At 72.6% G+C, this 55,813-nt stretch carries 49 protein-coding genes (1 of these 49 cut by a window edge); 19 read left to right on the top strand and 30 right to left on the bottom strand.

Annotated features, from left to right (window positions below; all coding sequences use genetic code 11):
• Positions 1–76 precede the first annotated feature (76 nt).
• Both ACFYYB_RS18945 and ACFYYB_RS18940 read left to right on the top strand, forming a co-directional pair.
• On the top strand, positions 77–283 hold the full coding sequence (locus ACFYYB_RS18945; protein WP_389436339.1) for a hypothetical protein: 207 nt from the start codon (positions 77–79) through the stop codon (positions 281–283).
• A 23-nt stretch (positions 284–306) separates the two neighbouring features.
• A complete protein-coding gene (locus ACFYYB_RS18940) occupies positions 307–660 on the top strand; it encodes a VOC family protein (RefSeq protein ID WP_389436338.1) in 354 nt (117 codons plus the stop codon).
• A gap of 9 nt (positions 661–669) precedes the next feature.
• Here the strand turns inward: ACFYYB_RS18940 and ACFYYB_RS18935 are convergent, their stop codons facing one another.
• The 4 genes from ACFYYB_RS18935 to ACFYYB_RS18920 form a co-directional block, all read right to left on the bottom strand.
• Positions 670–2,001 carry an MFS transporter gene (locus ACFYYB_RS18935; protein ID WP_389436337.1) on the bottom strand — a complete coding sequence of 444 codons (1,332 nt, stop codon included), beginning with the start codon at positions 1,999–2,001 and terminating at the stop codon, positions 670–672.
• A gap of 58 nt (positions 2,002–2,059) precedes the next feature.
• Positions 2,060–2,686, bottom strand: a complete 627-nt coding sequence (thpR, locus tag ACFYYB_RS18930) for an RNA 2',3'-cyclic phosphodiesterase (protein ID WP_389437204.1) — start codon at positions 2,684–2,686, stop codon at positions 2,060–2,062.
• A 32-nt stretch (positions 2,687–2,718) separates the two neighbouring features.
• Positions 2,719–3,207, bottom strand: a complete 489-nt coding sequence (locus tag ACFYYB_RS18925; RefSeq protein WP_389436336.1) for an isochorismatase family protein — start codon at positions 3,205–3,207, stop codon at positions 2,719–2,721.
• A gap of 96 nt (positions 3,208–3,303) precedes the next feature.
• Positions 3,304–4,212: a GlxA family transcriptional regulator gene (locus ACFYYB_RS18920; protein WP_389437203.1), complete on the bottom strand. Its 909-nt coding sequence runs from the start codon at positions 4,210–4,212 to the stop codon at positions 3,304–3,306.
• Positions 4,213–4,350: 138 nt separating this feature from the next.
• Here ACFYYB_RS18920 and ACFYYB_RS18915 point away from each other — a divergent pair, with 138 nt between their 5' ends.
• Both ACFYYB_RS18915 and ACFYYB_RS18910 read left to right on the top strand, forming a co-directional pair.
• The gene (locus tag ACFYYB_RS18915) at positions 4,351–5,040 is read left to right on the top strand and encodes an MBL fold metallo-hydrolase (protein WP_389436335.1); all 690 of its coding nucleotides are present in this window, start codon (positions 4,351–4,353) and stop codon (positions 5,038–5,040) included.
• A gap of 123 nt (positions 5,041–5,163) precedes the next feature.
• The gene (locus ACFYYB_RS18910) at positions 5,164–7,695 is read left to right on the top strand and encodes a discoidin domain-containing protein (RefSeq protein WP_389436334.1); all 2,532 of its coding nucleotides are present in this window, start codon (positions 5,164–5,166) and stop codon (positions 7,693–7,695) included.
• A 106-nt stretch (positions 7,696–7,801) separates the two neighbouring features.
• On the opposite strand, the gene ACFYYB_RS18905 is transcribed toward ACFYYB_RS18910, so the two are convergent.
• From ACFYYB_RS18905 to ACFYYB_RS18865, 9 genes are all read right to left on the bottom strand, one after another.
• The gene (locus ACFYYB_RS18905; protein WP_389436333.1) at positions 7,802–10,987 is read right to left on the bottom strand and encodes a S8 family serine peptidase; all 3,186 of its coding nucleotides are present in this window, start codon (positions 10,985–10,987) and stop codon (positions 7,802–7,804) included.
• Positions 10,988–11,269: 282 nt separating this feature from the next.
• Entirely contained in the window at positions 11,270–12,598 is a 1,329-nt protein-coding gene (locus ACFYYB_RS18900) for a cytochrome P450 (RefSeq protein WP_389436332.1), read from the bottom strand.
• Entirely contained in the window at positions 12,595–13,161 is a 567-nt protein-coding gene (locus ACFYYB_RS18895; protein ID WP_389436331.1) for a carboxymuconolactone decarboxylase family protein, read from the bottom strand. Before ACFYYB_RS18895 ends, ACFYYB_RS18900 begins: the two co-directional genes overlap by 4 nt.
• A gap of 5 nt (positions 13,162–13,166) precedes the next feature.
• Positions 13,167–14,162: a 3-oxoacyl-ACP synthase III family protein gene (locus ACFYYB_RS18890; RefSeq protein ID WP_389436329.1), complete on the bottom strand. Its 996-nt coding sequence runs from the start codon at positions 14,160–14,162 to the stop codon at positions 13,167–13,169.
• A 37-nt stretch (positions 14,163–14,199) separates the two neighbouring features.
• A complete protein-coding gene (locus tag ACFYYB_RS18885) occupies positions 14,200–15,456 on the bottom strand; it encodes a beta-ketoacyl-[acyl-carrier-protein] synthase family protein (protein ID WP_389436328.1) in 1,257 nt (418 codons plus the stop codon).
• A complete protein-coding gene (locus ACFYYB_RS18880) occupies positions 15,453–15,701 on the bottom strand; it encodes a phosphopantetheine-binding protein (RefSeq protein WP_389436327.1) in 249 nt (82 codons plus the stop codon). The genes ACFYYB_RS18885 and ACFYYB_RS18880 overlap by 4 nt, the downstream gene beginning before the upstream one ends.
• Positions 15,702–15,945: 244 nt before the next feature.
• Positions 15,946–16,995, bottom strand: coding sequence for a beta-ketoacyl-ACP synthase 3 (locus ACFYYB_RS18875; protein WP_389436326.1), 1,050 nt, complete (start codon positions 16,993–16,995; stop codon positions 15,946–15,948).
• A gap of 409 nt (positions 16,996–17,404) precedes the next feature.
• Positions 17,405–17,728, bottom strand: a complete 324-nt coding sequence (locus tag ACFYYB_RS18870) for a putative quinol monooxygenase (protein WP_389436325.1) — start codon at positions 17,726–17,728, stop codon at positions 17,405–17,407.
• A 41-nt stretch (positions 17,729–17,769) separates the two neighbouring features.
• Positions 17,770–18,807 carry an oxidoreductase gene (locus ACFYYB_RS18865; protein WP_389436324.1) on the bottom strand — a complete coding sequence of 346 codons (1,038 nt, stop codon included), beginning with the start codon at positions 18,805–18,807 and terminating at the stop codon, positions 17,770–17,772.
• A gap of 321 nt (positions 18,808–19,128) precedes the next feature.
• Here ACFYYB_RS18865 and ACFYYB_RS18860 point away from each other — a divergent pair, with 321 nt between their 5' ends.
• Positions 19,129–20,559 (top strand): purine-cytosine permease family protein, encoded by a 1,431-nt coding sequence (locus tag ACFYYB_RS18860; protein WP_389436323.1) that lies wholly within the window; start codon positions 19,129–19,131, stop codon positions 20,557–20,559.
• A 25-nt stretch (positions 20,560–20,584) separates the two neighbouring features.
• Here the strand turns inward: ACFYYB_RS18860 and ACFYYB_RS18855 are convergent, their stop codons facing one another.
• The 4 genes from ACFYYB_RS18855 to ACFYYB_RS18840 all read right to left on the bottom strand — a co-directional run bounded on the left by ACFYYB_RS18855 (position 20,585) and on the right by ACFYYB_RS18840 (position 25,543).
• Positions 20,585–22,021 carry a GH1 family beta-glucosidase gene (locus ACFYYB_RS18855; protein WP_389436322.1) on the bottom strand — a complete coding sequence of 479 codons (1,437 nt, stop codon included), beginning with the start codon at positions 22,019–22,021 and terminating at the stop codon, positions 20,585–20,587.
• A gap of 36 nt (positions 22,022–22,057) precedes the next feature.
• A complete protein-coding gene (locus ACFYYB_RS18850; protein ID WP_389436321.1) occupies positions 22,058–22,993 on the bottom strand; it encodes a carbohydrate ABC transporter permease in 936 nt (311 codons plus the stop codon).
• A gap of 4 nt (positions 22,994–22,997) precedes the next feature.
• Positions 22,998–23,960 (bottom strand): carbohydrate ABC transporter permease, encoded by a 963-nt coding sequence (locus ACFYYB_RS18845; protein WP_389437202.1) that lies wholly within the window; start codon positions 23,958–23,960, stop codon positions 22,998–23,000.
• Positions 23,961–24,175: 215 nt separating this feature from the next.
• Positions 24,176–25,543, bottom strand: coding sequence for an ABC transporter substrate-binding protein (locus ACFYYB_RS18840; protein ID WP_389436320.1), 1,368 nt, complete (start codon positions 25,541–25,543; stop codon positions 24,176–24,178).
• A 445-nt stretch (positions 25,544–25,988) separates the two neighbouring features.
• Between ACFYYB_RS18840 and ACFYYB_RS18835 the strand changes: the two genes are divergently transcribed.
• Both ACFYYB_RS18835 and ACFYYB_RS18830 read left to right on the top strand, forming a co-directional pair.
• Positions 25,989–27,041, top strand: a complete 1,053-nt coding sequence (locus ACFYYB_RS18835) for a LacI family DNA-binding transcriptional regulator (protein WP_389436319.1) — start codon at positions 25,989–25,991, stop codon at positions 27,039–27,041.
• A 178-nt stretch (positions 27,042–27,219) separates the two neighbouring features.
• Entirely contained in the window at positions 27,220–27,690 is a 471-nt protein-coding gene (locus tag ACFYYB_RS18830; protein WP_389436318.1) for a hypothetical protein, read from the top strand.
• 72 nt (positions 27,691–27,762) lie between these two features.
• Here the strand turns inward: ACFYYB_RS18830 and ACFYYB_RS18825 are convergent, their stop codons facing one another.
• Positions 27,763–28,287 carry a MarR family winged helix-turn-helix transcriptional regulator gene (locus ACFYYB_RS18825; RefSeq protein ID WP_389436317.1) on the bottom strand — a complete coding sequence of 175 codons (525 nt, stop codon included), beginning with the start codon at positions 28,285–28,287 and terminating at the stop codon, positions 27,763–27,765.
• A gap of 116 nt (positions 28,288–28,403) precedes the next feature.
• Between ACFYYB_RS18825 and ACFYYB_RS18820 the strand changes: the two genes are divergently transcribed.
• On the top strand, positions 28,404–29,909 hold the full coding sequence (locus tag ACFYYB_RS18820; protein WP_389436316.1) for an MFS transporter: 1,506 nt from the start codon (positions 28,404–28,406) through the stop codon (positions 29,907–29,909).
• 88 nt (positions 29,910–29,997) lie between these two features.
• Here the strand turns inward: ACFYYB_RS18820 and ACFYYB_RS18815 are convergent, their stop codons facing one another.
• The 3 genes from ACFYYB_RS18815 to ACFYYB_RS18805 all read right to left on the bottom strand — a co-directional run bounded on the left by ACFYYB_RS18815 (position 29,998) and on the right by ACFYYB_RS18805 (position 34,542).
• The gene (locus ACFYYB_RS18815) at positions 29,998–31,797 is read right to left on the bottom strand and encodes a glycoside hydrolase family 6 protein (protein WP_389436315.1); all 1,800 of its coding nucleotides are present in this window, start codon (positions 31,795–31,797) and stop codon (positions 29,998–30,000) included.
• Positions 31,798–31,813: 16 nt separating this feature from the next.
• On the bottom strand, positions 31,814–33,346 hold the full coding sequence (locus ACFYYB_RS18810; RefSeq protein ID WP_389436314.1) for a cellulase family glycosylhydrolase: 1,533 nt from the start codon (positions 33,344–33,346) through the stop codon (positions 31,814–31,816).
• A gap of 287 nt (positions 33,347–33,633) precedes the next feature.
• Positions 33,634–34,542: a LysR family transcriptional regulator gene (locus ACFYYB_RS18805; RefSeq protein ID WP_389436313.1), complete on the bottom strand. Its 909-nt coding sequence runs from the start codon at positions 34,540–34,542 to the stop codon at positions 33,634–33,636.
• A 115-nt stretch (positions 34,543–34,657) separates the two neighbouring features.
• On the opposite strand from ACFYYB_RS18805, the gene ACFYYB_RS18800 reads away from it, so the two are divergent.
• Both ACFYYB_RS18800 and ACFYYB_RS18795 read left to right on the top strand, forming a co-directional pair.
• The gene (locus tag ACFYYB_RS18800; protein WP_389436312.1) at positions 34,658–35,452 is read left to right on the top strand and encodes an SDR family NAD(P)-dependent oxidoreductase; all 795 of its coding nucleotides are present in this window, start codon (positions 34,658–34,660) and stop codon (positions 35,450–35,452) included.
• Between the two features lie 79 nt (positions 35,453–35,531).
• Entirely contained in the window at positions 35,532–35,744 is a 213-nt protein-coding gene (locus ACFYYB_RS18795; protein ID WP_327308822.1) for a 4-oxalocrotonate tautomerase family protein, read from the top strand.
• Between the two features lie 78 nt (positions 35,745–35,822).
• On the opposite strand, the gene ACFYYB_RS18790 is transcribed toward ACFYYB_RS18795, so the two are convergent.
• Complete coding sequence (locus tag ACFYYB_RS18790) at positions 35,823–36,473, bottom strand: helix-turn-helix transcriptional regulator (RefSeq protein ID WP_389436311.1); 651 nt, start codon at positions 36,471–36,473, stop codon at positions 35,823–35,825.
• 109 nt (positions 36,474–36,582) lie between these two features.
• On the opposite strand from ACFYYB_RS18790, the gene ACFYYB_RS18785 reads away from it, so the two are divergent.
• Complete coding sequence (locus tag ACFYYB_RS18785; protein WP_389436310.1) at positions 36,583–37,107, top strand: GNAT family N-acetyltransferase; 525 nt, start codon at positions 36,583–36,585, stop codon at positions 37,105–37,107.
• A gap of 39 nt (positions 37,108–37,146) precedes the next feature.
• Here the strand turns inward: ACFYYB_RS18785 and ACFYYB_RS18780 are convergent, their stop codons facing one another.
• Positions 37,147–37,557, bottom strand: a complete 411-nt coding sequence (locus tag ACFYYB_RS18780) for a RidA family protein (protein WP_389436309.1) — start codon at positions 37,555–37,557, stop codon at positions 37,147–37,149.
• Positions 37,558–37,623: 66 nt separating this feature from the next.
• Between ACFYYB_RS18780 and ACFYYB_RS18775 the strand changes: the two genes are divergently transcribed.
• Entirely contained in the window at positions 37,624–38,322 is a 699-nt protein-coding gene (locus tag ACFYYB_RS18775) for an alpha/beta fold hydrolase (RefSeq protein ID WP_389436308.1), read from the top strand.
• Between the two features lie 21 nt (positions 38,323–38,343).
• On the opposite strand, the gene ACFYYB_RS18770 is transcribed toward ACFYYB_RS18775, so the two are convergent.
• Positions 38,344–39,705, bottom strand: coding sequence for a tetratricopeptide repeat protein (locus ACFYYB_RS18770; protein ID WP_389436307.1), 1,362 nt, complete (start codon positions 39,703–39,705; stop codon positions 38,344–38,346).
• A gap of 162 nt (positions 39,706–39,867) precedes the next feature.
• Here ACFYYB_RS18770 and ACFYYB_RS18765 point away from each other — a divergent pair, with 162 nt between their 5' ends.
• A complete protein-coding gene (locus ACFYYB_RS18765; protein WP_389436306.1) occupies positions 39,868–41,229 on the top strand; it encodes a M64 family metallopeptidase in 1,362 nt (453 codons plus the stop codon).
• A 12-nt stretch (positions 41,230–41,241) separates the two neighbouring features.
• Here the strand turns inward: ACFYYB_RS18765 and ACFYYB_RS18760 are convergent, their stop codons facing one another.
• A complete protein-coding gene (locus tag ACFYYB_RS18760; protein ID WP_389436305.1) occupies positions 41,242–42,816 on the bottom strand; it encodes a hypothetical protein in 1,575 nt (524 codons plus the stop codon).
• A gap of 111 nt (positions 42,817–42,927) precedes the next feature.
• Between ACFYYB_RS18760 and ACFYYB_RS18755 the strand changes: the two genes are divergently transcribed.
• The 3 genes from ACFYYB_RS18755 to ACFYYB_RS18745 are packed head-to-tail and all read left to right on the top strand — an operon-like array spanning position 42,928 to position 45,285.
• The gene (locus ACFYYB_RS18755; protein ID WP_389436304.1) at positions 42,928–44,163 is read left to right on the top strand and encodes a sensor histidine kinase; all 1,236 of its coding nucleotides are present in this window, start codon (positions 42,928–42,930) and stop codon (positions 44,161–44,163) included.
• Complete coding sequence (locus ACFYYB_RS18750; protein WP_389436303.1) at positions 44,160–44,855, top strand: response regulator transcription factor; 696 nt, start codon at positions 44,160–44,162, stop codon at positions 44,853–44,855. The genes ACFYYB_RS18755 and ACFYYB_RS18750 overlap by 4 nt, the downstream gene beginning before the upstream one ends.
• 37 nt (positions 44,856–44,892) lie before the next feature.
• A complete protein-coding gene (locus ACFYYB_RS18745) occupies positions 44,893–45,285 on the top strand; it encodes a hypothetical protein (protein WP_389436302.1) in 393 nt (130 codons plus the stop codon).
• 22 nt (positions 45,286–45,307) lie between these two features.
• On the opposite strand, the gene ACFYYB_RS18740 is transcribed toward ACFYYB_RS18745, so the two are convergent.
• The 3 genes from ACFYYB_RS18740 to ACFYYB_RS18730 are packed head-to-tail and all read right to left on the bottom strand — an operon-like array spanning position 45,308 to position 48,677.
• Positions 45,308–46,000, bottom strand: a complete 693-nt coding sequence (locus tag ACFYYB_RS18740; RefSeq protein WP_389436301.1) for an aspartate/glutamate racemase family protein — start codon at positions 45,998–46,000, stop codon at positions 45,308–45,310.
• A 34-nt stretch (positions 46,001–46,034) separates the two neighbouring features.
• Positions 46,035–47,099 (bottom strand): aromatic acid exporter family protein, encoded by a 1,065-nt coding sequence (locus tag ACFYYB_RS18735; RefSeq protein WP_389436300.1) that lies wholly within the window; start codon positions 47,097–47,099, stop codon positions 46,035–46,037.
• 6 nt (positions 47,100–47,105) lie between these two features.
• Complete coding sequence (locus ACFYYB_RS18730) at positions 47,106–48,677, bottom strand: DUF6056 family protein (RefSeq protein ID WP_389436299.1); 1,572 nt, start codon at positions 48,675–48,677, stop codon at positions 47,106–47,108.
• A gap of 266 nt (positions 48,678–48,943) precedes the next feature.
• Here ACFYYB_RS18730 and ACFYYB_RS18725 point away from each other — a divergent pair, with 266 nt between their 5' ends.
• Positions 48,944–50,458 carry a hypothetical protein gene (locus tag ACFYYB_RS18725; protein WP_389436298.1) on the top strand — a complete coding sequence of 505 codons (1,515 nt, stop codon included), beginning with the start codon at positions 48,944–48,946 and terminating at the stop codon, positions 50,456–50,458.
• 4 nt (positions 50,459–50,462) lie between these two features.
• Here the strand turns inward: ACFYYB_RS18725 and ACFYYB_RS18720 are convergent, their stop codons facing one another.
• Together ACFYYB_RS18720 and ACFYYB_RS18715 are read right to left on the bottom strand one after the other, a co-directional pair.
• Positions 50,463–50,927, bottom strand: coding sequence for a hypothetical protein (locus tag ACFYYB_RS18720; protein ID WP_389436297.1), 465 nt, complete (start codon positions 50,925–50,927; stop codon positions 50,463–50,465).
• 208 nt (positions 50,928–51,135) lie between these two features.
• The gene (locus tag ACFYYB_RS18715; protein ID WP_389436296.1) at positions 51,136–53,262 is read right to left on the bottom strand and encodes a PIG-L family deacetylase; all 2,127 of its coding nucleotides are present in this window, start codon (positions 53,260–53,262) and stop codon (positions 51,136–51,138) included.
• A 551-nt stretch (positions 53,263–53,813) separates the two neighbouring features.
• On the opposite strand from ACFYYB_RS18715, the gene ACFYYB_RS18710 reads away from it, so the two are divergent.
• Both ACFYYB_RS18710 and ACFYYB_RS18705 read left to right on the top strand, forming a co-directional pair.
• Positions 53,814–54,704: a patatin-like phospholipase family protein gene (locus ACFYYB_RS18710; protein WP_389436295.1), complete on the top strand. Its 891-nt coding sequence runs from the start codon at positions 53,814–53,816 to the stop codon at positions 54,702–54,704.
• Positions 54,705–55,026: 322 nt separating this feature from the next.
• On the top strand, positions 55,027–55,813 hold the 5' portion of the coding sequence (locus ACFYYB_RS18705) for an alpha/beta hydrolase (RefSeq protein WP_389436294.1). It continues 830 nt past the right edge of the window; only the first 787 of its 1,617 coding nucleotides appear in the window; the start codon lies at positions 55,027–55,029; its stop codon lies off the right edge, out of view.

The raw sequence follows: 55,813 nt of genomic DNA, 5'->3' as shown, positions 1-55,813 counted from the left end.
TCTCTCGCAGGGGATCGAGCCGGTCGTAGATTGGGCAAAACGGATACTTGATCGGTTCGAGGAAGAGGCGAGAGCGATGACCGAGGTGCACTGGGAGGTCGGTCCGTACCGGTTGACGGTGTCGCTGCCGGAATCGGACGCGCCGTGGGCGGCCGAGGGGACGCAGGGGCTGAGGGGGATCCGCCCCATGTTCCAGGGGCGGGGACCCGAGCCCCGGCCGCTCCCGGAAGTCGAGAACGGAATCAACCCCGTGCTGCTGGGCGCGCTCGGCAAGGGATTCTGACGGCGTCCTGGCAGGATCGCGGCATGGAACGTGTGCTGGGAATCGGTGGGTATTTCGTGCGGGCCGCGGATCCGGCGGCCCTGGGTGCGTGGTACCGGGACTGCCTGGGGCTGGACTCGGACGAACACGGGCTGTGGCGTCAGGGAGCCGGGCCGACGGTGTTCGCGCCGTTCGAGTCCGGGACCGACTATTTCGGGTCCCCCGCCCAGCAGACCATGCTCAACTTCCGGGTCCGCGACCTGGACGCGATGCTCGCGCAGCTGCGTGCCAAGGGCGCGGACGTGGCGCCCGAAACCCAGGACATGGACGGCGTCGGCCGTTTCGGCTGGGTCACGGACCCGGAGGGCAACCGGATCGAGCTGTGGCAGCCCGCCTGATCACGCCCCTCAGACGGGAGCGGGAGCCGAAGCCGGGGTGGTGGCCGGAGTCGACGCCGACACCGGCGCCGGGCGGACGGCGTGTACCGCCTCCGGCGGGAGGTGGCGCTCCAGTCGGGTCAGGGCGAGCGCGGCGCCCAGTGCGGCGACGGTCAGGAAGGCCCAGGGCAGGCGCCCGTCGAGCGCGAGCAACCCGGTGAAGAGGGACGGCGCCAGCGCGGTGGCCAGGGAGTACGAGAGCTGGTAGGTGGCCAGGTAGCGGCCGCGTACGGCCTCGGGCGCGGCCGAGACCGACAGGGCGCCGCCCGAAGGGCTGTGGACCAGTTCGCCGACGGTGTAGACCACGACGATGGCCAGGAGGGCGACCAGCGTCGCGGTCTGTCCGGGCCGGACCGTGCCGAGCACGATCTGCCCCGCGAAGGCGGCCGCGAAGAGCAGCGCGCCGAGGGCCGCGGAGCGGGTGCGGCGGGCTCCGGAACGGCGGACCCGGCTCGCGATCAGGACGCCGATCCCGGCGCAGAGCGCGGTGTTGACGGTGAAGGCCGCGCCCGTGAGCGAGTCGGGTCCGTGCAGCCAGGTGCTGATGTAGAGCGGGAAGAGGACGGACAGCGCCGAGTATCCGAGCGCGGTCAGGAAGTTGGCGGCGGTCAGGCCCAGGAAGGGCCGGTCGGCGAGCACCATCCGGTAGCCCGCGGGCGGACGCTTGGCCGAGCCGACGGGTCCGACCGAACCTGCCGCGCCGAGCTCGCCGTGCGCGTGCTCCCGTACCGCCTTCACGCGGCTGACGAGCAGACCGGCGAGCGCGAAGGCGACCGCGTTGCCCCAGGCGGTGTAGGTGAACCCGTCCGTGCCCCACAGGGCCAGGACTCCCGAGACGACCAGGGCGCCGGCGCCCATGCCCGCGTTCTGCAGGGCCCGGATGGAGGCCTGGAGCCGGTCGCGGGCGCCGCCCCGGGCCACTTCCCCGATGAGCGACTGCTGTACGACGGGGAAGGAGCGGTCGGCGAGGGCCGTGATCAGCGCGACGGCGGCGAAGGCGGGGAGCGACCCGGCCAGCGGGTAGAGGGCGAAGCCGAGGGCCCGGACCGCGTAGAGCAGCAGGTTGGCCTTCCTGGCCCCGAACCGGTCGACGGCCGAGCCGGCGAGCGGCATGACCGCGAGCCCGGCCAGGCCGGTCGCCGTCAGCACGATGCCGACGACGGCGAAGGAGAGGCCGGTGACGTGGTGGAAGAAGACGAGCGAGAAGGGGATGTACATCCCGATCCCGATCGAGCTGATGCCCACTCCGAGGAGCAGCGAGCGTTCGCCCGCCACCCGTTCCTCGCGCTTGCCCTTGACCACGTCGCTCTCTCCCCCGATTAGATTGCCGGGAAGTAGCTTAGCGGTAAGTGGCTTAGCGTCAAGGAGATTCCTCGCCGCCGAGGTTCCACGCCTCGATGTCGCGGTAGTGGATCGGTCCCGGTCCGCGCCCGATGTTGCTCCCGACCAGGTGAAGGCGCTCCGTCCGCCAGCGTCGGCCGGTGAACCCGGCGAGTCCGGCCGCGGCCTCCACCGCCGAGGAGGCGTCGTTGCGGCGGGCGCGCGCCAGCGTCAGGTGCGGCCGCAGCGGCCGGTCCTCGAAGGGGATGCCGCACTCCTTGACCACGGCGCGGACATCGGCGGCGAGTCGGTGCAGCCCGTCGAGGTCCCCGTCGATCCCGCTCCACAGCACCCGCTCGCCGAAATGGCCGCCCCCGCGCAGGGCCAGGCGTACGGGACCGCGTGCCGCCGCGAGTTCCGCGAGCGGCGGCCGCAGGGGCGGGACGGCCTCGACCGGCAGTTCGCCGAGGAACGCCAGGGTGATGTGCCAGTCCTCGATGCGGTTCCACCGCATGTCCGGGTACGCGGCGTACGCGGGGCCCAGCTCGCGCGCGAGCTCCTCCTTCGCGGTGTCGGGCGGGGCGAGGGCGATGAACACGCGAACGGTCGCGGGCCGGGTCTCTTCGGTCGAGTCGTTCACATCGGGCACGTTGTTCGCGCTGTTCATGTCGTTCATGTCGTTCATGTCGTTCACGGTGATCAGGCGTAGTCGGCCGTGTCGTGCACGTCCCCGAAGCGGGGGAAGATCCGTTGCACGGTGAACTCGTGCTCGTCGGCGGTGAATCCGGACATCGCGTCGGCCACGAACTCCAGCTCGTAGCCGTGGTCGCTCGCGGCCCGCGCCGTGGACTCGACCCCCATCGTGGTGACCAGCCCGGCGAGCACCACCGTGTCCACGCCCAGGCCGCGCAGCCGCTCGTCCAGCCTGGTGCCGTGGAAGGCCCCGACGGTCTGCTTGACGATCAGAACGTCGCCGGCCCGCACCAGCCCGTCGGCGAATCCGCTGCCCGGAGGCTGCTCCGCGACGCCCGGCCGGTCCACCCGGACGAGCACCACAGGGCGCCCGGCCGACCTGAAGGACTCGGCCAGTCGCAGGCAGCGGGCCAGGACCTCTTCACCGGAGTGAGGGGCGAAGGGCATGGCGATGATGCGGGGCATCAGGTCGATGAGGATCAGCGCGGAGGTCACGGGAGTGATCATAGGACAGCGGTGCGGCAGCGCCCGGGCGCCGGACGCGGGCCTGACGCGGGCCTGACGCGGGCCTGAAGCAGATCCGAACCAGGGCTACGGCGTGCTCGTGAAGGAACGGCGGTAGGAGCGGGGCGGAACTCCCCTGCGCCGTACGAACTGTTCGCGCAGCACCGCCGCGCTGCCGTAGCCGACCCGGCGGGCGATCTCCTCGACGGGCAGGTCCGTGCTCTCCAAGAGCTCCTCCGCGCTGCTCAGCCGCAGGTTCCGCAACCAGGCGTGCGGGGTGGTGCCGGTCGCGGCGGTGAACCGGCGGGCGAAGGAGCGCTTGCTCATCACGGCACGGCGAGCCAGTTCCGTGACGGGGAGCGGCTCGTGGAGGTGCTCGCGGGCCCAGGCGAGCACCTCGGAGAGCCGCTCGTCGAGGCAGTCCTCGGGGACGGGCGCGGCGAGGTACTGGGCCTGCCCGCCGTCGCGGTGCGAGGGCAGCACCATGTCCCGGGCGACACCATTGGCCATCGCCGCCCCGTACTCCCGCCTCAGCAGGTGCAGGCACAGATCGAATCCGGCGGCGGCTCCGGCGCCCGTCACGATCCTGCCCTCGTCGATGTACAGGGCGTCCGGTTCGACGGCTACGCCCGGATGGCGGTCGGCCAGCAACTCGGCGAACCGCCAGTGCGTGGTGGCCCGTAGCCCGTCGAGCAGCCCGGCCTCGGCGAGCGCGAACGTGCCGACGCAGTGGGCCGCGAGCACGGAGCCGCGCCCGTGCGCGGCGACCAGTGCGTCGAGCACCGCCGGACCGGGCGGTGTACGGAAACCCGCCCCCGGCAGGGCGATCACCAGATCGGCGGCGGCCAGCCGGTCGAGGCCGTGCTCGATGGCGAGCGGCACGCCGATGTCGGTGGGGACCGGCCCGGGCCGCTCGGCGCACAGGGCGAACTCGAAGCCGGGCAGCCCCTGTCCGTGCGGTCCGAAGACCTCGCTGACGATCCCGACGGCGAGCATGCCGACACCGGGCGGGACGTACGCGGCGACGGTCTTGAAAGGGGGCACGGGAGCAGTCTGCCACCGTGGCACGAATCCTGCGATCACTGGCAGGTGTGCCACTCGTGGGCTCCCCGCCGACGCGGAAGGATTACAGCCATGACGAACACGAAGACAGACGCCAAGACGGACGCGACGACCGGCACGAAGACGGACGCGACGACCGGCACGAACGCAGACGTCGCACAGGGCCTCCGTGCCGACGCACCGCTGGGCCGCGGCGCCGTCTACAAGATCCTCACCACCGGCTACGTCGGCTCCACCGGCCCCGGGGTCGCCGCCACCGTCTCCTACGTATCCGACGCCGGCCGGCACTTCATCTTCGACCCGGGCATGGTGGCGAGCCACGCGGACATCCTCGGCCCGCTCGCGGAACTGGGCCTCGGCCCCGAGGACATCACCGACGTGGTGCTCAGTCACCACCACCCGGACAACACCATGAACGTGGGCCTGTTCGGCGGGGCACGGGTGCACGACCACAAGGTCGAGTACCAGGGCGACCAGTGGACGAACCGGGACGCCGAGGGCTACGAACTCACCCCCTCCCTGCGCCTGATCCGCACGCCGGGACACAGCCACGAGGACATCACCCTGCTGGCCGGAACGGACACGGGCGTCGTGGCGTTCGCCGGCGACCTGTGGTGGCACGCGCAGGGCCCCGCCGACGACCCGGTGGCCCCGGACCGCGAGGTGCTGCGCGCCTCCCGGCTGCGGGTGCTCGCCGCGGCGGACCTGATCGTCCCGGGCCACGGCGGTCCCTTCGCCGCCGACGGTCCGGTGCCGGTCTGACCCCGCCCCGCCGGATCGCGCCGGTGGCCGCAGTTTTGCGTCAACTCCACGCTCATTTAGGTGAGTTGCTGACGTGCTGACCTATCTTCCATGGGGCATACCGGTTCGCCCCAGGAGGTCAGATTGCAGTCCAGGCGCTTCCTCGCCTTACCCCGCGCGTTCCGCAGATCCCGGCTGCTCATCGTCTTCGGCCTCGGCGCGCTGCTGATCGGCTTCACGCCGTGGCTCGGGGTCGCGAGCCCGACGCCCACCCCGACCCCCGCGCCCCCCGCCGAGGAGACCGCGCAGCAGTCGCCGCACCACGGCGTGGCGCCGGCGAACGCCATGGAGCCGACGGCCCCCGTGCTCGACCGGACCGGATGGACGGCCGCGGCGAGCGACGAGGAGACGGCCGGTGAGAACGGCCGCGCGGCCAACGTCCTCGACGGCGACACCGGCACGCTCTGGCACAGCAAGTGGTCCGGCACCCCGGCCCCGCTGTCGCACAGCGTCACCATCGACATGCACCGTACGGCGGTGGTCTCGGCGCTCGTCTACACCCCCCGCACCAACGGGGCCAACGGACGCGTCGGCGAGTACACCCTCAGCGTCAGCGCGGACGGAGTGAACTGGCCCGCCCCGGTCGCCGGCGGCACGCTCGCGGACGACGGCAGTGCCAAGACGCTCGGCTTCGCCCCGCAGGGGGCCCGGTTCGTTCGCCTCACGGCACTCACCGAGGCCGGCGGCCGCGGCCCGTGGACCTCCGCCTCCGAGATCAACCTGCTGGGCGACCCCGGCACCCCGGAAGCCACCGTGGACCTGGCCCGGACCGGATGGACGGCCGCGGCGAGCGACGAGGAGACGGGCAGCGAGAACGGCCGCGCCGCCAATGTCCTCGACGGCGACACCGGCACGCTCTGGCACAGCAAGTGGTCCGGCACCCCGGCCCCGCTCCCGCACAGCGTCACCATCGACATGCACCGCACGAGCGCGGTCTCGGCGCTCGTCTACCACCCCCGCACGAACGGCCCCAACGGCCGGGCGGGCGCCTACACCGTCACCACCAGCACCGACGGCACCGCCTTCGGCGCACCGGTGGCCGCGGGCACCTGGCGCGACGACGACACCGTCAAGACCGCCACCTTCACGCGTGCCGCGAACGCCAGGTTCGTCCGGCTGACCGTGACCACCGAGGCCGGCGCCCGCGGCCCGTGGACCTCCGCCGCCGAGATCCGGCTGAGCGGGCCGGCCGCCCCCGCCGTCCACGGATCCTGGGGCCGGATCACCGGATTCCCCCTGGTCCCCGTGGCCACCGCCGTCCTCCCCGGGGACAAGCTCCTGGCCTGGTCCGCGTACGCGGTGGACCGCTTCGGCGGCAGCAACGGCTACACCCAGACGGCGATCCTCGACCTGAAGACGGGCAAGGTCACCCAGCGCCGCATCGACAACACCGGGCACGACATGTTCTGCCCCGGCATAGCCATGCTGGCCGACGGCCGCGTGCTGGTCACCGGGGGCAGCAACGCGGAGAAGGCCAGCATCTACGACCCCGCCACCGACGACTGGTCCGCCACCGGCAGCATGAACATCCCCCGCGGCTACCAGTCCATGACGCTGCTCTCCACCGGCGAGGCCTTCGTCCTGGGCGGATCCTGGAGCGGACCCGCGGGCGACAAGGCCGCCGAGGTCTGGTCGCCGGACACCCGGACCTGGCGCGGCCTCCCGGGAGTCCCGGCGCTCCAGGCCTCCACGGCCGACCCGGCCGGGCCCTACCGCGCAGACAACCACATGTGGCTGCACGCCACTTCGGGCGGCAAGGTGCTCCAACTGGGCCCGAGCAAGCAGATGAACTGGATCTCGACCACCGGCACGGGCAGCATCACCCCCGCCGGCACCCGGTCCGACAGCGCCGACGCCATGACGGGCAACGCCGTCGCCTACGACATCGGCAAACTCCTCACCCTGGGCGGCTCGCCCGCCTACCAGAACACCCCCGCCACGCGCCGCGCCTACACCGTGGGCATCGCGGGCACCCAGGTCGAAACCGCCCGCACCGGAGACATGGAATACGCCAGGGCCTTCGCCAACAGCGTGGTCCTGCCCGACGGCAAGGTCATCGTCTTCGGCGGGCAGAGCTACCCGGTCCCCTTCAGCGACGCGACCTCGGTCCTGACGCCCGAGCTGTGGGACCCGGCGACCGGCGCCTTCACCCCGCTCGCCACCATGGCGGTCCCACGCAACTACCACAGCGTGGCCAACCTGTTGCCGGACGGGCGGGTCTTCTCCGGCGGCGGGGGCCTGTGCGGCGACTGCGCCACCAATCACGCCGACGGGGCCGTCTTCACACCGCCGTACCTCCTGAACCAGGACGGATCCCCGAAGCCGCGTCCCGAGATCACGGGGAACGTCCCCGCGAGAACGTCCCCCGGCGCGACCCTCACCCTGTCCACCTCCACCCCGGCCGCGTCCTTCGTCCTGATGCGGGCGGCGGCCGCGACCCACTCGACCGACAACGACCAGCGAAGGGTCCCCCTGACCTCCACGGCCACGGGAACCGGCACCTACACGGTGTCCATACCCGCCGACCCCGGCGTGGTCCTGCCGGGCACCTACATGCTCTTCGCCCTGGACCCCCAGGGAGTCCCGAGCCAGGCCCGCTTCACAACCATCTCCTGACCCACCCCCGCCGCCCCGCCGGGACCTCCCCGGCGGGGCGGTCGGGAACGGGTCCGGCCCGGCGCCCGCTGGATGCGGGGCCGGGCCGGAGCGTCGTACGGTCGGTTCAGGGAGCGAGCAGGTAGGCGTTCGTGATCGTCTCCCGCACCGTGTTGCCGGCCTTGTCCTTCAGATCCACCCGGAACGACACGGCCTTGGCCGATGCCGGGTGATGCACGGTCACCGAACGCGCGCCCTCCGCGTCCGTCGCCACCGCGAGGAGCTGCCAGGTCTTGCCCCCGTCGTAGGAGACCCTGACCGTCAGTGCGGCGACCTGGTCCTTCGCGGCGGCCGCCCCACCGATCCGCAGCGGCACCTTCAGCGCGCCGCCCGCGGGCGCCGTTCCGCTCAGACTCAGCTTCGGCGAGAGCCGCACCGACGACAGCGGCAGCTTCACCGGCTGGTCCGTGGCCGGGCGGGCCGAGGTGAACGTCCAGCTCGCCCGCACCTTCGTGCTGGTGGCGGTGTCCTTGGCGGACCGGGTGGACTCCTTGGTCAGCCGGTACACGGCGGACCCGGCCGGGAGCTCGGCGCTGAACCAGCCGGTGGACGGGGTCTCGGCGATGACCTTGCCGCCCGACTCCAGCCGGGTGAAGCCCCCCGTGGGGATGGAGTAGCCCTCGTGCCCGCCGCCGTCGTTGAACACCCCGACGTTGGCGTCCAGGTAGTTGCCGGTCCGCCACCCGCCCTGTTCGTCCCCGGCATCCAGGTCGGGGCCGACCACGCCGGTGTTGAAGTTCAGCGTGTAGCTCTTGCCCGGCTTGTAGGACACCCGGTTGTGCGTGTAGATGGTGCGCACCTCGCCTCCGGAGTCGAGCTGCGAGGCCGTCCAGGACCAGCGCACTCCCTCCGTGCTGACGTACTGGGTACTCGCCAGCGGCAGGCTCTGTACCGGAGCGTCATGCACCCCGGCGGTGTACCCCCGGTCGTCCGTCGCCATCGCGGTGATCTGGCCCTTCGTTCCGGCGACCGAGGACCCGAAGCCGAGCTTGACCTCGGCGACGTCGGCCCGGGTGACCTTGCGGTCGAGCCCGTTGAAGAAGGTGCCCGTACGGTTGAAAGCCAGCCGGTAGTCGACGTTCTTGCCCGCCGCGCCCGGTGTCTTCCACAAGCCGTTGTACTGCGCCCGCAGCGTGGGCGCGGCCGGGCCCAGGTGCTGGGTGAGGATCTTCGTCGTCCCGTCGGTGGCCCACATGTCGGACACCATCGCGGCGTCGTCGGAGAACCCGGCGTAGGCGCTCACCAGCTTCGCGCCCGGATCCGGCGGGGTCACGGCGAACGGCTTGGCCTTGCGGGAGTCGAAGGTGACCGTGCTCTTCCCGGTGACCTTCAGCACCGGCTGGACGAAGAAGCCCAGGGTGGGGCCCGGGCCCCAGACGACGCCCTCCAGCAGGTAGTCGCCCTTGGGCAGCCGCTGGACGACCGTGCCGCTGGGGTCGTACGGGACCTCGAAGCGGCCCTCCAAACCCGTGCCGAGCTTGGTGACGGTGGTGTAGTAGGTGGCCGGGTTCGCGCCGTTCACGTCCAGATGCCGCAGGGAGATGTCGTACGACTCCACCTCGCGTTCGACCGCGAGGCCGGTGCGCACTTCCTGGCCCTCCCCGGCGGCCAGCACGCTGCCCCCGAAGATGCCGTCCTTCGTGCCCTTGCGGGTGTCGGCGGTCACGGTGGTCTTCGCGGTGCCGCCGGCCGGGATCGTGAGCGTGGAGTCCTTGACCGTGAACATCCCGGCCGGGGCCGGGCGGCCCGTCGCGTCGGTGGCGGCCGTGCTCAGCTTGAGCGTGACGGGCTTGGTGCCGTGGTTGCGGTACGTGAGGGTCTTGGTGACCGGCTTGTCGTCGGCGTGCGGCCAGGAGTGCGTGCCGAAGGCGAGGGACCCGGGTGCGGCGTTCACGACGGCCTTGACGGCGCGGGCCAGGTCGGTGCGGCCTGCGCCCTGCTCGTAGGCGTTGTTCGCCGGGTTCGGCTTGGCCGATCCGGTCAGCAGGGCCTTGATCTGGGCCGAGCTCCAGTCCGGGTGCTGCTGGCGCACCAGGGCCGCGGCGCCCGCGACGTGCGGGGTGGCCATCGAGGTGCCGGACATGCTGCGGTAGCCGTCGGGCGAGGGGAACTCGCCCTGCGTGGTGGCGGCAGCGGTGATGTCGACGCCCGGGGCGGTGATGTCCGGCTTGGTCACCCCGTCGGCGTTCGGTCCGCGGCTGGAGAACTCCGCGAGCTGGTCCTGCTTGTCCACCGCGCCCACGGTGAGCGCGGCGGGAGCGCTGCCGGGCGTGCGCAGGGTGCCCGCCTTGGGGCCCTCGTTCCCCGCGGCCACCACGAACAGCGCCTTGCCGGAGAGCTGGGCGACCGCTTCCTCCATGGGGTCGGTGCCGGGCTGGTCAGGGGAGCCCACACTCATGTTGACCACCGTCGCGCCCTGGTCCACGGCCCACTGCATACCGCTGACGATCTCGGAGTCGGATCCGAAACCGTCGTCGCCCAGGACCTTGCCGTCCAGGAGCTGCACCCCGGGTGCCACGCCCTTGTAGAGGCCGCCCGACCGCGCGCCCGATCCGGCGATCGTGGAGGCCACGTGCGTACCGTGCCCGTACCGGTCCTTGGAGTCGGGCGAACTGCTGAAGTTCTTCTGCAGGGTCTCGACGCCCTTGAGGTCCGGGTGGGTCTCGTCGACCCCCGTGTCCAGGACCGCCACCTTGACGCCCTTGCCGGTGAAGCCCGCCTTCCACATGGCGGGCGCGCCTATCTGGGGCACGCTCTTGTCCAGGGTGGCGCTCACCTTGCCGTCCAGCCACAGGTGCGCGACCGGCGGTACGGGCGCGGAGCCCAGGGTGCGGGCGTCCTTCCGGCCGGTGACCGCCGTCCAGAGGGCCGCGGCGTCGGCCTTCGGCGCGTTGAACGCCTCGCCCGCCACCGCGGGCAGCTCGCGACGGTCGCGGGCGACCGCCGCCAGCGTGTCGCCGGAGGCACCGAAGGTCTTGGCCCCCGACGCGTCGCGCCGATAGCCGGCGATCAGGGGCAGCGTGGTGCGGTGCGCGTCGTCGTACCCGTCCCGGACCAGCCCCGCGACGTCGAACAGGCGCCGGTCGAGCACCCCGTCGGCGACCAGGCGCAGGGCGTCCTGCGGAATGACGTACGTGTACGCGCCCTCGCGACGCACCGAGAAGGCGATCCCCTCACGGCCCGCGCCGCGCAGTAGCCGCTCGACGCTTCCGTCGCCCTTGACGACGACCCGGTCACCCGTGATCAGGGTCACCGTCGCCGGGGGCTTCGCATCACTCTTCGGCCTGCCCGTCGCCGAAGCCCCCCTACCGTCCTGCGCCGGCTGGGCGCCGGCCGACACGGTCCCGGCGATCAGTGTCCCGGTCACCGCCGCGGCGAGCGCAGCGGTCCTGGCTCTCCCTACGAATCCCACCCGTGTTCCCCCGTGTTCGTGTACATGCCGATCGTGTCGGCTATCACGCGGCGGAGCCCCGTTCGGTTCTCGGTCCCCCGAACAAATTCCGGTGCAGTACACGGAGGTTGACCGGAACCGGTGTCACCAGGTCACGGGCAGCTCCCGCAACCCGTAGACGATGGTGTCCCGTTGGAAAACGAGCCGCTCCTCGGGTACGGCCAGGCGCAGGCCCGGCAGCTTGCGCAGGACGGCCTCCAGCATGATCTGGAGCTCGACCCGCGCCAGGGTGTGGCCGAGGCACTGGTGCGGACCGTGGCCGAACGCCACGTGCCGGCGTGCCGCGTCCCGGGTCACGTCCAGTTCGGCGGGGCAGGCCGGGACGCCGTCCGAGGCGGCGTCCGAGGCGGCGTCCGAGGTGGCGTCCGAGGCGGTGTCCGGGGTGGCGAAGAGTTCGGGCTGCCGGTTGGCGGTGGACAGCATGCAGATCACCCCGTCCCCGGCCCTGATCGGCGCCCCGCCCACCGAGACGTCCTCGGTGGCGGCCCGGCCGAGCCCGAGGTGGATGATCGTGAGGTAGCGGAGCAGTTCCTCCACCGCCCCGGGGATCAGGGCCGGTTCGGCCCGCAGCCGGGCGGCCTGCTCGGGGTGGCGCAGCAGGGCCAGGACGCTGAGCGCCGCCATGTTGGTGGTGCTCTCGTGGCCGGTGATCAGGAGCATGAAGCCGAGCGAGGCCGTTTCCCGCGCGGTCAGGTCGGGGCGGACCGCGAGCCGGCTGAGGATGTCGTCCCCGGGATCCCGCCGCTTCCGCTCGGCCAGCCCGGCCAGGTAGCCCATCAGCTCGCGGTGCGCCTCGGAGGCCCGGCCGGGGGCGGTGGTGTTGTCGAGCAGGGTCCGGCTCAGCGACTGGAACAGTGCGTGGTCCTCGTACGGGACCCCCAGCATCAGGCAGATGACCAGGGACGGCACGGGCAGCGCGAAGTCCGCGACGAGGTCGGCGCTCCGGCGGCCGTCGGCGGTCATGGCCTCGACGGCGGCCTCCACCACCTCGACGATGGCCGGGCGCAGTTCCTGGACGCGGCGGGTCAGGAAGTCCCTGGCGACCATCCGGCGCAGCCGGGCGTGCTCCGGGTCGTCCATCCGGATGAAACTGGGCTGCGCGGTGGCCAGTTGACGCTGGCCGGGGGAGAGGAAGGGGAATCCCGGGGTGCGTGCGTCGGCGCTGAAACGGGAGTCGGCGAGCACCGCCCGTACCTCTTGATGGCCCGTCACAAGCCAGCAGGGGGTGCCGTCGGGGAGCTCGGCACGGCTGACCGGAGCCCCGGCAGCGGCCTGTGTATAGCCGGGCGGCGGGTCGTAGGGGCAGGAGCCGTAGGGGGCGGGGAGCGTGAGCGGCGCCGCGGTGCCGGGAGCGGCGGCGGTCGGCGTGGCGGCGGTGGCGGTGGCGGTGACGGTCATGGTGGCGGATCTCATCCGGAGGGGGCTCGGCCGCCGTCGGGCGGGGTGTGGAGGGCGCCGAGGGTGGCGCACATGGTGGCGCACTGCCCGGCGAGGAGCAGCAGTTCGATCAACTGGTCGGGGCGCAGTCCGGCCGCCAGCCGGTCCCACAGCGGTTGCGGCAGCTGCTCACCGGCCGCGAGCGCGTCGGACGTCTCCAGCAGGGCCAGATCGGCCGCGGACCAGGGGTGTTCGGCGAGCGGAGCGGCCGTGGCCGCCACCTCCCCGGAGTCCAGCCCGGCGTCCGCGGCGACCGCGCGGTGACGGTCGAACACGAAGGATCCGCCACGGCGGTGCGCGGTCCGCAGGACGACCAGTTCGCGCTGCCGGCTCGACAAGGTCCCCTCGTGCGTGAGGACCCGGGCCAGGGAGAGCCAGGCGTGGGCGAGAGCGGGATGGTGGGCGAGGGTGCCGAAGAGGTTCACCCGGCCCGGTCCGTCCTGGGCGGATCCGGCCAGCAGCTCGCGCAGCGCGGGCGTCCACCGCTCGGGCGGCAGCGGGGCGATGCGTACGGGACGCCTCGGGGGTTCGGTGGCCATCGGGCTCACCACCGGCAGATGACGACGCCGGCGCTCGCGCCGCTCGCGAACCCGAACATGCCCACCAGGTCGCCCGGATGGAGCCGGTCCGATTTCAGGGCGGTGGCGAGCTGGAGCGGGATGGTGTTGGTCGCGACGTTGCCGTGCGCGGGGAAGGTGGAGAGGATCCGCGACGGGTCCACGCCCACCCAGCCGCACGCCACCCGGGTGAACGGCACGGACGGCTGGTGCACGCAGACGAGGTCGAAGTCATCGACGTCCACACCGAGTTCGCGCACCGCTGCGCGCACCTTGGCGGGCATCCCGTCGAAGGAGTCCACGAGCCGGGCCGAGTCGATCTCGAGGCGGCCCATCGTGCGGTGGTTCGCGTACGGATTGGGCAGCGTCGCCGCCTGCCAGCCCCAGGAGTTGGCGAAGAACCGGCTCCCGAGGATCCCGGGCCTGGTGCTCGCGCAGACCAGCACCGCCGAACCCATGTCGCCGGTGCTCAGGCTCGGCAGGGCGCCCATCACCTCGTCCGGGTCGGTGACGCTCCACCGGCTCTCCCGGGTACTGACCTCGGCGCTGGAGATCAGCACCCGCCGGTACTGTCCGGTCCGGATGAAGGAGTCGGCCACCTCCAGGGCGTTCAGTACGCCGTTGCAGGCGTTCTTCAAGTCGAACACCGGGCAGTCCAGGCCGAGTTTGGCGGCCACCACATGGGCGGTGGCCGGTTCCTCCATATCGGCGAGGATGCCGGCGTACAGCAGCAGGTCCACCTTCCCGGCCGGGGTGCCGCTCTCCTCGAGGAGGCTGCGGGCGGCGTGCACCGCCAGGTCGGAGGGCTGCTCCTCGTGGGGGGCCACCGTGCGCTGGGACAGCCCGTACATGTGCTGCAGCACGCCCCGGGACATGGGGATCCCGGGGCTGCCGGCCCGGAAGCGGTCCTCGACCGCGGACACGCTCTGGCGCCCCTCCGGTACGTGGACGGTGGCGTGGACGACGGCACTGTGAAGGGCCAAGGGTACGAAGCCTTCTGCTGGTGGGGGACGGCGGAGGTCAGGGCGCGGTGAGGAGGAGCACCACGTTGTGCCCGCCGAAGCCGAAGGAGTGGCTGACGGCAGTGGTGACCCGCTGCTCGCGCGCCGTGCCGGTCACGCAGTCGATGTCGTACGGAGTGCCGGAGCCGCAACCGGAGCCGCCCGCAGTGAGGTTGGCGATCGGTGCCACCCGGGAGTCCCGGATGGTGAGTGCGGCGAGGGCGGCCTCCACCGCGCCGGCGGCGCCGAGGCTGTGGCCGAGCACCCCCTTGGGGGCGGTCACGCTGGGGCCGTGCGGCAGGACGCGGGCGATGAGTTCGGCCTCGGTGCGGTCGTTGAGGGGGGTGGAGGTTCCGTGGGCGTTGACGTGGTCGACGTCGGCCGCGGACAGCCCGGCTTCGGCGAGCGCCGCCCGCAGGGCCGCCTCGGCGTACTCCCCGCCGGGGGACGGAGCCGTCGGATGGTGCGCGTCCGAGGTGAGGCCGGCTCCGGCAAGGTGCGCGTAGCCGCGCCGCCCGCGGGCCGCCGCGTCCCGCGGCCGCTCGAGTACGAGCACTGCGGCCCCCTCGGCGATGACGAAGCCGTCCCGGTCCGCCGCGAACGGCCGGGAGGCCAGCGCGGGCTGGTCCGACCGCCCGGACAGGGCGCCCATCCGGGCGAACCCGGTGGTGATCACCGGGGTCACGGCGGCCTCCGAGCCGCCGGCGATCGCGATGTCGCAGGCGCCGGAGAGCAGCAGGTCCCTGGCGATGGCCAGGGCGGTCGCCCCCGAGGAACAGGCCGTCTCGGTGGCCAGGGAGGGACCGTGGGCGCCGAGGTCCGCCGAGACCTCGCCGGCGGCCATGTTGGGGATGAGCATCGGGATGAGGGATGGAGCGACCAGGTCGGGTCCCCCCTGGTGGAGGCGCAGGGTCTGGGTTTCCAGATGGGCGGCGCCGGCCAGTCCGGAGCCGATCACCACGGCCACGCGCGCCCCGTCCCAGGAGGCGGGGTCGAGCCCGGCGTCCGCCACGGCCTCGCGGGCCGCGAGCACCGCGAGCTGCGTGAAGCGGCCCATCCGCCAGGCCTTGCGGCCGCCGATGCGCCCCTGGTCGGGGGTCATGGCGGGGATGCGGCAGGAGAAGTCGACCGGGCAGTCCTTCAGCTCGGGATCGGACTCCGCGGTGGAACGGCCCCGGAGCACACCGGCCCAGGTCTCCTCGCGGCCGAACCCGGCCGGAGTGATCAGCCCCAGGCCGGTGACGGCGACGGCGCGGCGGAGCGGGGAGCCCGTCACAGGGCGTCCCGTTCGGTCCGCTTGGAGTGGAGGACGGCCACGAGCTCGCCGATGGTGGTGCGCCGGGCGGCCTCGTGCTCCTCGACCTTCACGCCGAGCTCCTCCTGGAGGGCGAGCGCCAGTTCGGCGAGGGCGAGCGAGTCGAGGTCGAGGCTCTCCAGGGTGGCGTCGGGCAGGACGCTCTCGGGGGAGACTTCGAACTTCTCGGTGAGCACGGTGGTGAGCACGGTCTGGACCGGGGGCATGGCGATGTGTCCTTCCGGGACGGGGGTGAGCTGAAACAGGCCGGGGTCGGCTGCCGGCGGGTAGCGGGCAGCCGGGAGCCGGGATCGTCGTGCGAGAGGGGGATTTGGGCGGGGGTGCAGAGGGCCGCCCGGAGCTCAGTGCGAGCCTCTCGGGAGAGGGCGCTGCGGTCGGTCGCAGCACGGCTGGGTACGGGCGGGCCCGGTGGTGCGCGGGGAAGGGGAAACGGGGAACGGGGAACGGGCCTCAGGGCGCCGGTTCGATCCCGGGCACCGCACGCTCCAGCCGCGGCCAGAGCACGGCCGCGGACCCCCAGGTGAGCCCGGCGCCGAAGGTGGTGAGCAACACCCTTTCCCCCGCGTGCAGTTCGCCGCGCGAAGCCGCGTCGGCCAGGGCGAGCGGGATGGACGCGGCGCCGGTGTTGCCGACCCGTTCGATATTGGTGATCCGGCGCGGACCGGGTACGGGCAGGCGCTCCCCGACGGCCTTCACGATGCGGGCGTTGGCCTGATGGGCGCAGAACCGGTCCACGTCCTCGGGCGACCAGCCCGCGTGCTTCAGTACGGTCTGCGAGGACTGGGTCATCCGGGTCACCGCGTGCTGGAACACCTCGCGCCCCTGCATGCGGAAGTGGCGGTCGCCGGGGCCGTATGCCTGTGGGTCGGACCGCTCCCGGGCGCCGCCGCCCCGCACCTCGATCAGCTCGTCGCCCGAGCCGTCGCTGCCGAGGTCGAAGGCCAGGATGCTCCCCGGTTCCCCGGAGCGGCCCCGGCGGAGCACCACGGCGCCCGCGCCGTCGCCGAAGACGATGCCGGCCGAGCGGTCCTCGGGGTCCAGGAGGGTCGAGTACAGGTCGGCCGCCACGAGCAGGACCCGGTCGGCGCAGCCGGAGAGCAGGGCGCCGGCGGCGGTGGCGAGCCCGTACAGGAAGCCGCTGCAGGCGGCGTTCACGTCCCAGGCCGCAGCGCCGCCCAGGCCCAGACGGGTGGCCAGCTGCGGGGCCATCGCGGGCATGGGCCGGTCCGGGGTCGAGGTGGCCACGAGCACGGTGTCCACCGGAGCGCCGCCCGCCACGGCCAGGGCGCGGCGCCCGGCTTCGAGGGCGAGCTCGCCGGTGGACACGCCGGGTTCGGCCCGGCGCCGCTCGCGGATTCCGGTGCGGCGGTGCACCCAGGCGTCGTCGATGCCCCATGCCGAGGGGAGTCCGGCGTTGGCGACCACCCGGGGCGGAACGTATCCGGCGATGCCCTCCAGGACCGCCGCGGGCGGGGCGGAGCGGGTGGCGGGGGGTGTCAACTGGTCTTCTGAGCAAGGCAGGAGGGAAGTCACGCACGTCTCTCAGGAGGGATCTCGGGGGAGCGGCACGACTGTAGGGCGGGTCAAGATCACGGCGGGTGCGGAGGCGAAGGGGAACGGATGTGCTGGACACCCTGTTCGACGTCATTGCCGCAGCTCACGGGCGTGCAGGAAGAAACGTTACGGCCGATGGGCCATCGGGGTATCGCCCCAAAGGCTGAACCGGGTACGGCTGTCCAGGCGTCTTGCTGACGTTGGGGTGGTGCTGATGGTGATGCTGGGATGGTGGCGTTGGGATGGTGGTGCCACTTCCGGACCCACAACCGCTTCGACGGGCCCGGGGCAACGGCAGGGGAGGGGTGCGCCTGTTGAACGTGTTGCACGCGCACTCCTCCCGGCCGGACGGTCGTCAGTCGACCTGGAGCTCGCCCATCCGACTCCAGCCGGTCGCGCCCTCGATGGTGGTGCTGACGATCTCCGGCGTCCGGGTGACGAGGGGCCGCATGGTCTCGAGGGCCGCGCGGAAGTGCGCGGAGGTGACGTGCGCTTCCGCGGCGTCGTCCTGGAACGCCTCGACCAGTACGTAGGTGTCCTGCTCCTCCAGGCTGCGGGACCACTCGAACCACAGGTTGCCCGGCTCGGCGCGGGTGGCCTGTGTGAACTCCGCGACCAGCTCGGGCCACTGCTCGACGTACTCGGACTTGACGGGGAATTTCACCACAATGAAGATCATTCGACCATTGTAGGCGCGAGCCCCCGCGGCTCGTGCCGGCCTCAGCCCTGCTCGGGGGCCGCCGACGGCGCGGGGAAGGCGGTGGCGGTGAGCGCCGCCGCGAGGTTGTCCTTGCGCATCCGCTGGTCGACGTAGATCAGGGCCACGACCAGTTGCGGGAAGCTGAACTGGAACAGCGAGCTGACGACACCGCCGAGGGTCAGGGTCACCACGTAGAACAGGATCGGGAAGATCAGCGCGCTGACCTCGGGCGAGGGATCGTCCGGCCCCGGCATGTTCGGGAAGAAGCCGAACATGCCGACGAAGCCGAACGGCATCTGGATGATGTACCCCACGACCATCGCCACCAGATGTCCGAGCAGCCAGGTGCCGAACACCTTCCACCAGCCGTCGCGGACCAGATGCGAAGAGCGCCGCAGCGCCGCGACGGGGCCGAGCCCTTCGCACACCGCCGCGGCGGGAGCGAGGCTGAACCGGGCCGTGAGCCAGACCGAGAACGGGATGCACAGGAGCGTGCCCAGGAGGAGCAGGAAGAAGACGGCCGGCGGGCCGGAGCCGTCCAGGTCCGCGGACATGATGAGCAGTGGGACGCAGATCGCGTACAGCAGGATCGCCGGCCCGCCCGCCGAGAGCGCGGTGAGCAGTACGGTGCCCAGCACCGCCGGCAGCCGTGACCAGCCGCGGCGCCACAGCGCGCCGAAGGTCACCGCGCGGCCGAGCACCGCCTCCTGGACCAGCGCGGGGCACAGCGCCGTGAACATCGCGGCGCCCACGGTCATCGTGACGAGCATGACCACGCCCGCCGGTATGAAGGACAGGAAGAGGGCCGCCACGTCCGATCCCTCGAGGCCTTCTCCGGAGGCGGGATCGAAGAGGGCGGAGAACCGGTCGTAGGTGGCCGCGAAGGTGATCCCGAGCGCCGCTGCCACGACCAGGATCCCGATGCCCTGTACCGCGGCCATGACGCCGATCAGGGGCTTCCAGTACCGCCCGAAGGTGGCGAAGGCTCCGCTCAGCACCTCGCCCGTGGTGAGCGGGCGCAGGGGTATGACGCCCGGCTGCGGTGCGGGGGGAGGCATCCAGCCACCTCCCCACTGCGGCGGCACGGGCCGGTCCGGGTGCTGATTCCACCCAGCGTGGTGCGACATGACGGTTCCCCCTCGAATGAAGGGACACCGTAACCCGCCCGGTGAGGACGCCTCCCGGGGACCCCTGCACGCCACCGAAGGCCGCTACGGCCGGCGACAGCGGCGGCAACGGCGGCCCGGGCACGGTCCTCCGGGGCGGGGCCGGTTGGCCGCCCTCCAGCGCCGCGCCCGAGTGCGCTGATGTCGTCGCACGCCGGCCCTCCCCGGGTGCGTGAAGATCGCAGGTGGGTACGACCGCAGACGGAGGGCTCCATGGCATCCAGGGATACGGGCACCGGTACGGGCACGGATACGGACCGGCCCGGCCGGATCGAGGCTCACGGCATCGACCACGTCCCCGACCGGGAACGCCACGGCCGGGCCCGCGAGCTGTTCCCCGTCTGGGCCGCGGCGAACGTCAACTACCTGAGCATGGTGGTCGGCGGCGCCCTGATCCTCATGGGTCTGAGCCTGGGCCAGGCCGTCGCGGTCATCGTGCTGGGCAGCCTGTTCTGGGCGCCGATCGGCCTGCTGGCCGTCTCGGGACCGGCCTCGGGCACGCCGAGCGAGGTGATCGCGCGGGCGATGTACGGGATCCGCGGCAACCGGGTCAACATCGCCGTCAACGGCTGGGCGCTCTGCATCTGCTACATCGCCCTCAACCTCGCCGCCGCCGCGGTCGCCGCCTTCGTCCTCGTCGAGAAGGCGGGCATCGACACGAACAGCGGCGTCAAGGTCGCCGTCGTGGTGGTCATCGCCGCCCTCACCCTGGCCATCGGCGTCTACGGACACGCCACCATGGTGAAGCTCTATCCGCCCATCGCCATCGCCCTCACGGCCACCTTCGCCGTCGTCGCCGTGTTCGTGTGCGCCCGCGCCGACCTCGGCCACCAGCCCGCGCGGCCACTGACGGGAGTCGACCTGTGGGCCACCCTCGCGGCAGGCCTCACCCTCGTCGCCTCGGGCCCCCTCTCCTACACCAACAGCGCGGACTTCTCCCGCTACCTGCCGCGGGAGACCTCCCCGTGGGCCGTCGCGGGCTGGACCGCGCTCGGCGGGTTCCTGCCCGGCGTCCTCCTCACCTCGCTGGGAGCGCTCGCCGCGACCGTCGTGGACATGTCCGAACCGCAGGCCGGACTCGAGGGCATCCTGCCCGCCTGGTTCTCACCCGTGTTCCTGCTGGCGATCGTGCTCGGCACGATCGCCAACAACGCGATGACCGCCTACAGTTCGGGCCTCGCCCTGCAGGCCGCCGGCGTCCGGGTCCGCCGCTCCCTGGGGGTCGTCGTCGACGGGGCGCTCGGGGTCGCGGTGACCCTGTACGCGCTCCTCGTCTCCAACTTCCTCGACACGGTCGGCAACCTCCTCCAGCTCACCGTCGTCGTGCTCGGGCCCAGCACGGCCGTCTACGCGACCGACATCCTGCTGCGCCGCTGCCGCTACGACGGCCCCGCGCTCACCGACGAGACCCCGGGCAGTCCCTTCTGGTACGCCCGGGGCGTCAACCCCGCGGGCGCGCTGGCCCTGACGGCGGGGATCGCGGCATCCGCGCTCTGCGTGGACACCCTGTACACGGGCCCCGTCGCCCGGGCCCTGGGCGGCGTGGACCTCTCCCTGCCCGTCGGCATCATCGTGTCGGCGTTCCTCTACGGGCTCCTGATGCACCGCTCCCTGAGAGGCCGGCCCACCGCGCCGCCCGCCTGAGCCGGGCACCCGGCGCTCGTACCCCCTACGACGGGGCGTGCAGCTCCCCGGTCTTCGCCACGCGGGCGTACCAGTGTGCGCTCGATTTGGGTGTGCGCTTCAGGGTTTCGTAGTCGACGTGGATGGCACCGAACCGTTTGGCATACCCGTAGGACCATTCGAAGTTGTCGAGCAGTGACCAGAGGAAGTAGCCGCGTACGTCCACTCCGTCGGTGATCGCCCGGTGTACGGCGTCGAGGTGGGCGTGGATGTAGGCGGCGCGTTCCGGGTCGTGGACCGTGCCGTCGGGTCCGATCTCGTCCTCGTAGGCGGCTCCGTTCTCGCTGATGACGAGCGGCAGTCCGGGGTATCGGGCGGCGGTGTGGGTCAGCAGGGCGTGCAGGGCGCCGGCGTCGATGGGCCAGCCCATCGCGGTGCGTTCACCGGGGGCCTTGTGGAAGGCGACCTCGTCGGCGCCGGGCCAGGGGGAGTGTGCGCTGTTGCCGTGGCCGTCGTCCTGCGGTTTCGGGTCGCCGGGTGCGACGTGTGAGACGACGGTCGGGGTGTAGTAGTTGACGGCGAGCAGGTCCAGGGGCTGGTGGATCGTGGCGGTGTCGCCGTCGTGGACGAAGGACCAGTCGGTGAGGTGCGCGGTGTCGGCGAGCAGGTCCTGGGGGTAGGCGCCCTCGAGCATGGGGCCCAGCCAGATCCGGTTGCCGATGGCGTCGATGCGCCGGGCCGCGTCCCGGTCCTCGGCCGAGGGGGTCAGGGGGCGCACCTGGTGGAGGTTGAGGGAGACGGCGAGCTGGGCGTCTGCGGGCAGTGCGGCGCGCAGGGCTTGGACGGCGAGGCCGTGACCGAGGTTGAGGTGGTGGGCGGCGCGCAGGGCGGCGACCGGGTCGGTCCGGCCGGGGGCGTGCACGCCGGAGGCGTAGCCGAGGAACGCGCTGCACCAGGGTTCGTTGAGGGTGATCCAGTGCTTCACCCGGTCTCCGAGGGCATCGGCGACGAGCCCCGCGTACTCGGCGAAGCGCTCGGCCGTCGCACGCTCCGGCCAGCCGCCCGCATCCTCCAACTCCTGGGGGAGGTCCCAGTGGTAGAGGGTGAGGGCGGGGGTGATGCCGGCGGCGAGCAGTTCGTCGACGAGCTTGCGGTAGAAGTCGAGGCCGTTCTGGACGGCCGGACCGCGGCCGGTCGGCTGGACGCGTGACCAGGACACGGAGAACCGGTAGGCGCCCAGGCCGAGTTCGGACATGAGCCGGACGTCGTCGGGGTAGCGGTGGTAGTGGTCCACGGCCACGTCACCGGTGTGGCCTTCGAAGACCTTGCCGGGGGTGTGGGAGAAGGTGTCCCAGATGGACGGGGTCCGGCCGCCTTCACGGGCCGCGCCCTCGATCTGGTACGCGGCGGTGGCCGTGCCCCAGAGGAAGTCGGGCGGGAAGGTGCGGGTGGCGGTGAGCGGCCGGGTCTCGGACGCGGTCATAGGAGAGCGCTCCCAACGCGAGTGCGGATGAAGGGGTCAGTTCTTGACGGCGCCGGCCGTGATGCCGCCCACGATGTGCTTGCCGAGCACGGCGAAGACGAGCAGCAGCGGCAGTGTGGAGATGAGCGCGCCGGTCAGTACGACGGCTTGGTCGACGGTGTGGTTGCCCGCGCCGAGGCCGGCGAGGGCGACTTGGAGGGTGGGGTTGCCGTCCGGGGTCAGTGCGATGAACGGCCAGAAGAAGTCGTTCCAGGCCTGGACGAAGACGAGCATCCCGAGGACGGCCATCGCGGGCCGGGCCACGGGGAACACCACGTGCCAGATGATGCGCAGGCTGTGTGCGCCGTCCATCCTGGCGGCCTCCACGAGCTCCACCGGCAGCGCCTCGATGAGGTACTGGCGCATGAAGAACACGCCGAAGGCGGCGACCAGCGAGGGCAGGACGACCGACTGGAGCTGGTCGACCCAGCCGAGGTCGGTGATGATCTGGTAGAGCGGGATGACGCTGAGCTGTGGCGGGATCGTCATGGTGGCCACCACCAGGCCCAGCAGGGCGCCGCGGCCCTTGAAGGGCAGTTTGGCGAAGGCGAATCCGGCCAGGGTGGAGAACAGGACGGTGGACAGGGCCACGAGCGAGGCGACGATGGTCGTGTTGACCAGGGCCTGGCCCATGTCGACCTGGTTCCAGGCGAAGGTGAGGTTGTCGAAGAGCCGGGGGCCGGGCAGGAGCGGGGCCGGGGCCTCGACGACGCGTTCGCCGGTGTGGGAGGCGGCCACGAGGTTCCAGTACAGCGGGAAGAGAGAGACCAGGGCGGCCAGGCCGAGGAGGACGTACGTCAGCGGTCCCGCATGGTGCTGACGGCCGGCCGACTGGCGCATCAGCCTGCGGCGGGGCGCCACCGGGGTGGCCGCGGCGGCGGGTCCGGGCGGACGTGTGGGTGTGGGTGTGGACGTGTCGAGCGTGCGCGCCATGAGCTCAGCTCCCCGACTTCTTGCGCTGGTGGTGCGAGCGGGTGATCAGCGTCTGGATGCCGCCGATGAGCAGGAGGAGCAGGAGCATGACCCAGGCGATGGCGGAGGCCTGGCCCAGTGCGCCGGTCACCCAGCCCTTCTCGTACATGAGCAGGCTGAGCGTCTGGAACTGGTTCCCGCTGCCCCCGCTGATGCCGACGCTGCCGCCGAAGAGCATGGGCTCTCCGAAGAGCTGGGTCGCACCGATGGTGGAGACGATGACGGTGAAGAGGATTGTCGGCCGGATGGAGGGGATGGTGACGCTGAGGAACTGGCGCCAGCGCGAGGCCCCGTCCAGCGCCGCGGCCTCGTAGAGGTCGTGGGGCACGGCCTGCATCGCGGCGAGGTAGATGAGTGCGTTGTAGCCCGTCCAGCGCCAGGTCACGATCGTGGAAATCGCTATCTGTGCGGGCCATTTGGAGGACTCCCAGGCGACCGGATCGAAGCCGACCCAGCCCAGGACCGTGTTGATCAGCCCGTAGTCGGTGTTGAAGAGCTGGGCGAAGACGAGTGTGGCGGCCGCGATGGAGGTGGCGTAGGGGGCGAGGATCGCGACGCGGAAGAAGCCCCGGCCGCGCAGTTTGTAGTTGAGCAGGTGCGCGAGGCCGAGGGCCATCAGCAGCTGGGGAACGGTGGAGATCACGCCGATGGTGAAGGTGTTGCCGAGCGCGTTCCAGAAGAACTCGCTGGTCGCCAGGGAACTGTAGTTGTCCAGTCCCTTCCACTGGGCGTTGCCGCCGAGTTCGACCCGGTGGAGCGAGAGCCAGCCCGTGTAGATCAGGGGGAAGAGGCCGAAAGCGGCGAAGGTGAGGAAGAAGGGGGCGACGAAGACGTAGGGGACGGCCTTCAGGTCCAGGCGGTAGAGCGTGCTGCGCAGGCCGGCGGGCGGCGGGGAGCCGCCACGCGTCGCCCGTACGGAGGTGGCCACGGGGGCGTCCTTCCGGGTCGGTGCGTACGGGAGGAGGTGCGTACGGGGAGATGCGTACGGGTCGGTGTCCACGGGTCTGTGTCCACGGATCTGTGTCCGGCGGGTGTGGGACCGCGGGTGTGGGGACCGGGGAGGCGGACGGCGGCGGTCACGGCGGCGGTCCGGGCGGCGGCCCGCCGCCCTCGCTGGGCGGCGACGGGCCGCGGGCCACTCCGCTACTGGTCGATCTTGTCGTCGACCAGCTTCTTGACGTTCTCCCAGGCCTTCACCGGGTCGGTGCCGCGCTGCTCGATGTCGAGGATGCCGTTGTCGGTGAGGAAGGTCTTCACCTGACCGTCCCAGCGGCTGATCGGGGCGGGCGTGATGCCGGCGGCGGCCTCCGAGTAGATCTTGCCGACCGGGGTGTCACCGAAGTACGGCAGCTTGGCGTTCTGGACGGTCGCCGACGTGAGCGTGTCCTTGGTCGAGGGGATGTTGCCGTTCACGCCGAAGACCTTGGCGTGCTGCGCCGGCGCGGTCAGCCAGGCGGCGAGCTCGGCCGCCTCCTTGACGTGCTTGCCCGACTTCGGCACGGCCAGGAACGAGCCGCCCCAGTTGCCGGCCACGGGCGGCGCGGCGATGTCCCACTTCCCTTGGTTCTCCGGGCCCGCCTGGTCCTTGATGATGCCCGTCATCCAGCTGGGGCAGGCGACGGTGGCGAACTTCGCGTTCTTGAAGGCCGCGTTCCAGGTGCCCTTCTCGTCGAACTGGCGGAGCTTGCCCGTCAGTTCGCCCTTCGTCGCCGCCACGGCGGTGTCCCAGGCCTTCTTCACGCCCGGGCTGTTCTCGTAGTCCAGCTCGCCCTTGGTGTTGGCGTACTGCACGGGCTCGCTGGAGATCACCGCGTTGAACAGGCCGCTCGCGGAGTCGTGGAAGGCCGTGCCGGCCGGGGCGTTCTTCTTGTACGTCTCGCCGGTGGCGATGAACTTCGCCCAGTCGCCCGCCCACAGCTTGGCGACCTCGGTGCGATCCGTCGGGAGCTTGGCCTGGGCGAAGAGGTCCTTGTTGTAGCAGATGGCCATCGGGCCGATGTCCGTACCGAGGCCGATGACCTTCCCGTCGCCGGTGGTGGCCTGCTTGACCTTCCAGTCGAGGAACGCGCCGAGGTCCGCGCCGCCCGTCTTGCCCAGGTCGGTCCACTTGTCCGCCATGGCCGGACCGGTCGCCTCCGCGATGTAGCCCACCTCCAGGGCCTGGATGTCCGCGAGACCACTGTCGCGCGAGAGCCGCAGCTTGAGGGTGTCCCAGTACTTCTGGCCGTCCGCGACGTTCGACTCTTCGATCTTGATGTTCGGGTGCGTCTTCGTGTACTCCGCGTAGAGCTTGGCCCCGGTCGCGTCGTCGTATCCGAAGGAACCGAAGGTGCCGATCCGCAGCGTGATCTGCTCCTTGGCGGCCGTGCCGTCGCCCTTGCCGCTCCCGCTGTCACCGTCGCTGCCGCAGCCGGTGAGCAGGGCCGTACCGGTCGCCACGACGGCGATCGCGGCGGCCGCGTTGACCGCCATGCGGCGTCCGCGACCGTGTCTGCTGCTGGAAGTGCGCATTCCACTCTCCTCGTCCAAGGTGGTGCTCGTTGTGCGCCAGGAGGTCCGGCGGGCTGTTCGCGGCTCGGCGAGGGCCCTGCCAGGACCTGATGTGGAGCGCGTCCCCGCATCCAGGGATGGGAGCGCTCCCACGTCGTTGCCGGAAGGTTGCTGCTTGGTGGGGGCGGGTGTCAAGGGATGAACGCGAATTGGTGACGCAGGGGCGATCGGTGCGGGCCGGGCCCCGCTTTCCGGTGCGGGCTCGGCGGGTTCTGGCGGCGGTCATGGCGCCAAGGTGGGATCATGAGTAGTGTGGGAGCGCTCCCATCCGAGCCTTCCGTGCGCCGGAGCGGCGTAACGTGTTCCGCGCGAGATGGGGGCGGGATCCGCTTCTTACCTGATCAGTCGCGCCCGCCGGCACGTACCGGACCGGACCGCGACAGCGCACGAGGGGAGTTCGAGCACCGTGAGCGGACGGCAGAACGGCAGGCCCACCCTGGAAGAGGTCGCGGCCCTGGCCGGCGTCGGCCGGGGCACGGTCTCCCGGGTGATCAACGGCTCGCCGCGGGTGAGCGAGCAGGCCAAGGACGCCGTTGCCCGCGCGGTGGCCGAGCTGGGGTACGTTCCCAATCAGGCGGCCAGGGCGCTGGCCGGGAGCCGGACCGACGCGGTCGCCCTCGTCATCCCGGAGACCGAGGCCAGGCTGTTCTCGGAGCCGTACTTCCTCGAGCTGATCCGGGGGGTCAGCGCCGAACTGGCCGAAGCAGACAAGCAGTTGCTGCTCACCCTGGTGCGGACCGAGGCCGAGCGCCGGCGGTTCGAGGACTATTTGGCCGCCCAGCGGGTCGACGGCGTGCTGCTGGCTTCCGTCCACGGCGACGACCCGCTGCCCGACCGGATCATGAAGCTCGGGCTGCCGGTGGTCATGAACGGTCGGCGCTCCGAGGCCGAACCCGTCGCCTACGTGGACTCCGACAACATCGGCGCGGGACGCGCGGCCGTCGCCCACCTGGTGGGCCGGGGCCGGGGCAGGATCGCCACCATCAGCGGGCCGCTGGACATGTACGTGGCCCGGGCGCGGCTGGGCGGCTACCGCGCGGGGCTCGCCGAGGCGGGGATCCGGCCCGACGAGTCCCTGGTGGTGACCGCGGACTTCACCGAGGAGGGCGGCCGGCTGGCGATGCGCGAGCTCCTGGAGCGCGCACCCGGCCTGGACGCCGTCTTCGCCGCCTCCGACGTGATGGCGGCCGGTGCCCGCGGGGTGCTGCGCGAGGCGGGGCGGCGCATCCCCGAGGACGTGGCCCTCGTGGGGGTTGACGACTCCGCGGTGGCCCGCCTGATGGATCCGCCCCTGACGAGCGTGCGCCAGCCGATCGAGGAGATGGGCCGCACGATGACCCGGCTGCTTCTCCAGAAGATCGCCGACGGGCCCGGAGACGAGGGGGCCCCGGGGCACGGGCAGGGCGAGGGGGCGCGCCGGGTGCTTCCGACGGAACTGGTCGTGCGGGATTCCTCCTGAGTGCCTGATCCCCACCCGCCGCGACGCTCCTCCGCCGACGGGTTCTGAGCACCGTGCACTTGTCGCCCGCCGCCAATTCCGGCATGCCTGTCGGCCTGCACGTCGATGGGCTCCGTCGCCGACGTCGTGATCCTGGAAACCCGTACGCGGCGTACAGCCGGGGCCTAGGGTCGTGGCCATGGAGCCCACATCCCCGCCCCCGATGCCCACCTGCATCCACAGGTCGGGGCAGCGGATGGCCCTCTTCCTCGTGGGGGGCGTGTTCGCGCTGTTGGGAGTGGTGATGCTGGTCGATGGATTGGCCGCCGGAGATCCCTTCGGCGTCGTGCTCTCCGTCGTCATTGGCGCAGGCGGTTTCTGGATCGTGTTCCGCAGTTGCGTCCTGGGGGTGGAGATCTACTCCACGGGTCTGACCGAGCGTGGCCTGGGACGATCGAAAGTCATTCCGTGGTGTGCGATCGACACGGTCGGCACCGGTGATGGTCCGGGCTTGGCCCCCGCGCAGGCTCCCGGATTGCTCCTCAAGGACGGCACGTCGGTGGGACTCGGGGCCATCGCCTCGTCCTCGAGTCGTATCGTCGACCGCGACTTCGCCCTGATCAAGGCCCTGCACGCCACCCACGTCACCGGCTGTCCCCACTGCGCGTGAGTGCCGCGGGGGATCGACGGCAGCTCGTCGCGGTCACGTGCGGACACGGAGGCGGCCGGCCTCGGCCTCCGGTCAGGGGGTTCCGCCGCCAGGGGTGGCGGGGGAGTTCGGTGCCGGCGCGTCCGGTTCCGCGAGGTGGGTGTCCATGGTGGCGTTCAGGTCGGCCATGAACGCTTCGAACTGTTCCAGGAGCCGGGGCGGGTAGTGCGACATCGCGGTGTCGAGGCGGCGGGCGAGGGGGTCGAAGAACTCGTCCGCCCGTTCCTGGATGTGCGCACCGCTGCGCAGGGTGATGACGCGCCGGTCGGAGTGTTCGCGGGTGCGGGTGACGTGCCCCGCCGCCTCGAGGCGGTTCAGGAGCGCGGTGGTGGCTCCCGTGGACAGGGAGATGCGTTCGCTCAGCCGCGCCGGTGACAGCGGCGTTCCGCGTTCTTCGGCGGCGGCGATCTCCAGTACGGCGGTCGCGTCGGTGGAGTGCAGCCCCAGTCGGGCGGCGAAGCGCCGGCCGAGCTCGGTGTAGTGGCCGCCGTAGGTCCTCAACGATTCCATCAGCCGCTCACGCTGCTCCGCGACGCCGTCGTCCACCGCTTCCTCCATGCCGGGCCTCCGCCTTCCTCCAGTGCCGTGCGGATCACGCGGTCACCGTGCTTTGACAACCTATCGCGATCACTTTACCTTCATGGTGGAATTACTTCACCATGGAGGTATCTGGCGTGCGTGACCCATCCCTCGGCCCCGACGAGACGACCGACCCCTACCGGTGGCGGTGGCTGATCCTTGCGGTGATGATCGTCGCGGAGATCATGGATCTCCTGGACGCCTCGATCGTCAACGTCGCGGGGCCGGACCTGGAGAAGTCCCTCGGTGCCGGTTCCGTCGGACTGCAGTGGGTGATCGGCGGCTACGCCCTCACCCTGGGCGCGGGGCTCGTGCTCGGTGGCCGGCTCGGCGACCGCTACGGGCGGCGCCGGATGTTCCTGATCGGTCTGGCGGCCTTCACCACGGCCTCGCTCCTGTGCGCGATCGCGCCCGACATCGAATCGCTGATCGCGTTCCGCCTGTTGCAGGGCACTGCCGGGGCGATGCTGCTGCCCCAGGGACTGGGTCTGCTGAGGGAGAACTTCTCCGGCCCCGAGCTCACCAAGGTCTTCGCGATCTTCGGCCCCGTCCTCGGCCTGGGCGGCATCATCGGCCCGGTCCTGGGCGGCTTCCTCATCGAGGGCGACTTCTTCGGTCTGGGCTGGAGGTCGGTGTTCCTGATCAACCTGCCCATCGGGATCGCGGCGCTGATCGTCGCGGCGAAGTTCGTGCCCAAGAAGGCGGGTGACCGCACCGTACGGGTCGACCTGACCGGCGCGGTCCTGGTGATGGCGGCGTGCGCCCTGCTCGTGCTGCCGCTGAACCAGGGGCAGGAGGACGGCTGGCCGCTGTGGACGTGGCTGTCCATGGCCGCCTCGGTGATCGGTTTCGCCCTGTTCGCCGTCCAGCAGCGCCGAAGGGTCGCCGCGGGCCGTGAACCGCTGGTGACCCCTGGCCTCCTGCGCAAGCCGGCCTTCACCGTCGGGCTCGGCGGCATCGCCCTGTTCTTCGGCGGGCTGATCGGCACGCAACTCGTGCTGACCCTCTTCCTCCAGCTCGGCCGGCACTTCACCGCCGGGGAAGCGGGACTGGGGAACCTGCCGCTCGCGGTGGGAACCGCGATCGGCGGCGCGGTCAGCGGTGCGTTCCTCGCGGACAGGATCGGCCGCAAGGTGCTGCAGATCGGACCGTTGGTCCAGTTGGGGGGCGCGGCCGTGCTGTGGTTCGAGCTCGACGGCCTCGACGCGGCCTCGTTCTCGATCTGGGACATCGTTCCCGGTGTGACCGTGGCGGGCGTCGGCGCCGGCATGGTGATCGCCGCCCTGTTCAGCTTCATCCTCGCCGCGGTCGACGACGACGAGATCGGCTCCGCCTCCGGCGTGCTGTCGGCGGTCCAGGCCGTCGGCGGCTCCATCGGCGTCGCGGTCTTCGGCTCGGTGTTCTTCGCCCGGGCCGAGACCGGTGACTTCACCGGCGGATTCCACCGCGCGCTGATCGTTCAGGCAGGTCTGCTGGTGGCGTTCCTCGCGATCACCTTCCTGCTGCCGAAGAAGGGCCGCCCCGAGGAGCAGCAGCATCAGGGCGTCGCCCCCGAGCCGGTCGCCGGCGACCCGGGCATGGAGCGGCACCTCGCCGTCTGAGACCCGGGACGGACGGCTCCGGCCGACGGGCCCGGGGCGGTACGGAATCCGGATTCCGTACCGTCCCGGGCCTCTTACCGGCGGTGCGTCACAGCGCCGGGTGGGCGTTCTTCATGAGCTCCTGGAACTGCGCCGAGAACCACTGGCCCGACAGCGGCGCGTTCGGGAGGGACCCCGACATGCTGTTGCCGTTGCGGGCGTTGCCCGTGTAGGTCGGGTCGCACATCCGGTCGAAGCCCTTGCCCTCGTTGTTCGGGATCTCCTTGCTCGCGCCGTCCGACTCGCCCGGGGGCTTGATCCACACGTACGCGTCGATGCCCGCCGCCGGGGCGGCCTGCGGTCGTTCGCCGAGGCCGGCGCCCGACTGGTTGCACCAGTTGCCGAGGTGGATGCGGCGGTCGTAGCGGCCGCCGTTGACGTAGGTGTCCACGCTCGTCAGCGCGCCGGGTGCGGTCGGCCGCGCCGTGCCGCCCCAGCCGTTGCGGGAGGTGTCGATCAGCATGCCGAGGTTCGCGTCGAAGCCGAGGGACACCAGTTTGGTCCGCATGGCCTGGGCGTACGAGAGCTCGTCCGTGTACCGGTTCCAGTCGACCCACTTCGACTGGCGTACGGAGGTGCCGTTGACGGAGTCCTCGATCTTGAAGTGATCCTCCTTCAGGGCGCTGTAGTTGGCCGTGTTCACGATGAAGCCGTGCACCTTGGCGAGCGTGGAGCCCTCGGCGGTCGCCGCCTGCTTGAACATCTCCGCGGAGGAGCCGAAGTTGTCGTCCCAGCCGAGCCAGCCGTGGTGGCCCGCGTCCACGTAGTTGTAGACGTTGGCGATGGAGCCGAGCTTGTTCAGTGCGTAGCCGACCCCCTTGACGTAGTTGCCGTTGGCCTTCATCACGTCGCAGTTGGGCGTGGCCGTCGGGCGTCCGGAGACGTTGGTGACCAGGTTCGGCAGCGAGTCGATCTCGACGGTGGTGACGATCCGCAGCCCCGCGTACTTGGAGTCGGCGAGGATGGCGGCGATCGGGTCGATGTACTGCGTCTTGTACTTGTCGATCTCCGTCGGGCCCAGCTCACCGTTGGAGGCGAGCGCGGCGCAGTCCCGCCCGGGCAGGTTGTAGATCACCAGCTGGACGACGAGCTCGCCGCTGCCCTTCTGGGCCAGCGCCGCGTCCAGATGGGCGCGCAGTCCCATCGATCCGCTCGTCCCGGCGATGGCGGCGGTGCGGTCCAGCCAGACGCCGGTGGGCTGGTTCGACACCTTGGTGCCGCCCGGCTCGGCGGCGGCCTTGGCCGACCACTCGGGGTTCACGTACACCTTGGCGCCCGCGTACGGGTTGTCGGCCTTGCCGCCCGACGGTGGCGGGGTGGTCGGCGGGGTCGTGGGCGGCGTGGTGGGCGGTGTCGTCGGGGGAGTGGTCGGCGGCTGGGTCGGGTCCGTCGCGCCGTTGCAGGTGACGCCGTTGAGCTTGAAGGTCGCGGGCACGGCGTTCGTGCCGGTGTGCGAACCGTTGAAGCCGAAGGAGGTCGAACCGCCCGTGGCCAGGTTCCCGTTGTACGAGAGGCTCTTGGCCGTCACGGCCGCCCCGGACTGGGTGATGGTGGCGTTCCAGCCCTGGGTGACCTGCTGGCCGTTCGCGTAGGACCACTCCAGGGTCCAGGAGGCGACCGGGTCACCGGTGTTGGTGACGATCACGTTGGCGCCGAAGCCGGTGTTCCACTGGTTGGTGACTTGGTACTCGACCTTGCAGCCCGCGGTGGCGGCGCCGGCGGAGGTGCCGAACACGGTGGCCGTCGCGCCGGCGGCCGTGACGAGGCTGAGGGCAGCCAACAGGGCGGTGCGCCGGGTCGTGCGGGACGTGGTGCGGGGAGTCGTGCCGATTTCTGCTGTGCGGCTCATTTTCGTGGAATGCCTTTCAGTTCAGGGCGCGCAGGTGGTCGCGCAGCCCGGTGCCGAATGCGGTGGGGGTGCCGTCGTACGCGGTGATCAGGGCCGGGCCGGAGTTGCAGTTCCAGGTGTTCCAGGTCCAGCCGAGGTACGAGAGGGAGCGGTCGTCGAACCACTTCATGACGCGGTCGACGAACGCGTGCGCGCAGGTGTTCTCGCCGATCTCTCCCGCCACGAGCGGGACCCGGGCGGCGACCGGCGCGAGAGTGGAGTCCCAGCACGCCTCGCTGGAACAGGTGTTGAAGTTGTAGACGTGCCAGGCCGCGGCGAGATTGCCCGTCGGGTCGGTGGGGGAGTGGGCGAGCCACTGGCTCAGGTCGTTGGAGTAGGCGATGCCGGGGACGAGGACGAGATTGCGGGCGCCGGTCGCGCGGACGGCGTCCACGAGGTCCTGCATGCCGGCGACCTCGTAGCCGATGCCCGGACACGTGCCGCCGTCGCGCCAGCAGGTCCATGCCTGGGCGGTGGTGGGGGTGGCCCGGTCCGGATAGGGCTCGTTGAACAGGTCGAAGACGACCCGCCGGTCGTTCTTGAAGGTGTTCGCCACCGAGGTCCAGAACGCCGGGCTGTACTGGGCGTCCGGCATCGGCTTCTGGCAGGAGGCGTGCACGTCGGCGCACCCCGAGGAGTTGCCGGTGTACTGGCCGTACGTCCAGTGCAGTTCGACGACCGGGGTCATGCCGTGCGCCAGGACCCGGTCGACCAGTCCCTTGACGGCGTCGGAGTAATTCGCGCCCCGGTACTCGGGTTTGATGGTGTCAGCGCCGAGCCAGCACTCCTCGTTGAGGGGAATGCGGACGGTGTTGGCCTTCCAGTCGGCGATGGCGCGGACCGAGGCGTCGTCGACGGGACCGTCGAAGATGCCGTGGCCCTGGACGCACATGAACTCGCCGCCGGAGCGGTTGACTCCGAGGAGGCGGCGGGTGGCACCGGACCGGTCGGTGAGACGGTTGCCGGTGACGCTCAGTTCCGGCGCCCCGGAGATCGGGTCGGTGGGTGTGGGTGTGGGTGTCGGGCCCGTCGGCGTGGGTGTCGCCGTGGGCGTTGGGTCGGTGGGCGTCGGATTCGGTCCGGGTCCGGAGCCGGAGGTGCAGGCGGCTCCGTTGAGCGTGAACGCGCCGGGCGCCGTATTCACGCCCGACCACGAGGCGATGAAACCGGTGGTCACGCTCGCACCGGTGCCGAGCGTGCCGTTCCAGCTCTCGTTCGCCGCCGTGACGGCCGACCCGGTCTGGGACCACTTGGCGCCCCAGCCCTGGCTGAGAACCTGACCCGCCGGGAAGCCGAAGCCGAGGCTCCAGCCGTTCAGCGCGGAGGCGTTGTTGGTGACGGTGACCGAACCCTGGAAGCCGCCGGCCCATTGACCGACGACCGAGTACGCCACCGTGCACGAGGGTGAGGCCGCGGCTCCTGCGGCCGTACCCGTGACGGCGAGCGCGCAGCTCACCATCGCCAATGCTGCCGCTGTGAGCAGCGCGGACGTGCGTGGGGGGTGTCGCATGAGCGAGTCCTTGCAGCGAGGGCGCGCTGTGACGGCGCGCCGACTGATGGATTCGCTCCCACTGGTTGGGGCCAGACCGTAGCGGCAACTGATGCCAAGCAACAGAGGAGTTGAGGAAATTCCCGCCGGAATGCCTTCGACTCTTCACGGACCTTGACGGCGTTGAGTCTCGTCTGCACAGTGGGAGCGCTCCCACTGGTTCAGAGCTTGTGCCCATCCTCCCCGTACGCCTTCATCACCGAGCCGAAAGGAGAACCATGGCCGTGCCGGTCCCGCGCCGCGCCCCCTCAGTCCACGCGGGGAGTTTCGAGGCGGGAGACGAGTTCCTCGACGAACGCCTCCAGGTGGGGCGGGCGCGGGCCGGTCCGTGTCGCACAGAACCAGGTCCGGGTCAGCGGCTTCGCGCCGATCCGGACCAGGGCCAGACCGTGCGAGGCGACGTATGGGGCGGCGACCCAGTTCGGCAGCACCGTCACGCCCTGGCCGCCCGCCACCATCTCCACCACCAGATCGGTCACCACCGGCATGGTGGTGATGCGGGCGGGACGGGCGCCGGCCGGGATCGGCAGGGGCATCGACGGGATGCGCTTCTGGTCGTAGAAGTCGTAGAGCACCAGGTCCGCGCCGTCGAAGTCGCGGGCGGTCAGGTGCGCGCGAGATGCCCACCGGTGCCCGGCGGGCACCACGGCCATCATCTCGTCGTCGAACAGCCTGGTCAGGGACACCCGGTCCATCTGCAGATCCGGCTTCGTGACCAGGGCCACGTCGACCAGATCGGCCAGCAGCGCCGGAATCGGCGCATCGTCGACGATGGTCTCGATCCGTACCTCGATGTCCGGCTCGCGCACCCGGAAGGCGCGCAGGACCGGCGGCAGCCACGGGAAGGTGGTGCTGCACTGCGCGGCGAACCGCACGCGCCTGTCCCGTCCGTCGCGGAGCTCCCGCAGGTCCCGCGAGGCCGATTCGAGTTCGCCGAGGACGTGGCGGGCGGCGACCAGGAGCCGCCGGCCGGCGGCGTTGGGGATCAGGCGGCGGCCCTTGCGGTCGAACAACTGCATGCCGAGACGGGCCTCCAGCCGGGTGAGCCGCTGGCTCAGCGCCGGCTGGCTGACGTAGAGCCGCTCGGCGGCGGCGGTCAGGGAGCCCGCTTCCGCGGTGGCGTCCAGGAGTTCCAGGTCACGCAGATCCACATCCATAACGCTGGATTATCACATGCTCCAATTCCGTCGTGGTGTTATGGATTGAGGGCCCATAGCTTTCTGGAGTCGGCCGCGGGACTCCCCGGCCTCACCCACGAAAGGCACGAGCCACATGACGACCCACCAGACCACCGCGGCCACGACCGCCACTGCCACTGCCACTGCCGCCGCGACCGTCACCACGGCCATCGTCACCGGATCCTCCAGCGGCATGGGCCTCGACATCGCCCGCGCCTTCCTGGCGGCCGGCGCGAACGTCGTACTCAACGGCAGGGACGCGGACCGCCTCGCCAAGGCCGCCGCGAGCCTCGGCCACCCCGAGCGCACCGCCTGCGTCGCGGGCAGCACCGCCGCCCGGGAGACCGGCGAAGCCCTCGTCCGCACGGCGCTCGATCGCTTCGGGCGGATCGACGTCCTCGTCAACAACGCCGGCACCTTCGAGCCGAAGCCCTTCACCGAGGTGACGGAGGACGAGCTGGACGGCTATCTGACGGGCAACCTCAAGGGCACCTACCTCACTACGCAGTCGGTCGTCCGGGCCCTGCGCACCCAGGGGCAGGGCGGCAGCATCGTCAACATCGGCACCGTGCTGGTGGATCACGCGCTGGCGGGCTTCCCGGCCAGCGCGCCCGTGGTCAGCAAGGGCGGGGTGCACGCGCTGACGACGAGCCTCGCCGCCGAGCTCGCCGCCGACGGGATCAGCGTCAACCTGGTCGCGCCGGGCATCATCCGCACCCCCCTGCACGAAGGCTCCGACGTGGACACCTACGGCGGTCTCGCGCTCCAGGACCGGGTCGGTGAGGTCGCCGAGATCTCCGACGCGGTGCTCTACCTCGCGGGCGCCGGGTTCGTGACCGGCCACGCCCTGCGGGTGGACGGCGGCCACGTCACCGGCCGCCGCATCTGACACCCCTGCCCCTCGTCCCCGCCCGCGCTGGTTCCCGAGCGGGCGGGCGTCCGGCACCACCGCGATCAGAGGAACTTCCGTGCCCTACGTCAACGTCAAGATCACCCGTGAAGGCGCCACCGCGTCGCAGAAGGCCGAGATCATCGCAGGCGTCACCGACCTGCTGGTCAAGGTCCTCGACAAGGACCCGGCCACCACGTTCGTCCTCATCGAGGAGGTGGCGCTGGAGGACTGGGGCGTGGGCGGCGTCCCGACGGACGAGTACCGCCGCCGCAACCGCGCCCGCGACTGACGCCGGTCCCGTACGGAGGCCGGACACCACCCGGTGTGCGCGGGGCCGGGCGGTGCACGGGCTCCGGCGGCGTGCGGGTCAGGTGTCGCGCAGGTCCAGCGCGCACAGGTCCGGGCCGATGAAGGGCAGCAGCCGCACCGTGGTCGCGTCGGCCTCCAGCAGGCCGTCCAGGACGCCTTGATGGACGGCGCACACGACCTCGGGCCGGGCCCGGGCCAGCTCCCGGTACGGGCACGCGTCCAGCAGGACCCGCCGCGTACCGGCGTCGGGCCCCTGCGCGTCCCGGGGCGCGAAGCCCATCCGGGCGGCCGCGGCGAACACCCGCTCCGCCGCGGGCCCGCTCCCGGTCAGTCGGCGGCCCCAGTCGAGGCCCGCTTCCCGGGACGCGCCGGGACCGCCCCCGACCGCCTCGGCCAAGGCCCGGGCCAGCTCCCGGAACGCACTGTCGGCCGGCTCCTCCCGGGGATCGGGCCCGGTGGCCGCGTACCGGAGTCTCGGGCGGCCCCGGCCCGGCCCGGCCGAGGCGGTGGCCGTGACCAGGCCCGCCTCGGCCAGGGCGGCCAGATGATGGCGGACGGTGGCGACCGAGAGCCCCGTGGCGGCGGCCATGTCGGCCACCCCCAGCAGCCCGTCCGCCTCCCGCAGCAGGGTCATCAGACGTCGGCGAGACGGTACGGCCAAGGCGTGGTGGACGCGCTGGGCATCCACATCGCGGGGCTGGTCGGGCATGGCCCCAATATAAACGACGTCCATGGCCTAAAAGAGGAGGAAGCCCAGGTCGCCGCCGCCCCCAGGTGCTCGCCGGGGGGCGGTGTCGGTGGACTGTTATCGTCCGTTCATGCCCGAACTGATCGCTCCCACCCCCCGTCTGCACGCCTCCTGGCTCGCCGCGCAGGAGGAATGGGGGCTCGATGCCCACATGGACGGCGCCGGGCTCTCCTCCGACGACGACGTGGACAGCCCGGAGGGTTTCGCCGCGTGGACGGAGCGGCTGCGGACGTACGGGGACCACTCGGTCCCGCCCGCGTCCGGACGCGTCCACGCCACGTACTGGTGGATGGCCGAGGGCGACGAGTACCTGGGCGCCATCGACCTGCGCCACCACCTGAACGGGTTCCTGCTCGACGCCGGAGGCCACATCGGCTACAGCGTCCGCCCCTCGGCCCGCCGCCGCGGCCTGGCCACCTGGGCCCTGGGCGAGGTCAAGTACGAGGCCCGGCTGCTGGGGATCGACCGCGTCCTCCTCACCTGCGACCCCGGGAACCAGGCCTCGATCCGCACGATCGAGGGCCAGGGCGGCGTCCTGGAGGACGTCCGCGAGACCCTCATCGGCCCCAAGCGGCGCTACTGGATCGACCTCTAGGCGCGTTCCCGGCCACCCGGGTCGAGGAGCCGTTCGAAGTCAGTCGGGCAGCGCCACGGTGAGATCCACCTCGACGAGCTGTCCGGAGAAGCCCAGCTGGGCCACGCCCAAGAGGGTGCTGGCGGTGGTGAACGCCGGACCCAGGGCAGACTCGGTGAGCCGACGCCATGCGGCTCCGAGCATGTCCCTCTCCTCGCTCCGCACGTAGATCACCGACCGCACCACGTGTTGCGGCCGGGCGCCCGCCGAGGTCAGGGCGGTGAGCGCGTTCGCGACCACCTGGTCGACTTGCGTCTCGAGGGAACCGGCACCGACGAGGTCACCGTTCCGGTCGAGCGGGCACTGTCCCGCCAGATAGGCCGTACGCCCTGCTTCCACGACCGTGATGTGGTGGTAGCCGGGCGTCTCGTGCAGCTGCTCGGGGTTGATGCGGGTGATCTTCTCGGTCATGTCCGCGAGTCTGCCCAGCGTGGTGCCGGCACGCACCGCAATTTTCGCAGCGGTTACGGTGTGGCCATGGTGAATTTTGTGCTCGTCGCGGGTGCGCGGCTCGGATCGTGGGCGTGGGACGACGTCGTGCCGTACCTGCGTGCGGCCGGCCACGGTGTTCACCCGTTGACGCTGTCCGGTCTCGCCGAGAAGCGCGGCGTTCCCGCCGGGCAGCAGCGGCACGTCCAGGACATAGTCGATGAGGTCGAGCGCCAGGACCTGCGTCAGGTCGTGTTGGTGGGCCACAGCTACGCGGGCATCCCAAGTGGTCAGGCCGCCGGGCGGATCGGTGACCGGCTGGCCCATGCGGTCTTCCTCGACTCCAGCGTTCCGGCCGATGGCGCATCCTTCGTCGCCGAGTGGCCGGACGGCGGGGCGATGATGAGGGCGGCGATCGCCGAGAACGGCGGGTTCTGGCCGGTCGCGCCCGCGGCCCACTTCGAGGGCCACGGTCTCACCGAGGACCAGATCGCACGCATCGTGAGCGGTTCGACGCCGCACCCGGGTGCCACGCTGACCGAACCCGCCGTGGTGGACCGCTCGCTCGGCGACCTCCCGACGACCTACATCAAGTGCACGCTCGGCGACCCCGAGCCGGGCGACGACGTGGCCGAGCTGTTGACCGGCGAGAGCTGGCGCCTGATCGAGATGGACACCGGCCACTGGCCGATGTTCTCCCAGCCGCGCGAATTGGCGCAGGTGCTCCTCGGCGTAGCGGGGTCGTGAGTTCGCGGACCGCGCGTGCGCCTACCGTGACGCGGGACGCTGCGGGTGGGGCGGGAACGCCGGGGTCGCGGGTGCCGGGCCCAGGGTGGTGGTGCCCGGGGCGGCCCGGTGGCCCAGGCCCGTGCGGTAGGCGTCCAGTGCCGCCTCGGTGCGGCCGGCCCGGCGCAGCAGATCGCCCAGAAGGCGGCACAGATCCGCGAGGTCGCCCGTCGCCCCGCTGCGTTCCAGCAGCGCCAGGGCCTGTACGTAGTGCTCCTCGGCCGACTCGGGCTCGCCCCGCTCCTCGGCCATGAGCCCGAGGAGCCGGTGGGCGCCGCCCGCGTGGACGGCTCCGTGGCTGTCTCCGAGTGCCAGCAGCGCCGAGAGCAGCCCGGCGGCCTCCTCGTACCGGCCGAGCCGGCGCAGCACGTCGGCCAGTTCGACCTCGACCTGCGCGGTGTACAGGGCCGCCCGCCCGGCCGAGAGCATGTCCCGGGCCGTGCGCAGTTCCCGCTCGGCGGAGGCGAGGTCCCCGTTCTGGGCCTGGACGTAGCCGCGCATCCAGTGGCAGTGCGCCAGATCGGTCCGCAGCTGGAGCTGCCCGTAGATCGCCTGGGCCTTGGCCAGGGAGGCGTCGGCGTCGGCCACCCGCCCCTCCGTCAGGAAGGTTCGCGCGACCTGCCGGTGCATGCCCGCCACCAGGGCCGGGTCCGTGACCCGGGGGGCCAGGGCCAGGGCGAGTTCGGCGGCGTGGGCGGCCCGGGCGTGGGCTCCCATGTCGATGTACGGCCCGATGACCGCGGCGTAGAGCAGGAGCAGCGCCTCGGGGTCGGCCAGCCCGCTCGCCCCCAGTTCGTCGATGGTCGACTCGAGCAGGTAGCAGGCGTAACGGAGTTCCCCGGCGAGCAGGTGCGCCACTGCGCGGCCCCGGATCGGGCGGGCGCGGCGGGGGAGCGGCTCGTCGGCCAAGAGGCGTTCAGCTGATTCGAAGTAGCCGATCGCTGTCGGTAGTTCGCCCGTCTCCAGGGCGCAGTCGCCCAGTCCGAGCAGGGCCCCGACCCGTTCCTCGGCGAGCCCGAACTCCTCGGCCTCGGCGAGCAGCCGCCGGTAGTGGACGGCGGCCTCGACCGCCGCGCCCGAGGCCAGGAGCTGCTGGGCGTCGGTCAGGGCCAGGCGCAGCTCGGTGGCCAGGGCGGCGGGGCGCCCGGTGGTCAGTTCCTCGTAGGAGGTGCCGAGCCGTTCGGCCAGGAAGCGCAGCGCGGCCTCGGAGGGGCGCACCTTGCCCGACTCGAGCGTGGAGACATAGGCCGGGGTGTACGCGGGCTCCGCCAACTTGCGCTGTGTCAGGCCGAGTTCGGTGCGCATGCGCTGAACCCTGCGGCCGATCTCGGCCGGTTCGTCCATGAGATCCCCCTGGTTGCTCGAACTGCCAAGTATTCAGGGGGAGCAGGGGATTGCGCACCCGTCGTGCGCCACCTAATTTAAGCAACCGATTCAGTCTGCTTACATCTCCACTTACATCTCTGCTTCGCCTCTGCTCAACTCCCGTCATCGCAGGAGGACTTCATGCACCACGTCAGACGCCCGGCCGCCGCCCGGGTGGTTCTGCGGGCAGCCGTCGCGGCGGCCTGCGCGACCGCCGCGCTGCTGGCCGCCGGACCCGTCCGCGCGGCCGACGCCCCGGTCGCGCCCCGGCTGGTGGTGGAGATTCCCGGCCCCGAGCAGGGTGGTGACGCCGGATCGGGCCACACCCGCGTCCCCGCACACGCCGACCGGCCGGCCGGAACCGGCGCCCGGCTCTCCGAAGCGGAGCGCGCGGCGGACGGCGAGGTGGCCAAGATCGTCGACAACGGCCCCACCGCCGACCGGCTGGACGTCGTCGTCATCGGCGACGGCTACACGGCGGACGAGCTGGCGAAGTTCCATGCCGACGCCCGGGCCAAGTGGGCCGAGGTGACGGCGGTGGAGCCGTACGCCACCTACCGGAACCTCTTCAACGTCTGGACGGTCGACGCCGTGTCCCGGGAGTCGGGCGTCTCCGGCGACCCCGACCGGGCGACCGTCCGCGACACGGCCCTCGGCGCGTACTTCTGGTGCGAGGAGATCGAGCGGCTCCTGTGCATAGACCAGCCGAAGGTGGATTCCTACGTGGCCAAGGCGCCCGAGGCCGACCTGGTCCTCGTCCTGGCCAACAGCGCCAAGTACGGTGGCGCCGGCTACAACGAGCCCAGCGCCGCACTCGGCTACGAGGGCATTTCCACCGCCTCGGCGGACAACGCCAAGTCCGGCCAGGTCGCCATCCACGAGACGGGCCACTCCCTCGGCAAGCTCGCCGACGAGTACTTCTACCCCGGTGTCCCGGACTACGAGAAGTACACCGGGCCCGAGCCCGCCGAGTCCAACAGCTCCACGCTGTCCGCCGATCAGATGGCCGCCCGGCGCACCAAGTGGCACCGCTGGCTCGGCGAGCCCTCCCCGGACGGCGGCACCGTCGGTGCCTACGAGGGCGGCGGCTACTTCGTCACGGGGCTCCAACGCCCCACCGACAACTCGCTGATGCGGGTCCTGGGCAAACCCTTCAACCTGCCCGGCGTCGAGGCGATGATCGCCGGCTTCCACCAGCACGCGAACACCGTCACCGCGCTGACCCCGACGGACCGCACCCTGCGGACGCGGCACATCGCGAAGGCGGCCGTACCCCGGCTCACCGGCGCCGACGGCCGGCAACTCCTGGTCCGCTGGTACCTCGACGGGCGGGAGGTCAAGCGACTGGCGGGCCGGACCGACGTGCCGGTCGCGGAGCTGAGGCTCCGCGACGCGCGCACCCACACCCTGTCGGTCACCGCCGAGGACCGGACCCCCTCGGTGCGCGACCCGGAGATCACCCGCACGCTGCGCTCCACCGTCGGCTGGACCGTCCGCCGGTAGGCGGTGGCCGGCCTAGGCCGCCTCGCCCACGGGGACCTCGGCCGGGGAGCCGGCGCCCGCACCGCTCCGCGGCAGGCGCCGCAGCGCAAGGGCCATGGCGGCCGCCGCGTACGCGCAGAGCACCGCGACCCCGGCCCACCAGGGCAGGGGGAAGTACCCGGCGGAAGGCGCGTAGTGGGCGGTGACCTGCGGGTACTCCACCAGTGTCTGCTGGACGGCGAAACCGGCGGCCGGAGTGACCCGGAGCAGCCACTGCGCGAGACCGTCGCTCAGTAGGGGGACGGTGCTCACGGCGTACGGGACCACGATCGCCGAGACGGCCACGAGCACCGCGAGCCGGCGGCGCCGGAGCACCGCGCCGAGGGCCAGGGCGAGCACGGCCGTGAGGGCGAGCACCGCGGAGACGCAGACGACCACCCGGGCGCCGGTGAGCACGGAAAGCCCCACGACGGGAACCCCGTTGGACTTCAGCACCGCCACGCCGACCGGCACCACGATGCCCATGGCGAGGAGCCCGGTCACGAACGTCACGGCCCCCACGACGACGGCCCTCGCCCCGAGCACCGCGCGGGTGAGCGGTGCGCCGTCCACCGGCAGCCGGCGGCCGGACCCGGCACGGCCGGACCCGTCACCGGCGAACCGTACCGCCACCACGAGCACGATGAGCAGGGCGAGGCTCAGCCCGGTCAGCATCCCCTCCACGGGGCGGCCGCCCGAGGTCGCCGCCGGTGAGATGTCACCGGCACCGGTGACGGTGATCCTGCCGTCCTTCTCCACGGCCCCGGACGGCTGGTGGTGCTTCTCCCAGTCGGTCGAGTTCATCTCGCCCCCGACCATCCCGGCCCGCCAGCTCCCGCCCACGGAGGCGCCCTCCACACCGACGTGGTCGAAGGAACCGGCGGCCTGGGTGAAGCGCACCTCCTCCGTGGCGCCGCCGAGGCCGGCCGGACGCAGCGTGAGGTCGCCGGGGGAGGTGGCGAACATGCCGACCTGCGCGGTCCCGGACAGCCCTGCGAGCTTCACGGCGGCCACCTTCGCCCACCGCTCGCCGTCGGAGGACTCGTATCCCGTGACGGTGCCGCCCGCCCGGGTCAGCCGCAGCCACACCGGCGAGGCCTCCGAGACCGCCGCGCCGTCGACGGCGCTCCCGGCGATGTCGTGGCCGTAGTCGTACTGCATCCGCACGCCGTGCGCGCCGGTGACCATCAGGGCCGCGTACGAGGACCCCGGGCCGAGGCCGTCCTTGACGATGATCCCGGCCTTCGCCCACGGCACCAGGCCCGGGACGATCCGGTCGTGGTGGGGCGGCGGATAGGTGATGGTGCCCGTCATGGACGTCATCCGGACCGTGATGCCGCCCTCGCGCCCCAGGTCCCGGTGCATGAAGGCGAACTGGTCGCTGACCGCGGTGCCGTCCGGGCCGGTGGGGTCGGCCGGGCAGGTGCCGGCGCAGGACGCGTGGTTGCCGAAGGCGTAGAGCAGGCCGAGGGCGAGGACCATCAGGGCCGCGGTGACCAGAGCGATCAGCCGGGCCGGACGCAGGAAGCGGGTCCACTCCTGCCGGAGGAGTTCGTTGTGTGTGAGCATGCTCCGGTTCTACGCAGCCGCCCGTAACGCGGTCCGAACCGTCGCTGTCATGACGCTGTTAGGTGCCGGCGGGCATGCTGGACGGCATCGGACGGGACGGGGAGAAGCGCCATGGCCAGACTGCGGAACGGGACCGTCGGACGGCGGTTCACGATGCTCTACGCGACGGTGTTCCTGCTGTCCGGCATCGGCCTCATCGCCCTGATCTACCTGTTCTCCCGTTCCGACATGATCCGGTCCGTCCCGGGGCAGGCGCCGCCGGGCGAGCCGGCCACGGGCGTCGCACAGCACGTCCTCGACCTCGAACGGCAGCTCGCGGAGGTGCACGCGCAGCAGTCCAGGCAGCTCCTGGTCGGCTCGCTGATCGCGATCGTGGTGATGGCGGCCGTCTCGCTCCTGCTCGGCCGGATCCTCGCCGGGCACGTCCTGCGCCCGCTGCGCCTGATCACCGCGGCCACGCGGCGGATCTCCGCGGACAACCTGGACCAGCGGCTCGCCGTGGCCGGGCCCGCCGACGAGGTCAAGGAGCTCGCGGACACGGTGGACGGGCTCCTGGCGCGCCTGGAGGCCTCGTTCGCCGCGCAACGGCGCTTCGTGGCCAACGCCTCGCACGAACTGCGGACCCCGCTGACCACGATCCGGGCCTCGCTCGACGTGGCCGTGGCCAAACCGCAGCCCGCGGCGCAGACCGTCGCGCTCGCCGGCCGGGTGCGCACCGAACTGGACCGGGTGGACCGCCTGTTGGAAGGCTTCCTCGTGCTGGCCCGCGCGCAGCACGGCGTCCTGCCCGACCGCGTCCTCGTATCGCTCGCCGAGCTGGCGGGGGAGGCGCTGGCCGCCCGGGCCGGAGCCATCGCCGGGAAGAACCTGACCGTCGAGGCCGAGCTGGCGTCGACGGCGTGGACGCGGGGCAGCCCGGCGCTGCTGTCCCGGCTGGTGCAGAACGTGATCGACAACGCGATCGTGCACAACCAGGAGGGCGGCTGGATCCGCCTCGCCACGCAGGACGGGGCGGGCGCGGGTGACGCCAGTGCGGGCGACGCCGGCTCTCGTGACGGCGGCGCGGGTGACGCCCCCTGGGCCCGACTCGTCGTCGAGACCGGCGGGAACGTTCTCGACCAGGCCCAAGTGAACCGGCTGACGCAGCCGTTCGAGCGGCTCGGCACCGACCGGACCGGATCGCAGGAGAGTTCCGGACTGGGGCTGTCGATCGTCGCCGCGATCGTGTCCGCGCACGGCGGCAGCCTCGACCTCCGGGTCCGGGCGGAGGGCGGACTGAAGGTGACGGCCGCGATGCCGCCTGCGGATCCCTCCGGCCCCGACGGCCCGCGCGGGGGGACGGCATGAGGATCCTGGTCGTCGAGGACGCGCGCTCGCTCGCGGAGGTGGTCGCCGAAGGACTGCGCGACCAGGGCATGGCCGTCGACCTCGCCCACGACGGGCTGGCCGCCGCCGCCAAGCTCGACGTCAACGCGTACGACGTCGTGGTCCTCGACCGGGACCTGCCCGGCATCCACGGCGACACGCTCTGCCGGATGATCACGGAGCGGGAGGACCGCGCCATGGTGCTGATGCTGACCGCGGCCGGATCGCCCGGCGACCGGGTCAGCGGCCTCACCCTGGGCGCCGACGACTACCTCGCCAAACCCTTCCACTTCCCCGAACTGATCCTGCGCATCCGCTCCCTGGCCCGCCGCAGGCCCGCGGCCCGGCCCCGCACCCTGCGCGCCGCCGGAATCGAACTTGACCCCGTGCACCGCACCGCCCTGCGCGAGGGCGCCCGCCTGGAGCTCTCCGTCAAGGAGTTCGCCGTACTGGAGGCCCTGCTCCGGGCGAGTCCGGGCTTCCTGAGCGCCGAGGCCCTGCTCGAACAGGTCTGGGACGAGAACGCCGACCCGTTCACCAACACGGTCGCGGTCACCATGGGCCGCCTGCGCCGCAAACTGGGCGCCCCGCAGATCATCACCACGACCCCCGGCGTGGGCTACCGCATCACCGCGCCCGGGACCGGCGGGACGGCGCAGCGGGGGGACGGATAATGGCACCGCACGTACCGAGCGGAGAGTTGAAGAGACGATGACGCTGAAAGAGGGCCTGCGGGTGAGGCTGGCCGCCGACACCCGCCTGACCGACTGGGTCGCGATGACGGAAGACCCTTCGGGACCGGCGGGGGCCGTCGCCGGTTCGCTGTCCCTGGCGGCGGGCACCGAGGGCACCGTGGTGGGGGTGGTCGAGCACGACCGGCAGACCGAGGAGTCCCGCGAGTACGAACGGCTCAAGTCGCTCCTCGACGCCTACGGCGCGGGCATGCCGGCGGAGAGCAGGAAGCAGCTGGAAGAGAAGGTCACCGGGCTGGAGCCCGCATGGACCGCCTACCGGGCGGAGCCGCTGCGGGTGACCGTCCGGGTGCGCTTCGACAACGGCTTCATCCTCGACGACGCGCGCGAGGACCTCTTCGGCCCCGCCTGACGGGCCCTTACGGGGCCTTGCGTCACGGAGCCAGAGCCGCGTCCACCGCCGCCTCGGCGTGCAGGCGGGCCGTGGGGAAGAGCGGCACGGGGCTGTCCTCGGGACCGATGAGCAGCTCGATCTCCGTGCACCCCAGGACGATCCCCTCGGCGCCCCCGGCGACGAGTTCCCCGACGACCCGGCGGTAGGCGGTGCGCGATTCCTCCCGGACCACGCCGAGGCAGAGCTCCTCGTAGATCACCCGGTGTACGAGTGCACGCCCCTCGGGACCCGGGACGCTGACGTCGAGCCCGCCCGCGGCCAGGCGGCCCCGGTAGAAGTCCTGTTCCATCGTGAACGCGGTGCCCAGCAGCCCCACTCGGCGCAGTCCGGCGCCCCGGACGGCGGCGGCCGTGGTGTCCGCCAGGTGCAGGAGGGGGACGGAGACGGCGGCCTGGACCGGGTCCGCGACCTTGTGCATGGTGTTGGTGCAGATCAGCAGGAGCTCCGCGCCCGCCGCTTCCAGCGACCGGGCGGCACCGGCCAGTACCTCGCCGGCTTCCTCCCAGCGGCCCTGCACCTGCAAGCGCTCGATCTCCGCGAAGTCCACGGAGTAGAGCACGCAGCGGGCGGAGTGGAGTCCGCCGAGGCGTTCGCGGGTCCGCTCGTTGAGGATCCGGTAGTACTCCGCCGTGGACTCCCAGCTCATACCGCCGATCAACCCGATGGTCTTCATGCGCCGATCATAAGGGAGATCTCCCTATGCTCATTCATCCATAAGTCTGGCTTTGGGTTGCTGTGGGCGGGAACTCCAGCGCGTCGAGGACCCGGTGCAAGGGCCGGCGCAGGGCGACGGCGACGGGCCGGGCGTCCGCGCGGGCGTAGTCGGCCAGCGCGGCGCGGGCGGCGGTCACGGCGGCCCCGGGGTCTTCGCCCGACAAGGCCTCCTCGACGGCCCGCGCGGTGAGCGAGGCCGGTTCGGGAACCCGGAGCCGAGCACGGGCGAGGTCGGGAGCGAGGTCCTCCCGGCAGGTGAAGGCGTCCACCTCCCCGGCCAGCGTCGCCACGTGCGCGGCGAGCCCGTCGGCGGCGGCGATGCGCTCGGCCAGGAGGCGTACGGTGCCGCGCTGACGGCGGCGCAAGGGGTTGAACCGCAGGGCGCGTTCCGCCTCACGGGCGCGTGCGGCGCCCGCGTGCACCGCGTCGACGTGGAGGTGCACCCGGGTGAGGTTGTCGCGGGCGGCGGCCGGCCCGCCGCCCAGCAGGGCCGCGGTGGCGGTGAGGGAGCGGCTCAGCCGTGCGGCGCATTCACCGGCGATGACCGTCAGGAGGCGCTGGGGGTCGGGCGGCCACAGCAGCGGAGCGAGGAGGATGGTGACCGCCGCGCCCGCGACGGTCTCCCAGACCCGGTCCAGTCCGTAGGAGTCGGGGGAGGCGTTGGCGAAGACCAGCAGCGAGGACAGCGCGACCTGGATGTTGAGCGCGCCGCCGGCCCGCAGGACCATGCCGGCGCCCAGGCCGAGGGCCACGACCAGGGCCAGGGTGAGGGTGGAGGGCTGCCACAGGTTCAGGACGCCGATCGCGAGCAGCACCCCCGCCACGACCCCCAGGATCCGCTGCAGCGAGGTGCCCAGGGCCGTCATCGGATCACCGCGCAGCGCCACCAGGGGCACCATCGCCGCGAACACCGGCGGCTGGTCGGCGCCCAGCCACAGAGCGGCCTGCCAGGCGGCGGCCACGGTGACCACGATGCGGGCGGCGGCCGGACCCTCGGTGCGCAGGAGCTCCCGGGCCCGCCCGGCCCGGTGCGCCGTGGAGGAGGCGAGATCGGTCATCCGTGGTCAGCCCGCTCGGCCGCGGTGGATCCGGTCGATGCCGTACCACTTCGACACACAGGCGGCGACCCAGTCCCGCTCGTAGGTCTGCGTGTAGAAGGGCTCCGCGAGGTCGCCGATGTACAGCGGCCGGTACGCCACGTCCGTGGCGCCCCGCCCGGCCTCGGCCCGGATGCGCGCGTCCTGCGCGTCCCAGGCCACCGAGCGGGTGACCGTGGTGGTCGTCAGCCGCCGGAGCTCGGGGACCAGTACGGCCACCGAGACCAGCGCCAGGCAGCCCGCCGCCACGGCGGAGGCCGGGAGCGCCGTGCCGGTGCTCCGGTGCGCCCGGACCCGCCGCCCGCCCCAGGCCCCCAGCAGGGCGCCGTAGCCGCAGAGGCCCAGCTCCATCGGAACCAGGTAGCTCGTCCAGGTCCGGGCGTAGGTCCACCCGGCCGGTCCGTAACCGCTGCGCAGGCCCACCGCCACCGCGAACGAGCCCAGCACCACCACCGGCACCGGGAGCAGCAACAGGGCGATGAGCGTTCCGCGCGGTACGGTCCCGCGCGCCTCCCGCTTCCCGGGCACGGGCCCGCACCGCCCGCCCCTCCCCAGGACCGCCGTCAGCCCCAGCAGGACGCCGACGGCCGCGGCTCCGAGGTAGGCGGGCCGGCCGGCGACGGAGTCCCACATGCGCAGCCAGTCCTCGAAGGTGGCCCGGAGTTCGCCCGGGGACAGCATCGACTCCTTGGCCGGCTGCTGGGCCCGGCGCCACCGGGCACCCGGGGAGGTGTAGAGCACGACCAGGCCGCAGACCAGTCCCGAGCACCAGACGAGGCACCAGGTGAACGGCCGCCAGTCCCGCGCCAGTCCGAGCCGGGGCAGGCAGAGCAGCCCGAGGAGCGCCGCGAGGAGACCGCTGACGAGGGTGAACGGCTCGCTCAGGGTGCCCATCGCGAAGCCGATGAGGAACGCGCCGGCCAGGCCGGCCACCCGGACGGCGGTACGGGGATGGCAGGCGGTCCGCAGGGCCAGCAGCAGCACCCACACGCCGACGACGCTCGGCACGGTGTGGGAGATCGTGGCGGGTGCCCACAGCAGCACTTGATAGCTGCGGGGTCCCGCGAAATAGACCAGTGCCTGGACGACCAGGGCGCAGGCGGTCAGGACCAGCATGCGGGGCCTGCCACCGAGGAAGCGGACGAACTCGCGCCCCAGCAGGACCAGTCCGATGGTGAAGCAGACGGCGATCACCGTCGGCAGGATCTGGGCCCCGGCCAGTCCGTCACCGTAGACGAGACCGCTCAGGAAGGCGTTGGTGATCCGGCCGTTCTGCGTCGTGTAGAAGTCGGAGGTGATGCCGAGGACGCCCATGTCGCGGGCCTTCCAGCCGGCGCACCAGTCGTCGGACGTGGGCCGCACGTACAGACCGAGGAAGCAGCCCACGGCGATCAGCGCACCGGCCGCGGCGACGAGGACGGCACCCGCGGCGGGGAGCACCCCGCGCAGGAGCGTACGGGGGCGGCCGACTCCGGCGCCCTCGTGCGGGTTGCGTTCGCCCTTGCCCTCGCCTTCGCCTTCGCCTGCGGAAGTGCTCATGTACCCGCCCTTCGCAGCGGAACCCGGCCGGGAGGGGCGGCCGACGCACCCGCCCACCCACGGTGACCGACCGGCCCGCGGACACCCATGGTGTGCACGGCCCCCGGCCCCCGGCATCCCGGGAGCGCCAGGCCGGTGACGCGGCCGCGGGCACCCCGCGCTCCCCGCTCACCCGCGCGGCGCGCGCTCCGTGGCGGCCTTCGCGCGGCGCGCCCAGGATGGGGGCCAGGGTCCGCGCGCACGCGGGCCCGGCGGAGGGAGCGGCGATGCCCGGTGTCCGGACCGGTCGTTGGGCGGTCGTCACGGCGGCCTTGGCGAGCGTCGCCGTACCCGTGTGCACCCCGGGACACCCCACCGCCCGGCACCCCGGGCACCCCACCCGCCATGAGGCCGGGCACCCCACCCGCGACGGCGACCCGGCGTCGTTCGCCGTGCTCACGAGCCACCGGGACCGGGGGGAGCCGGAGCCCGGCCACGCACGGCCGGCTGCCCTCGCGGTCCCCACCGCGGGCCTCCTGTCCAACACGACCGCCGCCGAGGGCGTTCCGCCGTCCCTCGCCGCGGACGCGCGCTACGTCCGGGGGAGCCACGTCCTGCGGCTGGCCTCGGGCCGGTGGATGTACCTCCCCGACGCCAGGACGGCCTCGGCCGTGGTCGCCCCCGGCCATCCGGCGGCCCGGCGGCAGATCGAGGCCAGCCGCGCCTGGCTGGCCTCCGGCCGGATCCCCGGCGCCTCGCCCGAACGGCGCGCGGCCGCGGAGCGGGCCCTGCTGGCGATGCGCGCCCTGCTCCGCCCGAACGGCGCGGTGGCGGCGGGCTGGACCCACGGCTGGAAGTACTCCTGGCCGCGGGACTCCAGCTTCGCCGCCGCGGCCTTCGCGCACACCGGACACGACGCCGAGGCCTACCGGATCCTGCGCTACAGCGCCGCGACCCAGCGCGCGGACGGCGTCTGGGAAGCGCGTACGAAGCTCGACGGATCCGGGCCGCCCGATGCCAGGGCCTGGCAGCTCGACGCCAACGGCTGGGTCCCCTGGGCGACCTGGCAGTGGTACCAGGCGGCCCCCCGGGCCACCCGCGGAGCCCGGCTGGCCGCCCTCTACCCGATGATCCGCAAGGCCGCCGACCACGCGGCGGGCTCCCTGCGGGCGGACGGGCTGCCCCCGGCGTCCCCCGACTACTGGGAGCTGACGACACCCACCGCGAACATCGGTACGGCCGCACCCCTCCTCGCCGGGCTCAACGCCTCCGCCGACCTCGCCCGGAAGGCGAACCGGCCCGAGGAGGCGGCCCGCTGGGCCCGGGCCGCGCGGCGGCTGTCCGCCGGGATCTCCGCACGCTTCCTCCCCCTGGGGTACCAGCGGACCGTCGACGGACGCCACGGGCACGACAGCGCCGTGGCCTTCATGGCGCCCCCCTTCAACGAGGCCCCCGCCGGCCTGGCCGGGGCACTGGACACCACGTACCGGGAACTGCTGCTGCCCAACGGCGGGCTGACCCCCGGGAACGATCCCGGGGCGCGCTGGGGCGCGTACGCCTGGACGCCCAGCACGGCCTTCTTCGCGCTCGCCTGGGCCGGCACGGGCCGGCCCGAGAAGGCCGGACGGGTCATGGACTGGGTCCTCTCGAAGCGCAACGCGCTCGGCGAACTGCCGGAGAAGGTGGACGGGTCGGGCCGGCCCTGCTCCGTCGCCCCCCTCGCGTGGACGGGCTCCCTCGCCGTCCTGGCCCTGGTGGCGCTGGACGGCCCGGGGCTTCCGACCCCGCCCCTGACCCCCTAGGGGGTCAGACGGGCCGCGCCCCCTCGTCCGGCGGCGGCACGGCGCGGACGTGTTCCAGCGCGGCCAGGAGCGCGCGGCAGGCGAGGCGTTCGGCCGCCAGCGCCCTGTCGAGCGGGGGGTGGTACGGATCCCGGAGCGCGCGCGCCCGGACCGCGGCGGCCCGGCGGAGCTCCCTCGTACGGTCCACCTCGTTGCGGGCGTCCACGGACGCGGCGTCGACGAGCCGGTGGTCGAGGACCTGGGCGAAGGCCCGCTCCAGCAGGACGTCGAGCCGGTCGAGATCCTCGGCGCAGCGCTCGGGGGCAGCCCCCGCGCACCCTTCGTCCAGCGCCCGGGACAGCGAGCCCAGGGTCGCCCCGAGGTCCGGGTACCCCCAGGCCGGCGCGGTGTCGTTCCTGCATCCGGTGGCGAGGAACACCAGCACGGCGACCGAGGTCGCGGCACGGACCGGACCCGGCCCCCGGCGCACGCGCCCGCCGCCGGGACGAGCGGCCGCGGATTCCCTCCGCACGGGGGAGCACGAGGTCATGGGAGCCCCGATCGCGAGTCGAGTGGGGTGGGACGGGGACCGGGCGGGAACGGGTGGTCGATCGGGGTCCGCCGCCGGGATCAGACGGCGGGTCCGGGGTCCGTCGGCCGGGACCGGCGCCGTCCGCCGCCATCGTCGCCCGCAGCGCTCAGCGCTGCCACCCGGAGCCCGTGCGGTCGTCCGCCTCGTCCGCCGGCTGCGGGACCGCCGGATACCAGGGGGAGGAGGGCGGACGGCTGCCGGACGGCTCGGAGCCGGCGGGGGGAGCCGTCGTGACGTGCAGCACGGCGTCGAGGCCGAGTACGGCGCCGAAGGCCGTACCGTCCAGCGCGGTCAGGGCCGTCGGGGCGCCCGTGTAGTGCATCTGGGACTCGTACCAGGCCGGTCCGCCGTCCGTGTCCGAGACCCCGACCGTACCCGCGCCCGCGCGGCCCGTGAGCAGGCTCCCCGCGACGCCGACGGAGCCGTAGCCGCCTTCGCCGCCCTCCTCGGTGACCGGGGAGAACTGCGGTGCGGTCCCGCCCGCGGTGACCAGGCTCGTGGCGACGGTGCCCGTGCCGGGGCGGCGGAAGTACAGGGAGACGCCGTCTCCCCGCGGGCTCGCGGAGAGCGGCCCGGTGGTGGCCGGCAGCCCGGTCGGGACGGGGGCGCCGAAGGGGGCGTCCGGGGTCTGCTGGATCCAGGCCAGCACGCTCTGGGCCGTGGCCGCGTACACGTGGCGCCGCCCGGCCGCATCCGTCGCGGTGACCGGGTCGCCTTGGAGGCCGGAGCCGCCGAGGGAGTCCCATGCGCCGAAGCCGCCGTCGGGTGCCGACTGCTCGCTGGCGCGCAGGGTGCGCCGGGAATCGCGTACGTAGACGGTCATCCGGCCGGTACGGTCCACCGCGACGGCCGGTGCGCTGATCGCCGAGGTGCCGGACACGTCGTCCGTGTCCGGGGTGCCCAGCGACACCCAGGGGCCGAAGGCGCCGTCGGGCGCGACCTGGACGGAGTGCACGAGCTCGCGCCGGTATTCCTGGGGCGTGGCGCCCAGCGTGGTCCGGGTGCCGAAGACCGCGACCCTGCCGTCGGGGAGCCGTACCGCCGTCGCCCCGGTGTCCATGCCGGACCCGGGGAGGAATTCGGGCCCCTGCCAAGGGGCCTTGTCCGTGCCGCGGGTCCAGTAGGCCATCCGTCCGTCCAGCACGGTGAAGGCCCACAGCCGGCCGGCGGAGCCCTCGGTCATCCAGGAGGTGACATCGCCCCGGCCGTAACGGATGGTCCGGCTCCAGCCGGCGCCGGCGGGCCGGGTCGCCGTCTTGCGGTCGCCACAGCCGGCGGGGCTGCCGCACCAGTCCTGGTGGTCGGACCAGGCGTAGGTCTTGAGGTAGCCGAGCTTCTCCTCGCCGGCCTGCGGGTCGAGGACCGGGGGCAGACCACTGTTGGGATAGCTCACGTAGTTCTGGACCGAGAAGTGCGGCCGGCCGGTGGACTTCGCGTAGCGCTCGGTGGCGGCCTGCACGAAGCGGGCCCCGTACATGTGGTCCTGGTGGTCGAGGAAGGCGCCACTGCCGCGCGACCGGCCCGGCGTCGGGTCCTGCGTCCGTATGGTGGTCGGCCGGTACTGCGCGAAGATCGCCGCTATGGCCTCGACGACCTGGTCCTTGTCGTACGAGAACGGGGTCGTGACCGGCGTCCCGGAGGTCAGCTGGGAGCCCAGCACGGGGACCTTGCCGTCCCACAGTCCGCGCAGACTGTCCGGATTGTCCCCGGAGATGCTGCGCGCCTCGCGCAACTGCATCCACACGAGGTTGACCTCGGGCCGCGCGACGAGGACGTCCACCTCGGCGCTGCCGCCGCCGACGGTGGGTATGGAGCGGCGCTGCCAGGCGCTGGTGCGGTCTCCGGTGGCCATCTGCGCGTAGGCGGCCCGGATGCCGTTCTGCCGGGCCTCCGCGTAGGCGGCGCGGTCGGCGGGGGCCGTGGGGTCCTGCAGGTGCGGGCTGTGGGCCTCGTTGCGACCGTCGGCCTCGCCGGAGGTGAGGTAGACGGTGGCGACCTTGATGCCCGTCGATATGGAGCGGCTCAGGTCGGGGTTCATGAAGAAGAGGTCGTCGTCGGGATGCGCGACCACCTGGAGGACCGTGCCCTCGGTCACGCCCGGGCGGAGCGCCGCCCCGGGAGCCGCCGACTCGGGCGTGCTCCCGTATCCGTAGGCCCAGGTCGTCACGCCGACGGCGCCGACGGTGAGCGCGGCGAGCAGGCCCGCGAGGCGGGTGCGGCTGGCCAGGGACATCTGCTACGCCTCGGGGGATCGTTCGGACGGGTGCGGAACTGGGGTGCGGGGCGGTTCGCTGCCCCGTTGGCCCCACCGCTTGCCGGAGACGACCGGGCCAGATTATGCCTCGCGCGTGTGCGCCTGACACACCGTCGAGTCGGCTATCTGGCGATAGGTGATCTTTTATCGAAATCACCCGAATTGATCCATTTTGCCCCTGTGGAGCGGAAGTGGAATTCCGCTCCGGCTCGGTGGGCCCGGGCGCTCCGTTCCGAAGTCGCGGTACCGGCGCGGGCGGTCGTGTGCGCGGCCGAGGCCTTGGTGGGCGCGGTGCCAGCCCGGGCCTTGGCGCCTGACGAGGAGTCGGCGTCCGGGGGCGAACCGACCGGCGCGGCCGAGCCAAGGGGAGTGCTCCCGTGTGAGCGGATCCACACGGCAAGCGTCGGGCAGGGGGGGCTGCCGGGGCCCCGGACCGCTTGACCTCAACTCCGGTCGAGGTCCTACCGTCGGTCCCGTTGGCCACCGGTCACCGACGACCACCTGACGGCAGCACACGAGGGGCGGACCCAGTGGACCTTGATACCGGAGCCACCGCGGAGCGGGCACTCGTCCTGGGACCGGGCGGACCGGTCGGTACGGCTTGGATGGCGGGCCTCGTCGGCGGACTGCGCCGCGCGGGGGTCGACCTGGGCGGCGCCGACCTCGTCGTCGGTACGTCGGCCGGGGCGATCGTCGGCGCCCTGCTGGCCACCGGCCAGGATCCAGGACGGCTCGCCTCCCTCGGAGCCGCCCCGCCGCCGGCCACCGGACCCGGTGGCGGTGGGGCGGACGCCGCCCGGCTGGGCTCCGTGTTCGCCGTGCTCGGGGAGGCCGGGCTGGAACCGGTGGAGGCCCGGCGGCGGGTGGGCCGGATAGCCCTGGAGCACGCCGACTCGGCATCGGGACCCGACGCCGAGCGGACGCTGCTCGCGGGGCGGGCCGCACTGATCGGAGCCGGCGGCTGGCCGGAGCGGCGGCTGCTGATCACCGCGGTGGAGGCGGCCACCGGCGAGCCCGTGGTGTGGGACCGCGCGAGCGGTGTGCCGCTGGTCCGGGCCGTGGCCGCGAGCAGCGCCTTCCCGGGAGCCGAGCCGCCCGTCGCGGTCGCGGGGCGGCGGTACATGGACGGCGCCCTGCGCGCGGGGACGAACGCGGACCTCGCGGCCGGGGCCCGGACGCTCGTCGTCGTGGAGCCCATGGCGCACCTGTTCCCCCGCGAGCCGCTCGACGGGCGGCCGGGCTCCGCCGGGGCTCGGACCGTAGTGACCCTCGGGCCCGATCCGGACGCCGTACGGGCCTTCGGGCCGGACCTGCAGGACCTGGCGCGCTGGGAGCCGGCGTACCGGGCGGGCCTGGCCCAGGCGGGCGCCGCGGCCGAACGGCTCCGCCCGGTGTGGAACCCGGGATCCGGCACGGCCTGACACCGGGCCCTCGCCGCCGCGCACGGCCCACTCGCCCGAGCCGGTGCCCCCGCAACCTGCCGATCCGGCAGGGCCGAACCGACCGGCTGAACCGGCCGAACCGACCGGCCGTCATCCGCCCGGCCCACCCCGACCGCGGGCCGTCCGGGCCGAACCCGCAGGCCGGGGCGGTGCGTTCCGCATCCCGCAGGGCACGCCGTCTATCCGGGCCCGACCCGGGGATGGGAACCTGGCCCTGCCGCTCAGCCGAGCGTGGGCGCCCACTCACCCCCGATCTGGTGTGCGCCCTTGCAGCCGACCTTCCATCAAGGGAGTTCACCGCATGCAGACCCGTTCAGCCGATGATGCGCGCAAGCGAGTGGTGTGGGGGATAGCCCTCGTCCTGATCGCCGTCACCGCGCTCCTCGGAGCCGGCCCCGGGGCCGCGGGGGCCGCCACCGCCCCGCCCGCCCCACCCGTACCCGTACTGACCTGGGGTGCCTGCGCCGACGACCCGGGAGACGGCTTCGAGTGCGCGACCGCCCAGGTGCCGCTCGACTACCGCCGCCCCACCGGAAGCACCATCCCGATCGTCGTCACCCGGCGGCTCGCGGCCGACCCGGCCCACCGCACCGGCGTCCTGGTGCTGCACCCCGGCGGACCCGGCAACTCCGGCGTGAACTTCGCCCGCAACAGCTACGACGCCCTCCCCGCCGCCCTCCGGGACGGCTTCGACGTCGTCGGGTACGACATGCGGGGCGTGGCGCGCAGCGGTCAGGTGGAGTGCTGGAACGACGCGGAGTACTCGGCCGCCGTCGACGCCGCGCGCGGAGTCCCCGGACCGAGAGCCCTGCAGACCGCCCTCCGGCAGGGCCGGGAGTTCGCCGCCGCCTGCCGCGAACGCGCCGGCGGCCTCGTGCCGTTCATCGGCACCGGGTCCAACGCCAAGGACCTCGACCTGCTGCGCCAGGCCCTCGGCGAGGAGACCCTCACCTTCTACGGCCGTTCCTTCGGCAGCTACGTCGGCACCGTCTACGCCGCCCAGTTCCCCCGGCGCGTGCGCGCCATGGTCCTCGACGGCGCCTACGATCCGCGCCGCTACGCCGACGTGCCCTACGCCTACGACGCCG

It is taken from the genome of Streptomyces sp. NPDC002886 (assembly GCF_042888445.1).
GTDB lineage: Bacteria > Actinomycetota > Actinomycetes > Streptomycetales > Streptomycetaceae > Streptomyces.
The sequence above is the reverse complement of the archived record's forward strand: the minus strand, read 5'-3'. Positions and strand labels throughout refer to the sequence as shown.

Bases quoted from the DNA above. Each gene is read 5' to 3' on its own strand.
- ACFYYB_RS18715 (WP_389436296.1), bottom strand. From the start codon at position 53,262: ATGTCCCTGGCCAGCCGCACCCGCCTCGCGGGCCTGCTCGCCGCGCTC.
- ACFYYB_RS18745 (WP_389436302.1), top strand. From the start codon at position 44,893: ATGACGCTGAAAGAGGGCCTGCGGGTGAGGCTGGCCGCCGACACCCGC.
- ACFYYB_RS18940 (WP_389436338.1), top strand. From the start codon at position 307: ATGGAACGTGTGCTGGGAATCGGTGGGTATTTCGTGCGGGCCGCGGAT.
- ACFYYB_RS18780 (WP_389436309.1), bottom strand. From the start codon at position 37,557: ATGACCGAGAAGATCACCCGCATCAACCCCGAGCAGCTGCACGAGACG.
- ACFYYB_RS18775 (WP_389436308.1), top strand. From the start codon at position 37,624: ATGGTGAATTTTGTGCTCGTCGCGGGTGCGCGGCTCGGATCGTGGGCG.
- ACFYYB_RS18865 (WP_389436324.1), bottom strand. From the start codon at position 18,807: ATGCCTCCCCCCGCACCGCAGCCGGGCGTCATACCCCTGCGCCCGCTC.
- ACFYYB_RS18945 (WP_389436339.1), top strand. From the start codon at position 77: ATGACCGAGGTGCACTGGGAGGTCGGTCCGTACCGGTTGACGGTGTCG.
- ACFYYB_RS18815 (WP_389436315.1), bottom strand. From the start codon at position 31,797: ATGAGCCGCACAGCAGAAATCGGCACGACTCCCCGCACCACGTCCCGC.
- ACFYYB_RS18760 (WP_389436305.1), bottom strand. From the start codon at position 42,816: ATGCTCACACACAACGAACTCCTCCGGCAGGAGTGGACCCGCTTCCTG.
- ACFYYB_RS18730 (WP_389436299.1), bottom strand. From the start codon at position 48,677: ATGAGCACTTCCGCAGGCGAAGGCGAAGGCGAGGGCAAGGGCGAACGC.
- ACFYYB_RS18860 (WP_389436323.1), top strand. From the start codon at position 19,129: ATGGCATCCAGGGATACGGGCACCGGTACGGGCACGGATACGGACCGG.
- ACFYYB_RS18755 (WP_389436304.1), top strand. From the start codon at position 42,928: ATGGCCAGACTGCGGAACGGGACCGTCGGACGGCGGTTCACGATGCTC.
- ACFYYB_RS18735 (WP_389436300.1), bottom strand. From the start codon at position 47,099: ATGACCGATCTCGCCTCCTCCACGGCGCACCGGGCCGGGCGGGCCCGG.
- ACFYYB_RS18805 (WP_389436313.1), bottom strand. From the start codon at position 34,542: ATGGATGTGGATCTGCGTGACCTGGAACTCCTGGACGCCACCGCGGAA.
- ACFYYB_RS18725 (WP_389436298.1), top strand. From the start codon at position 48,944: ATGCCCGGTGTCCGGACCGGTCGTTGGGCGGTCGTCACGGCGGCCTTG.
- ACFYYB_RS18740 (WP_389436301.1), bottom strand. From the start codon at position 46,000: ATGAAGACCATCGGGTTGATCGGCGGTATGAGCTGGGAGTCCACGGCG.
- ACFYYB_RS18895 (WP_389436331.1), bottom strand. From the start codon at position 13,161: ATGGCCACCGAACCCCCGAGGCGTCCCGTACGCATCGCCCCGCTGCCG.
- ACFYYB_RS18855 (WP_389436322.1), bottom strand. From the start codon at position 22,021: ATGACCGCGTCCGAGACCCGGCCGCTCACCGCCACCCGCACCTTCCCG.
- ACFYYB_RS18830 (WP_389436318.1), top strand. From the start codon at position 27,220: ATGGAGCCCACATCCCCGCCCCCGATGCCCACCTGCATCCACAGGTCG.
- thpR (WP_389437204.1), bottom strand. From the start codon at position 2,686: ATGAACAGCGCGAACAACGTGCCCGATGTGAACGACTCGACCGAAGAG.
- ACFYYB_RS18785 (WP_389436310.1), top strand. From the start codon at position 36,583: ATGCCCGAACTGATCGCTCCCACCCCCCGTCTGCACGCCTCCTGGCTC.
- ACFYYB_RS18750 (WP_389436303.1), top strand. From the start codon at position 44,160: ATGAGGATCCTGGTCGTCGAGGACGCGCGCTCGCTCGCGGAGGTGGTC.
- ACFYYB_RS18850 (WP_389436321.1), bottom strand. From the start codon at position 22,993: ATGGCGCGCACGCTCGACACGTCCACACCCACACCCACACGTCCGCCC.
- ACFYYB_RS18840 (WP_389436320.1), bottom strand. From the start codon at position 25,543: ATGCGCACTTCCAGCAGCAGACACGGTCGCGGACGCCGCATGGCGGTC.
- ACFYYB_RS18810 (WP_389436314.1), bottom strand. From the start codon at position 33,346: ATGCGACACCCCCCACGCACGTCCGCGCTGCTCACAGCGGCAGCATTG.
- ACFYYB_RS18920 (WP_389437203.1), bottom strand. From the start codon at position 4,212: ATGCTCGCCGTCGGGATCGTCAGCGAGGTCTTCGGACCGCACGGACAG.
- ACFYYB_RS18915 (WP_389436335.1), top strand. From the start codon at position 4,351: ATGACGAACACGAAGACAGACGCCAAGACGGACGCGACGACCGGCACG.
- ACFYYB_RS18870 (WP_389436325.1), bottom strand. From the start codon at position 17,728: ATGATCTTCATTGTGGTGAAATTCCCCGTCAAGTCCGAGTACGTCGAG.
- ACFYYB_RS18825 (WP_389436317.1), bottom strand. From the start codon at position 28,287: ATGGAGGAAGCGGTGGACGACGGCGTCGCGGAGCAGCGTGAGCGGCTG.
- ACFYYB_RS18800 (WP_389436312.1), top strand. From the start codon at position 34,658: ATGACGACCCACCAGACCACCGCGGCCACGACCGCCACTGCCACTGCC.
- ACFYYB_RS18790 (WP_389436311.1), bottom strand. From the start codon at position 36,473: ATGCCCGACCAGCCCCGCGATGTGGATGCCCAGCGCGTCCACCACGCC.
- ACFYYB_RS18880 (WP_389436327.1), bottom strand. From the start codon at position 15,701: ATGCCCCCGGTCCAGACCGTGCTCACCACCGTGCTCACCGAGAAGTTC.
- ACFYYB_RS18765 (WP_389436306.1), top strand. From the start codon at position 39,868: ATGCACCACGTCAGACGCCCGGCCGCCGCCCGGGTGGTTCTGCGGGCA.
- ACFYYB_RS18770 (WP_389436307.1), bottom strand. From the start codon at position 39,705: ATGGACGAACCGGCCGAGATCGGCCGCAGGGTTCAGCGCATGCGCACC.
- ACFYYB_RS18900 (WP_389436332.1), bottom strand. From the start codon at position 12,598: ATGAGATCCGCCACCATGACCGTCACCGCCACCGCCACCGCCGCCACG.